The following is a 57,671-nucleotide window of genomic DNA, read 5'->3' as shown; positions in this document are numbered from 1 at the left end:
ATAACCGAACGATGCTTTCCAAACTCAACAGCCAATGGCAAACCGACGTACCCCAAGCCAACAACAGCGAGCTTTATATCTTCAAGTGACAGCATGTATTTATTCCGTGATAAATGTTTAAAATAATCGCTCTATGTTTTTTTCGTTGAAAAATTTCTTCAATATGAGCAACTCAATTAGAAAATCTCTCTGATCATCGATTAAAGGATTTTTCTGATATTGAATGCTCACATCATTGGGACCACTTTAGAGCATTCAAACACCACAGCAGATCCCAAAGCATTGATGCCGTGCCGTACACAAGACCAAATTTCAACACGCTACCGCCCCGGGATTTAAGCCTTGGATGCGGCGCTGAGTAGCGAGCGCTCCCCTACCTCCGTGGTATGGGCATGCGAGCTCGTTGCCGACAGAAAAACACTCTGACCAATTCAGCACATTGATTAGCAAAACCACCCGGCGCCATCCATCTGACGTCATGAAAATGGAATCACGATAAGCTGTTGTGCTATCCAATATGAGCACTTCCTTAACCATAGCGTATGTAGAAGAATCTCTAAAGCGACCTCGGTCGTTGAAATTTCGAATCACGCACAAGCTCGCTGCCAAAGGAGAAGGAGTAAAAGCAACTGCCAGCTCAACCCCTTGCATACATCTTAGTGAACCCTATCCAGGTCAACGAGGAGGCAAATCAAGAGCCCTCCCCCGACAAAAGCTATTTACTGGCGATCCATCCAGTAAGCATTTCACTCCAAACGCAGGCACAACCCTGATATTTCACTTGCCACGATGGTTTTCATCGGCATGTTCGCTCCCCCCAGGCCTGCGCTGAACCCAATTCCAATGATTCGTACTGACAGCATGATGGCTATTGGACACGAGCCTTAACCGTTCATTCCAATAAATTATTAACTAACATCAATTTCCTATGAGGTTATTGCGCCATCTATCGATATGGGGATTTTTCTGACAGGGATGCAGACCCAAACCGGTGCATCATCAAAACATATCCAAAAAATGGCCGGCCACTCACCCGCCAACCTAGACCTGTGATATTAAGCGAATGATCCAGTGCTGCAAACTCAATTCAACCAAATGCACCGCTTCGGAAATAGTGGTGAACGGTGACCAGGTCAGCCACAATGATGAATGATGGCACATAGCCAATACCCACACGTTCTACGCTACCGACTTCAAAATACCTGACAAGGCTGCTATCGCATCCCCCTCAGGCATTCAGAGCATCAACATGACTTAGCTTGATTGTCGCTTTCTAAGAAAAAGAAATTCGCGCAGTGCTGCAAAGACAACACCAAATATTAAGCCCAACATAAGTCCTAGGACAATTATTAGTGCTTTTTTGGGTTTTATGGGGCTTAGGGGTTCTATTGCTTGCTTATCGATAGTGACCAGTTTGATTCTGGACATATCGATATTTAGATTCTGCAAGCGAACAGCTTCTGCACGCATAGGGGCTACTCCGCTCAAGAATAGCTCCTCATTCTTCCGCTGATTCAAAACATCTATCTGCCGATTGGACTGCAGCAGTTGAAGCTCCTTAGCGATAAGCGAGACTCTTTTTTCCGAGAAATCATCTGACTTACGCTGCAATAACGCAGTGCGCTCTGCCTCCAAAGCCTCAACCCCCATAAAATAAAGAGGTATTTGTTGATTATTGATTTCTGTACGCATGATATTGGTGGAACTATCATGAATGGCATCACCAAAGGAAGATGGCGTTGCAGGCTTTCGGATGCCAAGTGATTTTGCGATCACAATAGCTTCGTTCAACTGCGCCACTCTTTCCATACGGTTGGTTTTTAACTGAACTCTAAGCGCACTGAGCTCGTCCTGCAATTGAGCACGCTTTACGAGATCAGACTCTACAAGCAAAGCAATTTTGGCTTGTTTCTCTGTCTCATAATTGGCGCGAGCTGCATCTAACTTTCCGTTTAGCTCTGCCATCCTATTTTTGACGATAACTTCAAGATCAGAACCGATTTGTTCACGCTCATTTGAGATTGCATAATCAATGAGGCCATTCAATATCGCTACACCGTCTATATCCTTCGGATAAGTCATTTCAAGTTTAATATAGGCACTCAACGAATCTGCTTTCTTAGTATCTGGCAATATTAGCTTGATCGAGTTACGATTAAACTCTTCGAAACTTTGCTCTAGCGTTCGACCGGGCTGCACAAAATTCTTGAATAAATTCGGGTTAGCACGAAAAAAACCTAAACGAATATCGTAAGATTCAAGGGCCGCACCAACTTTATTCAACGCCTCAGAAGGTGGGAGCTTATAGATTTCTGAACGATTCAAAGCGTCCAGTTCATTAATTGCTGAAGGTCGGAGAACACTCGTAACCTGAAACTCGGGAGTGGCTACAAAAGCGTATAGAACCGCTATCGCGGTCGAGAGCGCTGAAACCAGCAAAATCAGCTTCTTTTGCCGCCATATGGATCGGAAAAATGCTGCAAATTGAATGTCTTCAGCCGGGGAAATCTGCGGGGTGCGAAAGCTACTACTCACAACAAAAACCTGCCTTCAAGAATGAAACTGCGGGCTCGTTATGCAGGCATTTTGTAGCTCTTTAGCGTGTCATCTCGGCTATAACTCCCACCTAGCTGTTAAAGCCCACAAAAAGCCTGTTCTCGAGAACAATTAGCATTTTGACATCTAACGACAACAATACAAGTCTTGACAAGGCTGTAGGAGAATTCCTTCAGACGAATTGTTCAATAGTCCTGTAGCAGAATCAACTACCTCGCCCAGGCGAATGGGGTCGCTCTGTGCTCAGCCCCAGCGACAATTTCAATCTCGGCGACGACTCGCCTTCAGAACCACAGCAATCACTGGCCCGACGATCATTCCCACGATTAGAAAGAGGATCATGAAGGCAGAAACCGCCAGGTCAGGCGTACGCGACCCCAGAAATGACAATGTAACGCTTTGCTGGTTCTCCAAGACAAACGTCGCCACTGCCAGCACGAGGAACAATACAATCAGAACTTTGAAAACGCGTGCAAATGCACCCGACGACCTCCTCGGCAGCAGACTCACTCAGAGACCCTCGTCTTCATCTTCATTCACGCGATCCCGCAGCTCTTTGCCCGGTTTGAAGTGAGGCACAAACTTCCCGTCCAAGCTAACAGACTGCCCGGTTTTTGGGTTACGACCCACACGAGGTGCCCGATAATGAAGTGAAAAGCTACCAAAACCTCGAATTTCAATACGGTCACCAGTAGCCAAGCATTGCGACATTTGTTCAAGCATAGTCTTGATAGCCAGCTCTACATCCTTGGATGAAAGTAGCCCTTGATGGGTGACAATTCGTTCGATCAACTCCGACTTCGTCATATTTTTCCCTTCTTTTTCAAGCAGCTAGATCAGCGCTCCAAAGGTTTTAGCACGACTTGATGCTTTTGAAAAGCCCGTCCTCCGACTTCAGTTGGCATACCGACAAAAAAATCGCGCAGCACCGCTACTGGAAAATTTCTACCCTCACTCCAAGGTACCCAAGCTCACCCCTGCCTGATTACCCCATGAGATATATGGAGGCAATCAGTTACGTCGAACTCAGGCACAACTCGCCTCACAAGTACTTTTCGCCTCGCCCTCTGGACCTGATAGTTTTTGCTGGAGAACCGTATGCAACGGTGTAAGGAGGTACATCCTCCAACACCATCGATTGGCCACCAACGACTGCGCATTCGCCTATGCTAATACCATGACGTAAGCTTGCGCCGATCCCCACAGCTGCGAGCCTACCCACCCGGCAGCCGCCCCCCGTGCTGACACCGGGTGCCAGACTGGAAAAATCCTGCATTGTAGAATCGTGATCCAAAGATGCTTTTGTATTAACAATACAAAAATTACCTATCTCGCAGCTCGGATTTACAATCCCTCCCGCCATTATTACCGTACCCACGCCTATAGAAACATCACGCCCAATAATTGCGCTGGGATGTATGGCATTGACAAACATTAAGCCAGGGCACAATCCTGCAACTCTAGTTGCCACATCCTCCCTTACGGCATTATCTCCTATAGCAATAACTATCCCCTTGATACTGTGCTGCGCGACGAGCGTCGGGAGGTCCGATTCACACCCAAGAACCTGGTAGCCAAGCGTTTCAGCACCGGGCGCTCTAAAATCGTCTACGAAGCCAAGAATTGCATAGCGCGCCTGTTTTTCGACAATATCGATAATGACTTTGGCGTGACCGGACGCCCCAAAAATTACAATCTTTTCCATACTCAACTCCTAAACTGATCGACTACCGAGGGAGTGCTACGACAGCCTCGCGATTCGATTCAATACCACCAGACAATATCACCACTACTTATTGAAAGTACTTATCACAATAACTATCAGCTAATTATTTTGCGCGCTTCTATACACTCAACCTCGACCGGCTTCCAAAAGTTTAACGTCTCCGCAACTTACAAATACGATCATTACTAAATGAGCATCATAGCTAGAATACATTTATTCTGATTTGGCGATCCAACGAATTTCAGGCACAAAAAAGGGCGACCGAAGTCGCCCTTTTTCTAAAGCCTTACAGAACTTAGTTCTGCTTAGCCATTGCTTGACGCAACAGAGCAGCCATAGTGGTGTCAGCTGCTGCTTCGCCTTCCGGAGCCGATTTCAGGCTCTGGATTGCTTCTTTCTCTTCAGCATCGTCTTTCGACTTGATGGAGAGTTGGATCACGCGGCTCTTGCGATCAACGCTGATGATCTTGGCTTCTACTTCTTGGCCTTCTTTCAGAACGTTGCGCGCGTCTTCAACGCGGTCACGGCTGATTTCGGAGGCTTTCAGAGTTGCTTCGATATCGTCGGCCAGAGTGATGATGGCGCCTTTAGCGTCAACTTCCTTCACGATGCCTTTAACGATTGCGCCTTTGTCGTTGTCCTGAACGTATTCAGAGAACGGGTCGCTTTCCAGCTGCTTGATACCCAGGGAGATACGCTCGCGCTCTGGGTCAACCGACAGGATAACGGTGTCCAGCTCGTCGCCCTTCTTGAAACGACGAACAGCTTCTTCGCCAACTTCGTTCCAGGAGATGTCGGACAGGTGAACCAGGCCGTCGATGCCGCCGTCCAGACCAATGAAGATACCGAAATCGGTGATCGACTTGATGGTGCCGGAGATTTTATCGCCCTTGTTGAACTGGCCAGAGAAATCTTCCCATGGGTTAGATTTGCACTGCTTGATGCCCAAGGAGATACGACGACGCTCTTCGTCGATGTCCAGAACCATAACTTCCACTTCGTCGCCGACTTGTACGACTTTCGAAGGGTGGATGTTCTTGTTGGTCCAGTCCATTTCGGAAACGTGTACCAGGCCTTCAACGCCTTCTTCCAGCTCAGCGAAGCAGCCGTAGTCAGTCAGGTTGGTAACACGCGCGGTTACGCGAGTGCTTTCTGGGTAACGGGCTTTGATAGCAACCCATGGATCTTCACCCAGTTGCTTCAGGCCCAGGGAAACACGGTTGCGTTCGCGATCGTATTTCAGAACCTTTACATCGATCTCGTCGCCAACGTTGACGATTTCAGATGGATGCTTGATGCGCTTCCAAGCCATGTCGGTAATGTGCAGCAGGCCATCGACGCCACCCAGATCGACGAATGCGCCGTAATCGGTGAGGTTCTTGACGATACCTTTGACTTGTTGGCCTTCCTGCAGGGATTCCAGCAGAGCTTCACGCTCGGCGGAGTTCTCTGCTTCCAGGACGCTGCGACGGGAAACGACAACGTTGTTGCGCTTCTGATCGAGCTTGATGACCTTGAATTCGAGTTCCTTGCCTTCCAGGTGCGTGGTGTCGCGCACTGGACGAACGTCGACCAAAGAACCTGGCAGGAACGCACGGATGCCGTTAACGTCGACAGTGAAGCCGCCTTTAACCTTACCGTTGATAACGCCCTTGACCACTTCTTCAGCTGCGAAGGCTGCTTCGAGAACAATCCAGCATTCAGCGCGCTTGGCTTTTTCACGGGACAGCTTGGTTTCACCGAAACCGTCTTCAACCGAGTCCAGAGCAACGTGAACTTCGTCACCGACATTGATAGTCAGGTCACCAGCATCGTTGTAGAACTGTTCCAGCGGGATCAGAGCTTCAGACTTCAGACCAGCGTGAACGGTTACCCAGCGAGCTTGGTAATCGATATCAACGATAACACCGGTGATGATGGAGCCAGCCTGAAGGTTCAGGGTTTTTAGGCTTTCTTCAAAGAGTTCCGCAAAGCTTTCGCTCATTTTAATTCCTGTTGATAAGGGCGAAGAATACGCCCATCTCCACACCCCAGACGGTGTGGGTCAATTTCAGTTAAAAGAAGCCACCGCAGGACTATGACTGGTCCCCCGCGGCCTTCTTGATCACCCGGCAATATCGCGAATGGCGATTTCACTCAAGATGCGTTCCAGCACCTGCTCGATGGACAACTCCGTGGAATCCAGCTGTATGGCGTCAGCCGCCGGCTTGAGCGGGGCTACCGCACGCTGGGTGTCACGCTCATCGCGTGCACGGATCTCATCTAGCAGACTCGACAGACTAACACCATCGACTTTGCCCTTCAACTGCAAGTAGCGCCGGCGAGCCCGCTCCTCGGCGCTGGCGGTCAGGAAAATCTTCAGGGGCGCCTCGGGAAACACCACCGTCCCCATGTCACGACCATCGGCAACCAGGCCCGGCGGCTCTTGAAATGCCCGCTGGCGCTGCAGCAACGCATCACGCACGGCCGGCAGCGCGGCGATCTGGGAGGCCCACGAGCCGACTTGCTCATTGCGCAAATCATCCGTCACATCATCCCCTTCCAGAATGATGCGCTGCGGATGACCTTCCGTCGCCCCGACGAACTGCACATCAAGATGCGCCGCCAGCAGCTTCAAGGATTCTTCGTTGGTCAGGTCGACGCCATGGTTGCGCGCAGCAAATGCCAGCAGGCGGTAAAGCGCGCCGGAATCCAGCAGGCACCAGCCCAGGCGCTTGGCCAGGATGCCGGCGATTGTGCCTTTGCCCGAGCCGCTTGGCCCGTCGATGGTAATCACCGGTGCTTTGATATTCACAATTGAGCCTCTTGGGCAACACGGATGCCGACTTGGGCACACAGTGTAAGAAAGTTCGGAAAAGACGTAGCAACATTGGCACAGTCACGAATACGAATCGGCGCCGCCGCCCGTAGGGAGGCCACGCTGAACGCCATTGCAATCCGGTGATCGCCATGGGCATGGACTTCACCACCCCCCAGCAACCCACCGTCAATAATAATCCCATCTGAGGTCGGTTCACACTTGACCCCCAGCACCCGCAGACCATCGGCCATGACCTGGATACGATCGGACTCCTTCACGCGCAGCTCTTCAGCCCCTCGCAACACCGTTCGCCCCTCAGCGCAAGCCGCTGCGACAAACAGTACTGGAAACTCATCGATCGCCAACGGCACCAGCGCCTGGGGAATGTCGATACCCTTCAGCACCGCTGCGCGCACACGCAGATCAGCGACAGGCTCGCCGCCCACTTCACGGGGATTTTCCAGGGTGATGTCCGCCCCCATCAGCCGCAGGATGTCGATGACCCCAGTGCGCGTCGGATTGATACCGACATGTTCCAGCACCAGTTCGGAACCCTCGGCAATCGTGGCGGCCACCAGGAAAAACGCCGAAGAGGAAATATCCCCTGGCACTTCAATACGGGTAGCTACCAGCGCACGCCCGGATTCAACCGACGCCGTAGCCCCTTCCACCGCCACCGGGTAACCAAAACCTCGCAACATGCGCTCAGTGTGGTCGCGGGTCGGCGCAGGCTCGGTCACTGCGGTCTTGCCTTCGGCATACAGCCCAGCCAGCAACAGGCAGGACTTGACCTGGGCACTGGCCATCGGCAGCGCGTAACTCAAGCCCTTCAACACCTGCCCACCACGAATGGTCAACGGCGGACGCCCCTCAGGCCCAGTCTCGATCACCGCGCCCATTTTCCGCAGCGGCTCTGCCACGCGGCTCATCGGGCGCCTGGACAGTGACGCATCCCCCGTCAATACGCTGTCGAAACGCTGCGCGGCCAACAAGCCGGACAGCAAGCGCATGGACGTACCGGAATTCCCCAGGTAGATCGGCCCCGGTGCAGGCTTCAAGCCATGCAAGCCGACGCCGTGAATTGTCACGCGCCCATGGTGCGGCCCCTCGATCACCACGCCCATATCGCGAAACGCCTGCAAGGTCGCCAGGGCGTCTTCACCTTCGAGGAAACCTTCAACCTCGGTCACGCCATCTGCCAACGAGCCCAGCATGATCGAGCGATGAGAGATCGACTTGTCACCCGGCATGCGAATACGCCCGCTCAAGCGCCCACCCGGATTGGCGACGAAGGTCAGCTCATCGTTGCTCACAGCGGTTTCGACGTAAGCCCGGCGCTCCAGAATCTTGCCGAAGTGCTCACGTGCCACCCGCGCACGGGTGAATACGCCCAGCAACTGATGACCATCCCCTGCATCGACCGCGTCCCGCAGGGCGTCGAGATCACTGCGGAAGGTATCCAGCGTGCGCAACACCGCTTCGCGGTTGGCGAGGAAGATGTCGTGCCACATTACCGGGTCGCTGCCGGCAATCCGCGTAAAGTCGCGAAAGCCACCGGCGGCGTAACGGAAAATCTCGAGGTTTTCGTTACGCTTGGCCAGGGAATCCACCAAGCCAAATGCCAACAGATGCGGCAAGTGGCTGGTCGCCGCCAGCACTTCGTCATGACGCTCGACCTGCATATGCTCGACATCCGCCCCCAACGCGCGCCACAGACGATCCACCACAGCCAGCGCAGCCGGATCGGTTTGCGCCAATGGCGTCAGGATCACTTTATGGCGACGGAACAGCTGCGCATTGGACGCCTCCACCCCACTCTGCTCGGAACCGGCAATCGGATGCCCAGGCACGAACCGCGCGGGCATGCCGCCAAAGGCCAGTTGCGCCGCGCGCACCACATTGCCCTTGGCGCTGCCGACATCCGTCAGAATCGCCCGCCCCAGATCCATCCCCGCCAGCAGAGCCAGCAATTTCTCCATCGCCAGGATCGGCACGGCAAGCTGGATCACATCAGCCCCCTGGCACGCGAGCGCCAGGTCCGCCTCACAGCGATCCACCACCCCCAACTCAACCGCCAACTTGCGCGATTGCGGGTCCAGGTCCACACCGACCACTTCGCCACACAGCCCACTTTCACGCAGGCCCTTGGCAAAGGAGCCGCCGATCAAACCCAGGCCGACCACCACCAGGCGACCGATCATAGGCACGACAGGTTGCAATGCAGTGACATCAACCACGGGCCAGAACCTTGGCCAGCGCCTCCAGGAAGCGGGCATTTTCAGCTGGCAAACCAATGGTGATACGCAAGTGGTTCGGCATGCCGTAATTGGCCACCGGACGCACGATCACACCCTCGCGCAGCAGCCCCTGGAACACCGGGGCCGCCACCTGGCCGAGGTCGACACAGATGAAGTTGCCCTTGGACGGAATCCAGCCCAGGCCCAACTCACGGAAGCCTTCCTGCAATTGCAGCATGCCGCTTTGGTTGATACGACGACCTTCTTCCAGGTACTCGGTATCCTTCACCGCCGCACAAGCTGCCGCCAGGGCGAAGCTGTTGACGTTGAACGGCTGGCGAACACGGTTCAGCACATCGGCGACGACTGCGGTGGACAGGCCGTAACCGACTCGCAGCGACGCCAGGCCATAGGCCTTGGAGAACGTGCGCGATACCAGCAGGTTCGGGTAGGCCGCAAGGAAGTCCAGGCCGTCCGGCAGGTCACTGCCTTCGGCGTACTCGATGTAGGCTTCGTCCAGCACGACGAGCACATGCTCCGGTACGTCCTGCAGGAAATCGTCCAACGCCTGCGCATCGAACCAGGTCCCGGTCGGGTTGTTCGGGTTGGCGATAAACACCACGCGGGTCTGTGCATCGATGGCCGCCAGCATCGCTGGCAGATCGTGGCCCCAGTCCTTCGCAGGAATCACCCGCGCATCCGCACCAACCGCCTGGGTAACGATAGGGTAGACGGCGAACGCATGCTCGCTGAACACCGCATTGAGGCCCGGCGCCAGGTAGGCACGGCCGACCAGCTCAAGGATGTCGTTGGAACCGTTGCCCAGGGTCACCTGGTTCAGCTCGACCCGGCACTTCTCTGCCAACAGCGACTTGAGGGCAAAACCGTTGCCATCGGGATAACGGGTCAGCTCGGCCAACTCTTCACGAATCGCCGCCAACACCTTGGGGCTCGGGCCCAGCGGATTCTCGTTGCTGGCCAGCTTGACGATCTTTGCCGGGTCCAGGTTCAACTCACGTGCCAACTCGTCCACAGGCTTGCCCGGAACGTAAGGCGACAGTTGCTGCACGCCCGGCTGCGCCAGGGCGAGAAAGTTGCCACTCATGTTAACGCCTCACAAAACCGCTTTCGGGTAAGAGCCCAGCACCTTGAGCGCCACGGCTTCCTGGCTGATCTTCTCCAGCACGCCCTTGACCAGCGGGTCGCGGTGATGGCCGATGAAGTCGATAAAGAACACGTAGGTCCATTTACCACTGCGCGAAGGACGGGTCTCGATGCGCGTCAGGTCAATCCCGTTATCGTGGAACGGCACCAGCAGTTCATGCAGCGCGCCGGGCTTGTTGCTCATGGAAACGATGATCGAGGTCTTGTCGTCGCCAGTCGGCGGCACTTCCTGGCTGCCAATCATCAGGAAACGCGTGGAGTTATCCGGGCGATCCTCGATTTTCTCGGCCAGGCGCGTCAGGCCGTACAGGCCCGCAGCCATATCGCCGGCAATCGCCGCCGAGTTCCACTCCCCCTTGACCCGCTTGGCCGCTTCGGCGTTGCTGGACACCGCCACGCGCTCGACATTCGGGTAGTGCGCATCCAGCCACTTGCGGCACTGGGCCAGGGACTGGGCGTGGGAATAGATACGGCTGATGCTGTCGGTCTTGGTGTTCTCACCTACCAGCAAGTGGTGGTGGATACGCAGTTCGACTTCACCGCAGATCACCATGTCGTGCTCAAGAAAGCTGTCCAGGGTGTGGTTGACCGCGCCCTCGGTGGAGTTTTCCACCGGAACCACGCCAAAGTTCACCGCCCCCGCTGCCACTTCGCGGAACACTTCATCGATCGCCGCCATCGGCTTGCTGATCACGGCGTGGCCAAAGTGCTTCATGGCTGCCGCCTGGGTGAAGGTGCCTTCAGGGCCGAGGTAAGCCACTTTCAGGGGCTGCTCCAGAGCCAGGCACGAAGACATGATTTCGCGGAACAACCGCGCCATCTCTTCGTTGCCCAGCGGGCCTTTATTGCGTTCCATCACGCGCTTGAGCACCTGGGCCTCACGCTCGGGACGATAGAACACCGGCACCTCGCCTTCAGCCAGGGACGCCATCTTCACCCGTGCCACTTCCTGGGCGCAGCGCGCACGCTCACTGATCAGCTCCAGGACTTTCTCGTCCAGGCTGTCAATGCGCACGCGCAGGGCCTTGAGTTCTTGCTCAGACATTAGCCGTGTTCCTTTTCGAACTCTGCCATGTAGGCAACCAGCGCGTTGATCGCATGGATGTCGACGGCGTTGTAGATGGAGGCGCGCATGCCGCCGACCGAACGGTGACCCTTGAGGTTCAGCAGGCCACGCGCGTCGGCACCGGCCAGGAACGGCTTGTCCAGGCGATCATCAGCCAGACGGAACGGCACGTTCATCCACGAGCGGTCAGTGAGGTTGATCGGGTTGCTGTACAGGCCGCTGGCGTCGATGAAGTCGTACAGGGTGCGCTGCTTCTCTTCGTTCAGCTTGCCCATGGCAGCCACACCGCCCTGCTCTTTGAGCCACTCGAACACCAGGCCGGACAGATACCAGGCGAAAGCCGGCGGAGTGTTGTACATCGAGCCGTTATCGGCCGCGACCTTGTAGTTGAGCATGGTCGGGCACAGCGAACGGGCGCGACCCAGCAGGTCTTCGCGGACGATATTGACCAGGATGCCGCTCGGGCCGATGTTCTTTTGCGCACCGGCGTAGATCATGCCGTATTTGGACACATCGATCGGGCGCGAAAGAATGTCAGAAGACATGTCACACACCAGCGGAACGTCGCCCACTTCCGGTACCCAGTCGAACTCCAGGCCACCGATGGTTTCGTTCGCGACGTAGTGCACGTAGGCCGCATCCTTCGACAGCTTCCATTCGTTCTGACCTGGAATCGCGAAGTAATCGTAGGGCTTGGCAGTGCCCGCCACATTCACGTGACCGTAACGGGAGGCCTCTTCAATGGCCTTCTGCCCCCAGATACCGGTGTCGATATAGTCGGCAGTGCCGTCTTCCGGCAGCAGGTTCAGCGGGATCTGGGCGAACTGCTGGCTGGCGCCACCTTGCAGGAACAGCACTTTGTAATTGGATGGGATGTCCAGCAAGTCGCGCAGGTCCTGCTCGGCCTTGTTGGCAATGGATACGAACTCATCGCTGCGATGGCTCATTTCCATCACAGAGAGGCCTTTTCCATGCCAGTCGAGGAGTTCACCCTGCGCACGCTGCAGGACTGCTTCAGGAAGCGCCGCGGGACCGGCACAGAAGTTATAGGCTCTCTTGCTCACATCCAATCTCACTCTGATCTGGTGGGGCTGCAATCATGTTCGGCAACAACCTTTCTCTGGAGCGAATCCCCGTGGGAGCCGGCTTGCCTGCGATAAGGGCACCTCGGTATCGCAGTGATACCGCGGCGCTGCCATCGCAGGCAAGCCAGCTCCCACATTGACCGCATCCAGCCAAAGGACGTGTTATTTCACAAGGGACAAACAACAAGGGGGCGAATCTTCATCCGCCCCCTGTGTGTCCGCTTATTCCTGCGGTTCTTCTTCGCCTGCGGCAGCGTCGAGGGTTGGCTCGTCAACGTTGTCATCGCCTGCTGCGATCACCTCGCCGTCAAACTCTTCACCTTCCAGCTCCTCGCCTTCGACTTCCGATGGCTCCTGGACACGCTCCAGGCCCACCAGGGTTTCGTCGCTGGCCAGCTTGATCAGCGTCACGCCCTGGGTGTTACGGCCCAGGCTCGACACTTCGGCCACACGAGTACGCACCAGGGTGCCCTGGTCGGAAATCAGCATGATTTCCTCGCCATCGAGCACCTGGACCGCGCCGACCAGACGGCCGTTGCGGTCGTTGCTGACCATGGCGATCACGCCCTGGCCGCCACGCTTGTACTCCGGGAACTCGCTGATGGCGGTCCGCTTGCCATAACCACGCGCCGAAGCGGTGAGGATCTGGCTGCCTTCTTCCGGGATCAGCATCGAAATCAGCTTCTGCCCTTCCGGCAGGCGCATGCCGCGCACACCGCGAGCGGTACGGCCCATGGCACGCACGTCGGATTCCTTGAAGCGCGTCACCTTGCCGCCGTCGGAGAACAGCATGACCTCACGCTCGCCATCGGTGATGGCCGCAGAGATCAGTACGTCGCCTTCATCCAGCTCCAGGGCGATCAGGCCCACGCTGCGTTGACGGCTGAAGGACTCCAGCGGGGTCTTCTTCACGGTGCCTTTGGCGGTCGCCATGAAGATGAAGTGACCTTCGGTATATTCGTCCACCGGCAGCATGGTGGTGATGTATTCATCACTGTCCAGCGGCAGCAGGTTGACCAGCGGACGGCCACGGGCGGCACGGGAGGCTTCCGGGATTTCGTAGGTTTTCAGCCAGTACACCTTGCCCTTGCTGGAGAACAGCAGCAGCGTGGTGTGACTGTTGGCGACCAGCAGGTGAGCGATGTAGTCCTCATCCTTCACGCCGGTAGCCGATTTACCTTTACCACCACGACGCTGGGCCTGGTACGCAGCCAAAGGCTGGGTCTTGGCGTAACCACCGTGGGAAATGGTCACGACGCGCTCTTCTTCCGGGATCATGTCACCCAGGGTCAGGTCGAGGCGTGCATCGAGGATCTCGGTGCGGCGCACGTCGCCGTATTCGGCGCGGATCACTTCCAGTTCTTCGCGGATCACTTCCATCAGGCGCACAGCGCTGCTGAGGATGCGGATCAACTCGCCGATCTGGTTGAGGATCTCCTGGTACTCGGCCAGCAGCTTCTCGTGCTCCAGGCCGGTCAGGCGGTGCAGGCGCAGTTCCAGGATGGCCTGGGCCTGTTCCGGCGACAGGAAGTACTTGCCTTCGCGCAGGCCGTATTGCGGGTCCAGGGTTTCCGGACGGCACGAGTCGGCACCGGCACGCTCAACCATCGCCACCACGGCGCTGGATTCCCAAGGCGTGCTGATCAGCGCTTCCTTGGCTTCCGACGGGGTTGGCGAGGCCTTGATCAGAGCGATCACCGGGTCGATGTTCGACAGCGCAACCGCCTGGCCTTCCAGGATGTGGCCGCGTTCGCGGGCCTTGCGCAGTTCGAATACGGTACGGCGGGTCACCACTTCACGACGGTGACGGACGAAGGCTTCCAGCAGATCCTTGAGGTTCAGGATGCGCGGGCGGCCATCGATCAGTGCAACCACGTTGATGCCGAACACGCTTTGCAGCTGGGTCTGGGCGTAGAGGTTGTTGAGGATCACCTCAGGCACTTCGCCACGACGCAGCTCGATCACCACGCGCATACCGTCTTTGTCGGACTCGTCGCGCAGCTCGGTGATGCCTTCGAGCTTCTTCTCTTTGACCAGCTCGGCGATCTTCTCGATCAGACGCGCCTTGTTCAGTTGGTACGGCAGTTCGGTGATGACGATCTGCTGGCGACCACCGACCTTGTCGATGTCTTCGATCATCGAGCGGGCGCGCATGTAAATGCGGCCGCGGCCGGTGCGGTAGGCTTCGATGATGCCGGCGCGACCATTGATGATCGCGGCAGTCGGGAAGTCCGGACCGGGGATGTATTGCATCAGCTCGTCGACAGTCAGCTCGGGGTTGTCGATGAGGGCCAGGCAACCGTCGATGACTTCACCGAGGTTGTGCGGCGGGATGTTGGTCGCCATGCCCACGGCGATACCACTGGAACCGTTGACCAGCAGGTTGGGAATCCTGGTGGGCATGACAGCCGGGATCATTTCGGTGCCGTCGTAGTTCGGCACCCAGTCCACGGTTTCTTTATGCAGGTCGGCCAGCAGCTCGTGCGCCAGCTTGGTCATGCGCACTTCGGTGTATCGCATGGCCGCAGCGTTGTCGCCGTCGACCGAACCGAAGTTGCCCTGACCGTCTACCAGCAGGTAACGCAGGGAAAACGGCTGGGCCATCCGAACGATGGTGTCGTACACCGCAGTGTCGCCGTGAGGGTGATACTTACCGATCACGTCACCGACAACACGGGCAGATTTCTTGTACGGCTTGTTCCAGTCGTTACCCAGCTCGCTCATCGCGAACAGCACACGCCGGTGCACGGGCTTCAAGCCATCGCGCGCATCAGGCAGTGCCCGACCGACAATTACGCTCATCGCGTAGTCGAGGTAGGACTGTTTCAGCTCGTCTTCGATATTGACCGGGAGGATTTCTTTGGCCAGTTCGCCCATGAGAAGCCTGATTCCTTTTTCGGGTGAAACCTCGTCACATCCATATGGGACGAACGAAGCTCGCCGCTGCCGGCACGGTGCCTGACAACGACTTACGACAAATCAACGAGTTATGACACGGATCTGCACGTTATAGGCCACCCCTCGGGGCGGCCTTGGAAACCGCCGGATGTTATCACAATCGCCGCCACGCACCTATCCCCCTGATGCGCATGGAGCATAGTAAGTTGACGGATGACAGGCTTGAGGGCGACGAGAGGGGCTCAGAGCTGGATCCAAGCCCGTTTCCGGGGGCAAATTGGCTTAATGCAGGCGCTTACGACACATCAACTTGGCCAGCTTGGCAGCGTCCGGCCGTTCGACCACGCCTTTCTCGGTCACGATCACGTCGATCAGGTCGGCCGGGGTCACGTCGAACACCGGATTGAAGGCCGCCACATCCGCCGCGAAGCGCTGGCCGGCGACTTCGAGCAACTCACCGGCATCGCGCTCTTCCAGGGCAACATCATCGCCAGTGGCCATCATCAGGTCCAGGGTAGAACTCGGCGCCACGACCATGAAACGCACGCCGTGGTGCATCGCGCATACAGCCAACTGGTAAGTGCCGATCTTGCTGATCACATCACCGTTGGCGGCAATGCAGTCGGCGCCGACGATGACCCAGGTCACGCCTTTGGTCTTGAGGATATGCGCACCGGCCGAGTCGGCGTTCACCGTCACCGGGATACCCTCGCCCGCCAGCTCCCAGGCGGTCAGCCGCGAACCTTGCAACCAGGGCCGGGTTTCATTGGCATAAACCTGCTCGACCATGCCCTCCAAAAAGGCCGCACGAATAACCCCAAGCGCCGTGCCGACACCGCCGGTGGCCAGTGCGCCAGCATTGCCATGGGTGAGGATCGCCTGGGCATTGCCCTGGTGCTTGCGGATCAACTCGACACCGAGCTGGGCCATGGTCAGGTTGGCCTCGCGATCACTTTCATGGATCGCAATCGCTTCGGCCTCCAGCATCGCCAGCGGATCGGCGTGCGCTTTGACGCGATCGAGGCGGTCACGCATGCGCTTCAACGCCCAGAACAGGTTCGACGCGGTGGGGCGGGCGTCGGCTAAAAGTGCGTAGTCTTCTTCCCAGGCGGCCTGCCAGTCACCCCCCTCGGCAATCCGCTCACGGGCGGCGAGCACCAGGCCATAGGCGGCACTGATACCAATGGCTGGCGCGCCCCGCACCACCATCGTACGGATCGCGGCGGCCACGGCTTCAACCGTGGAGCACGCGACCCAGCTTTCCCGGGACGGCAAGGCACGCTGATCGAGCAGGTACAGCGCGCCATCACGCCAATCGATGGCCTTCACTTTCTCCGCAGCCAACAGTCGATCGCGCATCCCTTACTCCGCACTCATGAACAAAAGCCGCCGATTATAGCGATCCGCCAGCCAGGACGCTCGGGTATACTTCGGCCTTCTTTTATAGCTGCCTGGGAAGAAGCCCGCGATGACCTCCACTGCCGCCCCGCTCGACTTGGTGTTGCTGCCGACCTGGCTGGTGCCTGTCGAACCTGCCGGCGTGGTGCTCAAGGACCACGCCCTGGGCATCCGCGACGGGCGCATCGCGTTTATCGGCCCACGGGCGACGGCGCTGAAACTGGCGGCCACCGAAGTCCGTGAGTTGCCGGGCATGCTGCTCAGCCCTGGCCTGATCAACGCCCACGGGCACGCGGCAATGAGCCTGTTTCGCGGCCTAGCCGACGACCTGCCGCTGATGACCTGGCTGGAAAAACACATCTGGCCGGCCGAAGCCAAGTGGGTCGACGAAGCGTTCGTGCGCGACGGCACCGACCTGGCCATCGCCGAGCAGCTCAAGAGCGGCATTACCTGCTTCAGCGACATGTACTTCTACCCCAAGGTGGCCAGCGACTGCGTGCACAACAGCGGCATGCGCGCGCAGATTGCAATTCCGATCCTCGACTTCCCGATTCCCGGCGCCAGCAGCGCCGACGAGGCGATTCGCCAGGGCGTCGAGCTGTTCGGCGACCTCAAGCATCACCCCCGCGTCAACATCGTCTTCGGCCCCCACGCACCGTACACCGTGAGCGATGAAAACCTGGAAAAGATCCGGGTCATGGCCGAAGAGCTGGATGCTTCAATCCACATGCACGTTCACGAAACCGCCTTCGAAGTGCAGCAAGCTGTCGAGCAGACCGGCGAGCGCCCACTGGCACGCCTGGCACGCCTCGGGCTGTTGGGCCCGCGCTTCCAGGCCGTTCATATGACCCAAATCAGCGAGGCCGACCTGGCTTTGCTGGTAGAAAGCAACACCAGCGTCATCCATTGCCCGGAATCCAACCTGAAACTGGCCAGCGGCTTCTGCCCGGTGGAGCGTCTGTGGCAGGCTGGGGTGAATGTGGCGATCGGCACCGATGGCGCCGCCAGCAACAATGACCTCGACCTGCTGGGCGAAACCCGCACCGCCGCGATGCTGGCCAAGGCCGTCGCCGGTTCGGCCACCGCGCTGGATGCCCATCGCGCCTTGCGCATGGCCACACTCAATGGTGCTCGCGCCATGGGCCTGGAAAGCGAAATTGGCTCGCTGGAAGTCGGCAAGGCGGCGGATATGGTCGCCTTCGATCTGTCGGGGCTGGCGCAACAACCGATCTACGATCCGGTCTCACAACTTATATATGCCACCGGACGCGATTGCGTGAAACATCTCTGGGTCGCCGGCAAGCAGTTGCTCGACGACCGGCAATTGACCCGCATGGATGAACGACAGTTGACCGCCACGGCCATCGCCTGGGGCCAACGCATCGGCGGGCATAGCGAATAACGCCGGCCTTGAAGCGGTACGTTCAAGACCGACAAACCGATTTATCAGATTTAGAGGATGCACCATGAGCAACGTCGACCACGCCGAAATCGCCAAGTTTGAAGCCCTGGCCCACCGCTGGTGGGACCGCGAAAGCGAGTTCAAACCCCTGCACGACATCAACCCGCTGCGGGTCAACTGGATTGACGAACGTGTCAACCTGGCCGGCAAGAAGGTGCTGGACGTTGGTTGCGGCGGCGGCATCCTCAGCGAAGCCATGGCCCAGCGCGGCGCCACGGTGATGGGCATCGACATGGGCGAAGCGCCTCTGGCCGTGGCTCAGTTGCACCAGCTGGAATCCGGCGTGAACGTCGAATACCGCCAGATCACCGCCGAAGATCTCGCCGAGCAAATGCCCGAGCAGTTCGATGTGGTCACGTGCCTTGAGATGCTCGAACACGTGCCGGACCCGTCCTCGGTGATCCGCGCCTGCTTCCGCATGGTCAAGCCTGGCGGCCAGGTGTTCTTCTCCACCATCAACCGCAACCCCAAGGCCTACCTGTTCGCGATCATCGGCGCCGAATACATCATGAAGCTGCTGCCGCGCGGCACCCATGACTTCAAGAAATTCATCCGCCCGTCCGAGCTGGGCGCGTGGAGCCGTCAGGCCGGGCTGACCGTCAAGGACATCATCGGCCTGACCTACAACCCGCTGACCAAGCACTACAAGCTGGCCAGCGACGTTGACGTCAACTACATGATCCAGACCCTGCGCGAGGAATAAGCCTGTGAAGTTGCGAGCAGTTCTCTTCGACATGGACGGTACACTGCTGGACACCGCGCCGGACTTTATCGCCATCTGCCAGGCGATGCGCACCGACCGCGGCCTGGCGCCGATCAACGACCAGCACATCCGCGATGAAATCTCCGGCGGTGCGCGGGCGATGGTGGCCGTGACCTTTTCGATGGACCCCGAATCCCCAGGTTTTGAAGAGTTGCGCCTGGAATTCCTGGAGCGTTACCTCAAGGGCTGTGCGATCCACAGCAAACTGTTCGAAGGCATGGATGAACTGCTGGCAGACATCGAAAAGTCCAAGCTGGTCTGGGGCGTGGTCACCAACAAGCCGCTGCGCTTTGCCGAACCGATCATGCAGCAGTTGGGCCTGGCCGAGCGCTCGGCGCTGTTGATCTGCCCGGACCACGTGAAGAACAGCAAGCCCGACCCTGAGCCCCTGATCCTGGCGTGCAAAATGCTCGACCTGGACCCAGCCAGCGTGCTGTTCGTCGGCGATGACCTGCGCGACATCGAGTCCGGTCGCGACGCCGGCACCCGTACGGCGGCGGTCACATTCGGTTATATCCATCCGGACGACAACCCTCGTAACTGGGGCGCCGATGTCGTGGTGGATCACCCGCTGGAATTGCGCAAAGTGCTCGATAGCGCACTGTGCAGTTGCTGATTGCTCAAGAATCTCAAAAACACCGATTCCATGTGGGAGCTGGCTTGCCTGCGATAGCAGCCTGCCAGCCGACACTTCTGGTGACTGATACTCCGCTATCGCAGGCAAGCCAGCTCCCACAGGAATTGGATTGCACATTGAGCGCTGTATCACTGTGAATTTTGTCGAGGCTATTTATGTTTGATTACTCTGCACGTCCAGAACTGCTCAAAGGCCGGGTGATCCTGGTGACCGGCGCCGGTCGCGGGATTGGCGCGGCGGCGGCGAAAACCTACGCCGCCCATGGCGCCACCGTGCTGTTGCTGGGTAAGACCGAAGCCAACCTGGCCCAGGTGTATGACGAAATCGAAGCGGCCGGCCACCCCCAGCCGGTGGTGATCCCGTTCAACCTGGAGACCGCCCTGCCCCATCAATACGATGAGCTGGCTGCGATGATCGAAAAGGAATTCGGTCACCTCGACGGCCTGCTGCACAACGCCTCGATCATCGGCCCGCGTACGCCGATCGAGCAGTTGTCCGGCGAGAATTTCATGCGCGTGATGCACGTGAACGTCAACGCGATGTTCATGCTCACCAGCACCCTGCTGCCGCTGCTCAAGCTGTCCCAGGATGCGTCGGTGGTGTTCACCTCCAGCAGCGTCGGGCGCAAGGGTCGGGCGTACTGGGGGGCTTATGGTGTGTCGAAATTTGCCACTGAGGGTTTGATGCAGACCCTGGCGGATGAGCTTGAGGATGTGGCAGCGGTACGCTCTAACAGCATCAACCCAGGTGGCACACGCACCAGCATGCGCGCCCAGGCCTATCCAGGGGAAAATCCGATGGAACGGCCTGCGCCAGAAGAGATCATGCCGGTGTACCTGTACTTGATGGGGCCGGACAGCGCGGGCATCAACGGCCAGGCGTTCGACGCGCAGTAACAACTGACACACCATAAAACTAAATGTGGGAGGGGTCTGTGTGGGAGCGGGCTTGCTCGCGAAAGCGGTGTATCAGGACCAGACTTGCTGGCTGACACTCCGCTTTCGCGAGCAAGCCCGCTCCCACACAAGCCCGCTCCCACATGGGTATTGCGGTGTTCTTTAGTTTTTCACCACTTCTTCAAGGGTGAAGCGGCCCAACGGGTTCTGCAGGAAGTTGCTGATGTTGCTGCGCGAGATATTGATATACGGGCTGTAGTACAAGTCGATCCAGTTCACATCCTGCTTCGCCAACTTCTGCAATTGCACATACATCTGCTCACGCTTGACCGGGTCCGCTTCAATCCGCGCGGCTGCCACCAGGTCCTTGACCTTGTCGTTCTTGTAGCGAGTCATGTAGTTCTGGTTGGTGTCGTGGCCCAGCACGAAGGTGGTCTTCTGGTCCGGGTCGAGGATGTCGTTGGTCCAGTACATCACCGAAATATCGTACTCACCGTCCACCAGCATCTGCCAGCTCTGGGTCGGGTCGACCTTTTGCAGGTTGGCGGTCACGCCGACCTTGGCCAGTTGATCCTTGATGATCACCGCGATCTGCTCGTCGGCTTCGTTGCCGGCGTTGACCACATAGTTGAGCTTCAAGTCCTTGGCACCGGCAGCCGCCAGCAGTTTCTTGGCTTCGGCCGGGTCGTACGGGCGTTGCAGGTTGTTGGCGTAGTGGTACAGCGAGCCTTTGGGGATGTAGGAATACGCCACAGTGCCCTGACCGTAGGTGGCGGTCTTCACCAGCGATTGTTTGTCGATGGCCAGGTCCAGTGCCTGACGCACTTCGGGCTTGGCCAGCAGGCCGTGCTCGTGGTTGATCAACAGATGATCTTCACGGGTCGACGGGTCGGCGTGGATCACCACGTTCTTGTCTTTCTTCAGTTCTTCAACCCGCGAGAACGGCACGAAGATCGCCGTATCCAGCTCGTTGTTCTGCACCATGCGCATGCGCGTGTTGTCGTCGGTCACCGAGACCCACTCCACGCCATCCAGGCTCACGTTCTTGGCCTGCCAGAAGTTCGGGTTCTTCTTCAGGATCACACGATCGCCCTTGCGCCACTCGTCTACGGTGAACGCGCCGGAGGTCACCGGGTTTTCCGAGTAGGCGTCTTCGCCCATCTTGGTCATGGCTTTTTCCGACAGGATCGATACCGTCGGCGACGCCAATTGCGAGAGGAAGGCTACGGCCGGAGTCTTGAGGGTGACCACCAGGGTTTTCGGATCCGTCGCCTTGGCCGTGTTGATCAGGTTGAACGGGTCAGCCCACAGCGAAGCCTTGTTGTCGCGGATGCGCAACAGGCTGAACGCCGCATCCTCGGCGGTGATCGGCGAACCGTCGGAGAACTTCGCATCCCGCAGCTTGAAGGTGTAGGTCAGGCCGTCCTTGGAAATATCCCAACTTTCTGCCAGCCCCGGCTCCATCTTGGTGCCCAGGTTATCCACGCGCACCAGGGTGTCGTAAACGTTGGCGAACACCCAGGTGTCGCGGTTTTGCGCGCTTTTGATCGGGTCGAACGTGGTGCTGTCTTCACGACAGCCGATGGTCAGTACCCCAGCGGCTTGCGCCAACCCGGTAGTCAGAGACCATAGGGTCAATGTAGCGGCGGCGAGAGACTTCAAGTGGCGCGATTGCATATCACAACTCCTTGTTAATGAATGGCAGAGGGTTAAAGCAAGGGTTCTTCAAGCACGCAACTGTATCGATGCTCGTGCAGGAAATGGGTGGGCGGCAACACCGCGGCACACATCGTTTGCGCATGCCGGCAACGCGGGTGAAAGGCGCAACCAGTAGGCAAATTCAGTGGGCTCGGTGGCTCACCAGGCAAGGGTTCAGTAGGCAAAGGCTTGTGCGGATCGATCTCGGGAATCGCCTGGATCAGCGCAGCCGTGTACGGATGGCGCGGCGTGGTGAAGACCGCTTCCACCGGCCCTTCCTCGACGATCTTGCCCAGGTACATAACCGCCACCCGATCGCACAGGCGGCGCACGATGGCCAGGTCATGGGCGATAAACAGGATCGCCAGGTTCATGCGCTGTTGCAGTTCCAGTAACAGGTTGATGATCTGGCCCTGGATCGACACATCCAGCGCCGCCACACACTCATCGGCAATGATCAAGCGCGGCTCCACCGCCAGCGCCCGAGCGATGCCGACGCGCTGGCACTGGCCGCCGCTGAGGGCGCCGGGCTTGCGGCTGGCCAGTTCGGGGCGCAGGCCCACCAGTTCGAGCAGTTCATCGACCCGGGCCGGGATCTGCCCTGGCGCGACCTTGCGCTGTACCCGCAGCACTTCGGCGATGGTTTCACCGACGGTGTGGCGCGGATTCAGCGCGGCGTAGGGGTCCTGGAAAATCATCGCGGTTTCATGGCGCAGGCGTGCGATGTCGATGGGGCTGCCATGGGCCATGTCGACGCCATCGAACAGCACCTGCCCGGCGCTGATCGGATTGAGGTGCAAGATCGCTCGGCCCAAGGTGCTCTTGCCGCTGCCGGACTCGCCGACCAAGCCCAGGGTTTGTCCCGCCGCCAGGCTCAGCGAAACCCCGTTCACCGCCCTCACCCACTGCTTGTTCAAGCCGAACAAGCCGGTGCCGGACGCGGCGAATTTCACTTCCAGGTCCTTGATCTGCAACAGACTCATGCCGGCACCCCCAGTGGGTAATGACAGGCGACTCGCGCACCTTCCGGCAGCACTTGCGTGCACAAGGCGCCGACCTGCGGGCAGCGCGGGCTGAAGCGGCAGCCGGCGGGCAACGCATCGAGCAGCGGCGGTTGCCCGGCGATGGTGCGCAACAAGGCGTGACCGCTGCTATGGGCCGGTTGGCAATCAATCAGGCCCGCCGTGTACGGGTGTTGCGGATGGGCCAGCAGTTCGTACTTGCTGCCGTGTTCACACAGGCGCCCGGCGTACATCACCGCGATGGAATCGCAGGTCTGCGCCACCACGCCGAGGTCGTGGGTGATCATGATGAGCGACAGGCCGCGACGGTCGCGCAGGTCCAGCAGCAGCCGCAGGATCTGCGCCTGCACGGTCACATCGAGCGCAGTGGTCGGCTCGTCGGCGATCAGCACTTTCGGGTTGCAGCCCAGGGCCACGGCGATCATCGCGCGTTGGCGCATGCCACCGGAAAACTCGTGGGGGTAGTTGTCGACCCGCGCCTGGGGATCGGGAATGCCGACTTGGCGCAGCACCTCGATGGCTTGCAGGCGTGCGTCTTTTTTCGAGGCACCCTGATGCAGGCGAATGCCCTCGGCGATCTGTTCGCCGATGCGCATCAGCGGGTCAAGGTGGCTGCTCGGGTTCTGGAAGATCATGCCCAGTTGCCCACCGCGCACAGCACGCATGCCGGCATCGTCCAACGGCAACAAGTCCTGTCCGGCAAGCCGGACGGCGCCGCCCTGCACGCGCAGGTTCGGCGACGGCAACAGGCGCATCAGGCCGCGACAGGCCATGGTCTTGCCCGAACCGCTCTCGCCCACCAGGCCGAGGATTTCGCCTTCGGCCAGCTCAAACGACACGCGATCCACCAGGGTCACATCGCGCCCGGCATTGTTGGCAATCACACTCAGATCCTGCACCTGTAACAGGCTCATGAACGATCCCCCAACACTTGCGCGACACCATCGGCCAGCAGGCTGAAACCCATGGCCAAGGTGACGATGGCCAGGCCGGGGAACGTACAGATCCACCAGGCGGTGGTGATGAACGCCTGCCCTTCGGCGACCATCGTCCCCCACTCGGCAGTGGGCGGTTGCACACCCAGCCCCAGGTAGCTCACGGCCGCACCGTTGAGCAGCACCAGTACCGCGTCCGACATGGAAAACACAATCGAGCCAAACATCGCATTCGGTAGCAGATGCCGGAACAGAATGCGCCCATGACCAAAGCCCAGGCTCTTGGCGGCCAGGGCAAAATCGCTTTCCTTGAGCACCAGGATCTGCGAGCGGATCAGGCGCGCATACGACACCCAGCCCACAAGCGCCATGGCGATGTAGAAACTCTTCAGGCCCGGCCCGAGGATGGCCATGATCGCCAGCATCAGCACCAGGAACGGAAACGCCAGGATCACGTCGATCACGCGCATGCAGAAGCTGTCGAAGCGCCCGCCGATATAGCCCGACACCGCGCCGACAAAGGTGCCGATCATGAACGGGAAGATCACCCCGACAATCGCCAGTTGCAGATCGATGCGTGCGCCCCAGATCACCCTGGAGAGAATGTCGCGGCCGTAGTTATCGGTGCCGAAAGGATGCGCCCAACTGGGGCCCAACAGGCTGAAATCGGTGTTCTGCGCAATCGGGTCATAGGGCGCGATCCATGGCGCAAGCAACGCCAGGACAAACCACAACAGCAGGATCAACAACCCCCACGCAGCGGTCAGCCGGCCATTGCGAAAACCCAAGCGCAGGCGCAAGCGCCAGGCTGCAATCAACGGGCGGCTGCTCATTGCATCTTCACCCGTGGGTCGAGGGCCACCGTCACCACGTCGGCGACAAAGTTGACCAGCACCGTCGCACACGCCAGCACCATGGCCACGCCCTGCACCACCATGTAGTCACGGGTGAAAATGCCGCGCACCAGCAATTGGCCGATACCGGGGATGGCGAACAGGCTTTCGATCACCACCGTGCCGCTGATCAGCCAACCGATATTCACCGCCAGCAGGTTGACCGCCGGCACCAGGGAATTGGGCAGTACATGCCGGCGAAATACCGCGGCTTCTGACAGACCCCGTGCCCGAGCGGCGGTGACGTGGTCGGCCTGCAACTCCATCAGCATGCTCGCACGCAGGTTGCGCACCAGCACCGCCGACAGCGCCAGGGCAATGGTCAGGCACGGCAAGACCATATGGTGCGCCTTGTCGAGAAAGGTGCGGCCGTAGCCGGATACCGGGAACAAGCCCCACTGCACGCTCAACAACAGAATCAGCATCAAGCCCAGCCAGAACGCCGGCATGCCCAGGCCGACCGTGGTGAACACCCGGATCAGGTTGTCCACCCAACCGCCTTTATTGCGCGCCGCCAGGGTGGCCAGCGGCACCGCGATCAGCAACGCCAGCAGTACGCTGCCAAGCACCAGCACCAGGGTCGGCTCGATGCGGGTGACGATCAGTTTCAAGGCGTCAACCTTGTACAACAGCGACTGGCCGAGATCGCCCTTGAGCAGGTTCTTCAGGAAGTAGAAATATTGCAGCCACAGCGGCTGGTCGAGGCCGTACTGGGCGCGGATCTTCAGCAACGCATCCGGCGTGCTGCGCGAGCCGAGCAAGGCGCGCGCCGGGTCGCCGGGGATCGAGCGCACCAGGATGAAGGTGATCAGGCTGATGCCAAACAGCACCGGCAGCAATTGCAGTGGCCGGGACAGCACAAAACGGTAGCGCGCCAGGTTCATGCGTCAGCCTCGGTGACGCGCGAGGAAGTCGAGCAGCACCGGGAAGTACGCCTGGGGCTCTTCGTAAAACGGCATATGGCTGCTGTTGGGGAATACGTGCAGTTCGGCGTGCTTGACCGCCATCTTCATGCGCATGGCGCAGGCCGGGGTGAGTTCGTCGTGTTGGCCGGTGGTGATCAGTGTCGGCATCTTGAACTCGGCCATTTCGGCGATGCGGTTCCAGTCCTTGAGGTTGCCGACGTAGAGGAATTCGTTGGGGCCTTGCATGGTTTCGTACGGGCCCATGTTCCAGTCGCCGAGGGAGCGCTTGACCGGCTCCGGCCACTCGTCCAGGCGGCACACGTGACGGTAGTTGAGCAGGGTGATTGCGGCCTGATACTGCGGATGATCGAGGGTGCCCATGGCTTCATGGCGCTGCATCATTGCCACGGTTTCGCTACCAAGGGCACCGCGCAGGCGTTCAAGTTCCTGGGACAAGTGCGGAATGTCGCCGACGGTGTTTTCGAGGATCAGGCTTTTCAGCGCATCGGGGTAATGAATGGCGTATTCGATGCCGAGCCAACCGCCCCAGGAGTGCCCGAGCAAATGCACACGCCCCAGGTTCAGGGTTTGGCGGACGGTTTCGACTTCTTCGACATAACGGCCGATTTCCCACAGGGAAACATCGGTGGGTCTGGCTGATGCGCCCGTGCCAAGCTGGTCGAATGCAACCACTCGCAGGTTATGCTCCTTGAGCCAGCCATGGGCGTCGCGCAAATAGTCACACGGCAGGCCCGGGCCACCGTTGAGACACAAGAGCACCTCATCGCCGTCGCCGAAGCTGTAAACCACGAGGTTGTGGCCGTCGACTCTCACGTTGTATTGCTGGTCGGGGGCAATTTCACGCCACATGCATACATTCCTTGTGTGGTATCAGCCTGGCTGGCAGCGGCCGTTGATCAGGCCAACACTACCGAGGTTGCCGTGTGTCCATAACCTAGTATTTCTTATAGGTTTGGCCTGGCAGTCCTTCGCCGGGGCGTGGCATTCTACTTGCCGCAAGTCGAGATTCAAATGAATTCGGGAGCAGAACGGATGCTGGCCAAGCTTACTGCCTTCAATAATCGTCTGATGCCGGGCAGGAGCCTGGACGAACAGATGGACAACACCTTTATCCTCGCCCAACAGTTGGGTTTCGATGCGCTGGTGTACGACTACACCCCGGTGCCCATCGATCACGACGGCGCCTTGATCACCCCCTCGGTGCTGGAGCTGCGCAACACCCCACCAGACTGGCACGCCTTGTGGTGCAGCGAAGGCTTCTACCAGATCGACCCGGTGCAACACCTGGCCTTGAGCACGGTATCGCCGTTTGTCTGGTCCTACGAGGCAAAAGCCCAGACGGCCCTGCAAAAGATCATCGACCCCTGCCATGCTCCCGTTTCGTCCTACCTGCACGAACGCCAACTGACCTGCGGCGTCAGCGTGCCGATCCACCTGCCACGCGGCGGTTTCGCCTCGTTGACGGGCTTGCGCATCGGCAAGGCGCGCAGCGTACTGGAGGATGCACAGCAGACCCTCGCGGATTTCAGCCTGATTACCCACGCCTTGCAGGAAGCGGCCTACCCGCTGTTCAGCAAAGAGCTACGCACCTACCCGCATATTCACCTGACCAAACGCGAACGCGAGTGCCTGAAATGGGCCGCCGACGGCCTCACTGCGGCCGAAATTGCCACGCAACTGAGCCGTTCGCTGGCCGTTGTGACCCTGCACCTGGCCTCGGCGATGCATAAACTGGGGGCCAAGAACCGCGTGCAAGCGGTGGTCCGTGCCACCCATTACCGGCTCCTGGAAGATTGACCAGAGAGTAAAACCTAGCTGTTTTGCTAGTTACCTAAATTTGGCGTGCCGACTATCGTGTCCCTGATCCTTTTTTTCACGAGCAGGGTACGAAATGGAATTCATCGAAAAAATCCGCGAAGGGTATGCGGCGTTTGGCGCCTACCAGACTTGGTACCGTGTTACCGGCGACCTGACCACCGGCCGCACGCCGCTGGTGATCATCCACGGCGGCCCCGGTTGCACCCACGACTACGTAGACGCCTTCAAGGACGTCGCGGCCAGCGGCCATGCCGTGATCCACTACGATCAACTCGGCAACGGCCGCTCCACCCACTTGCCGGATAAAGACCCGTCGTTCTGGACCGTCGAGTTGTTCCTCGACGAACTCGACAACCTGCTCGACCACCTGAACATCAGCGACAACTATGCAATCCTCGGCCAGTCCTGGGGCGGAATGCTCGGCAGTGAACATGCGATCCGCCAACCCAAAGGCCTGCGCGCGTTTATCCCAGCCAACTCGCCGACGTGCATGCGCACCTGGGTCAGCGAAGCCAACCGCCTGCGCAAGCTGTTGCCCGAAGGCGTGCACGAAACCTTGCTCAAGCACGAAGCCGCCGGCACCTACCAAGACCCGGAATACCTCGCCGCCTCGCGGATTTTCTATGACCAGCACGTGTGCCGGGTCAACCCGTGGCCGGAAGAAGTGGCGCGCACCTTTGCCCAAGTCGACTCAGACCCCACGGTGTACCACGCCATGAGCGGCCCGACCGAATTCCACGTGATCGGCAGCTTGAAGGACTGGAAGTCGATTGGCCGGTTGTCGGCGATCCAGGTGCCAACCCTGGTGATCTCCGGCCGGCACGACGAGGCCACGCCATTGGTGGTCAAGCCGTTCCTGGATGAGATCGCGGACGTGCGCTGGGCACTGTTTGAAGACTCCAGCCACATGCCCCATGTGGAAGAACGCCAAGCGTGCATGGGGACTGTGGTGAAGTTTTTGGATGACGCCTGTTCTGTAAAACACCAAGCGCTGAAGACGGGCTGAATTCCACATGTGTGTGTGCGGGCTTGCCCGCACACATTTTTATACCTCGGTAGCCTCGGGCATGGCCGCGCGCCTCTGCACCTGCGCCACCAACGGGATTTCCTTGCCTTCGGCATCAAACAATTTCCCGCCCCGGAAGTAATCCCCATCACGCAACGCCGCCACATCTTGGAAGCACAAGCTGCGTTCCGTCCCCGCCACGAACACCGATTGCTGATCCGAATTACCCGCCGTGAAGTGGTTGAACGCCAGGTTCAACAGGATCGCCATGATCGCCGACGAGCTGATCCCCGAATGGAAGATGGTCGCGAACCAACTCGGGAAATGATCGTAGAAGCTCGGCGCAGCAATCGGGATCATGCCAAAACCGATGGAAGTGGCGACGATGATCAGGTTCATGTTGTTGCGGTAGTCAACCTTCGACAGCGTGCGGATCCCGCTCGCCGCCACGGTGCCGAACAGCACAATCCCGGCCCCGCCGAGTACTGACGTGGGCACCGCCGCAATCACTCGGCCCATGAACGGCAGCAGGCCGAGGATCACCAGGAACAACCCGCCCGTGGCCACCACAAAGCGGCTCTTGACCCCGGTAACCGCCACCAGGCCGACGTTCTGCGCAAAGGCGCTCTGGGTGAACGAGCCAAAGATCGGCGCAAACATGCTCGACAGCATGTCGGCGCGCAAGCCGTTGCCCAGGCGCTTGGAGTCGACCTTGGTGTCGATGATCTCGCCGACCGCAAGGATGTCCGCCGAGGTCTCCACCAGCGTCACCATCACCACGATGCACATGGAAATGATCGCGGCCACATGGAAGGTTGGCATGCCGAAATGGAATGGCGTAGGAAAACCGAACATCGGCCCCTGGGTCACACCGGAGAAGTCGGCCATGCCCAGGAACACCGCGATCACGGTGCCGATCACCATCGCCAGCAGGATCGACAGACGGGAGATGGTCGCGCTGCCGATCTTGCTCAACAACAGCACCAGCACCAGGGTCAGTGCCGCCAGGCCGATATTCGACATGCTGCCAAAGTCCGCCGCACGGCTATTGCCGCCCATGGCCCAGCGCGCCGCAACGGGCATCAGCGTCAGGCCGATGGTGGTGATGACGATGCCGGTCACCAACGGCGGGAAGAACTTGGTAATTCGCGAAAACACCGGGGTAATCAGCAACCCGATGAACGACGCGGCCATCACTGCCCCGAGAATCGCTGGCACCCCTCCAGCGCCGTCGCTGCCAACGATTGCCACCATGGTTGCCACACCGGCAAACGACACGCCCTGCACCAGCGGCAACTGACAACCAAAGAACGGTAAACCCAGGGTTTGCAACAGCGTGGCCAGGCCACCGGCAAACAGCGACGCGGCGATCAACAAGCCGATGTCCGCCGGCGACAGCCCGGCCGCCTGGCCGACGATCAACGGCACGGCAACGATGCCGCCGTACATGGTGAGGACATGCTGCAGGCCGTAAGCCATGTTGGCGGCGACGCCGAGATTTTCATCTTCAGGCCGCTGCGGTGAAGCCTTCGGGATAGTCATGGTGAGGGGATCTCTGTTTTTGTTGTGCAATCACTGTATGCAAAGGAAACAGAGGATGTCCATAGAGTTGTATACAATCAATTTCACAACAAGCTGGTAATCGCCGTTACAAAAATCCATTCAGCCGCCCTGCCCCTTGGCTCGAACACCTGCGCAAAAGGACCTGAAAAAAATGCTCAACCGCAAACTGCGCATCCACGCCCCGGCCATCTACTACTTCGACATGGTGCGACGCTGTCACTCGATCCGCGAAGCCGCGCGGCGCCTGAACGTGGCGTCGTCGGCGGTGAACCGGCAGATCCTCAAGCTGGAGGACGAGATGGGCGCAACGTTGTTCGAGCGTTTGCCCGGCGGCCTGCGCGTGACGGCGGCGGGCGAGATCCTGACGCGCCACATCAGCTTGCTGCTGCAGGATGTGGAACGGGTGCGCGGCGAACTGGATGGCTTGCATGGTGTGCAGACCGGCCACGTGGAGATCGCCACGGTGGAAGGTGCCGCCGTCGAACTGCTGCCCACCGCACTCAAGCGCATGCGCGAGCGCTATCCGAAGGTCACGATTGGCGTCACGGTGCAGGGTTCGCAGTCGATCCCCAGCGCGGTGATCAACGGCCAAGCGGATCTGGGGCTGGCATTTGCCCTACCCCGCAGTGGCGAAATCACCCAGCTGTGTGTCGGCCATTTCCGCTTGGGTGCACTCATGGCACCGGCGCACGCGTTGGCGGGTGAAAGCTGCGTCAGCTACGGGCAGTGTTGCGAACACGGAGTGATCCAGGCCAAGAGCGAGCTGTCGGTGCACCACCTGATCGCGCCGCTGCACAAACGCGCGGCACCAGGCAAAGCCCTGCTGCACAGCAACTCGATGGAACTGGCCCGGCAACTGGCACGCCAGCAATTGGGCATCGCCTTCCAGACCCGTATCGGCATCGAGGCCGACCTGGCGCGCGGCGAACTGCTGCATATCCCGTTGAGTGACCAGGGTGGCATCTTCAGCGATTTGGGCGTGTATGCACGCAAGGACCGCGACCTGCCGGTGGCCGTGCAGGCGCTGGCGCGTTTGTTGGGCGAAGAAATCGCCCTGCGTGAACGCGACGAAACCGGCGCAGCGCCACGTATTTCCTGACTTCTCGGGCAACCCGGCTGCTGCCGTTTCGGCATCGGCCCAGGCGAGATTCTGTTCTTTGGTGCGCGCCAGCCTTGTGTCGATACTGCGCCCGGCGGCCCCTGCAAGGCCGCCATGAGCCAAACGCCAAAGGAACTAAAACAATGAAAAAGGCACTGCACGGCGCAACCGTATTACTCGCACTCCTCGGCGGCGGGGAGGCTGTCGCGGTGGAATGGATGAACAACAGCGTAGGATTCCGCTACGGCCAACAGTTCACCAATCCGAACAACCCCGACGAATTCAGCAAGCGCATCTACAGCTTCACCCACGCCAGCGGCTACGCGTACGGCAGCAACTTTCTGAACCTGGATGTGTTCCTCTCCGACAGCAGCGACCCACGCAAGGGTACTGACCATGGCGGCAGCGAGGTGTATGCGGTGTACCGCCACCAACTGTATGCCTCACGGGTATTTGATGTGCCGCTGGGCACCGGCCTGATCAAGGATTACGCGCTGACCCTGGGCTTCGATGCCAACCGCAACAACAACTTCGCCTCGGCGAAAAAACGTGCGGTGGTGATTGGCCCGACCTTGAAGTTCAACACCGTCGGTGTGCTGGACCTGAGCCTTTTGTACTACAAGGAAAAGAACCACACCGGCATCCCTGGCGCGCGGGAGTCGAACCACACCTTCGACGACACCTACATGCTCAATCTGACCTGGATGCGCCCGTTCGAAATCGCCAACCATGCGGCGAAATTCCAGGGTTTCATCAACTACGTCGGCGAGAAAGGCGAGGACTACCACGGCCGCGACACCGCGCCGGAAGCGCTGATGCGCAGCGCGTTGATGGTGGCGGTGCGCCCGGGTAAAAGCGTGAAGCCGAACCTGTATCTCGGCGTGGGTTATGAGTATTGGCACAACAAGTTTGGTGTGGACGGCGGCCGGGGCAGTCGTACGTCGACACCGACGGTGAATATGGAAATCACCTTTTAGCCTACCGCCAGGCAACTGAAGAAACCGGATCAAAATGTGTGGGCTTGCTCGCGAATGCGGTGTATCAGTTGGAACAGCATTGACTGATCTACCGCATTCGCGAGCAAGCCCGCTCCCACATTTTTTCATCGAATTTTCAGGTCAAACGTTCGCCAGTTCGCCATTGTCAGCCTTCGGCCGCGCCAGCCAATAACCCAACACCGCCAACGGCGCGGTCGCCAACATCACGATGACGGTAATCAACAGCGGCTGATCGATCAGCGAGGACACCAGCAAGCTGCTGAGAAAGCACAGCCCCAGTTGCAGGGTGTTTTGCAGGGCGGCCGCCTTGCCGGAGTTTTCGGCAAATGGCATCAGTGCATTCGCCACCACGATGGGGTAACTGGCACCGTTGACCAACGCCATCAGGCAGAACGGAATCAACAACGTGGTGAGAGTCGGCACGCTCAACGTCGCCACCAGGTACAACGCCAACATGCTGATGCAATACGCCACCAGCAACCAGGGCAACAGCGTCTTGCCCTGGAAACGCTGCAAGGCGCTGCGGCAGCTATAACCGCCGACCAGAAACGCCAACGTGGGCAACACGTAGCTCAGGCCAATATCGTTCGGGCTGTAGCCCATGTCGCCAAGGATGAAGGGGGAAGCCGTCAGCCAGGCGAAGAAGCTGGCAGAGCAGGCAGCGAAGATCATTACGTTGCCGGTAAACACGCGGGAACCGAGCAACTGGCCATAACCGAGGCGCACGGGTTCGCTTTCTTGCGTCCGACGTTTCGGCACAGTGCGCAGGAACAATGTCGGCAATAACAGCAGCAGCGACACACCGAGCAATACCCCGAAGATCGCCTGCCAACCCAAATGGTTCAACACCATCGCCCCCAGCAACGGCGCCAGGGCCGGCGACAGAGACATCAACGGCATGATGCTGGCGAACACGCGATGAGCCTTGTCGGCCGGATAACGGTCAATCACCAGCGCCTGCCAGCTCACGGCGGCGGAACACACGCCAATCGCCTGGATAAAACGCAGCGCCAGCAACTGCGCCGCCGTCTCGACCCAGAACATACCCGCGCAACCCAGCACAAACAGGCTCAAGCCCGCGAGCAGGATCGGCTTGCGCCCCAGGCGGTCGGACAACGGCCCCCATACCAACTGCCCCAGCGCGAAACCGCCAAGGAAAATACTCAAGCTGGCGCCCACCGCCCCCGCGCCAATCTGCAACTGCGCGCCCATGGCGCCGAACGCCGGCAAGTACATGTCCATGGCGAGGTAACCGAGCATGCTCAGCCCCGCCAGATACCAAGTGAAACCAAAAGAATTTTTCATCGAAGCCTTGTTGATCCTGCCATCAAACTATTTGCTGACTGGCGCCTATTATGAAGCTGACAGTTCCTGTGTGAAGCGATAATAATTGGATACTCTTATCAATAATTTTGAAGGCAGTCTTCATGTGGTCCGAATACTCCCTGGATGTAGTCGATGCGGTGGCCCGGCATGGCAGCTTCAGCGCTGCGGCGCAGGAATTGAACCGCGTGCCGTCGGCCATCAGCTATACGGTGCGTCAGATAGAGGAGTGGTTGGCCGTGCCGTTGTTTGTGCGGCGCCACCGTGATGTCGAGCTGACTGCGGCCGGCCGACTGTTCGTCGACGAAACCCGTGGGGTCATGAAAAAAATGCTCGGCACCCGGCGCATGTGCCAGCAGGTGGCCAACGGTTGGAGCGGCCAGTTGAAAGTCGCGGTGGATTCCATCGTCAAACCCCAGCGTTGTCGGCAATTGGTGCTGGATTTCTATCGCCAATTTCCCGAGGTGGAACTGCTGCTGGAATACGAGGTGTACAACGGCGTGTGGGATGCCCTGGCGGACGAACGCACCGACATCGTGATCGGCGCCACCAGTGCGGTGCCCGTGGCCAGCCATTTCACCTTTCGCGACATGGGGCTGTTGAATTGGCTGTGCGTGGTCAGTGCACAGCATCCGCTGGCGGCGGTAGAAGGCCTGCTCAGTGACGATCAACTGCGGCCCTTCGCCTCGCTGTGCATGACCGATACCTCGCGCAATCTGCCCAAGCGCGACACCTGGACCCTGGATAATCAGCGGCGGCTGGTGGTGCCGAATTGGCCGTCGGCAATTGACTGCCTGCGCGACGGCCTGTGTATCGGCATGGCGCCGGCGCATCAGGTATCGCCATGGATCGAGCGCGGCGAGTTGGTGGCGCTGCAACTGACCCGGCCGTTTCCGGCCAGCCCGTCGTGCGTGGCCTGGGCGCCGAACAAACTGTCGCCGGCGATGGCGTGGTTGTTGGAATACCTCGGAGACACCGAGACCCTGAACCAGGAATGGCTCAATGGACCCACACTCGCCCTGTGATCAATTCAGTAGACGGGTGATGGCTCGCACGATCATCTCGACCTCTTTCGCCTCCAGCGTCAGCGGCGGCAGCAAACGGATGACCTTGCCCCGCGTCACGTTGATCAACAGGCCATGCTCCTGGGCTGCACGCTGGGCCAGGTCGCGGTAAGGGCTGGCCAGTTCGATACCGATCATCAGGCCCTGCCCGCGAATCGCCAACACTTGCGGATGCTCGCTCAATTCCACGCGCAGCCGCGCCAGCAAACGTTCGCCCTGTTGCGCGGCGTTCTGCAGCAAGCCTTGCTCCTCAATAATCTCCAGCACGGTGCAGCCCACGCGGCAGGCCAGCGGGTTGCCACCAAATGTGCTGCCGTGGCTGCCGGGCGTGAACAGTTGCGCCACCGCCGTGCGCGCCAGGCAGGCACCAATCGGCACGCCATTGCCGAGGCCTTTGGCCAGGGTCATCACATCCGGCACGATGCCTTCATGCTGGAAGGCAAACCAACGCCCCGTGCGGCCAATGCCGGTCTGGATTTCGTCGAGCATCAGCAGCCAACCGTGGCGCGTACAGTGATCGCGCAGGGCTTGCAGGTAACCCGGCGGTGCAGGCAGTACGCCACTTTCACCTTGGATGGGTTCCAACAGTACCGCCGCGATACGCGTGCCGAACGTTTGGGTGATGGCTTCTATCGCCGCCAGGTCCCCAAAAGCCACCTTGAGAAAATCCCCTGGCAAACGCTGGAAGCCCAGGCGTACCGATGGCCCATCGCTGGCGGCCATGGTGCCAAGGGTGCGGCCGTGGAAAGCGTTTTCCATGACTACCACCAGAGGCTCTTCGATGCCTTTTTTCCAGCCATGCAAACGCGCCAGCTTCAACGCCGTCTCGTTGGCTTCGGCCCCCGAGTTGTTGAAGAACGCGCGGTCCAAGCCGGACAGTCGGGTCAGGCGCTGGGCCAGCTGTTGCTGCCAGTCGATGCTGTAGAGGTTGGAAGTGTGCAGCAGCAAACCCGCCTGTTCGCTGATGGCTGTCACCAATTTTGGATGGGAATGCCCGACGTTGGTCACGGCCACGCCCGCCACCGCGTCCAGGTATTCGCGGCCCTGTTGGTCCCATAGGCGCGTGCCCAGGCCGCGGGTAAAGCTCAGGGCCAAGGGTTGATAAGTGCTCATCAGGCAGGCGGCGGTCATGGTGTCAGGCTCCAGTGCTTCATTGTGATGCCAACAGTATCGTTAGCCACCTGAGCTGGATAAACTGCGCTTTCCTGCAATAACTTTAAACCAGGGATTGATAATGGACCTGTTCCAGGCGATGTCGGTTTACGTGAAAGTAGTGGAAGCCGGCAGCATGACCGCCGCCGCCCAGGCCTGCGGGATGTCGACCACCATGGTCGGCAATCACCTGCGCGCCCTGGAGCAACGCCTGGGCGTCAGCCTGCTCAAGCGCACCACTCGCAAACAGAGCCTCACGGAATTCGGCGGGCAGTATTACCAGCGTTGCCTGGAAGTGCTGGGGCTGGTGGCCGACTCCGAACAACTCGCCGAACAAGCCCACAGTGATGTACCCAAAGGCACCTTGCGCATCACCGCCCCACCCGCCTTCGGCACCGAGCGCCTGGCCCCGGCCTTGAGCGAATTTTCCCAACGCTACCCGCTGATCAAGCTGTATGTGGTGCTCAGCAATCAACGCATGGACATGGTCGACAGCGGCTTCGACGTGGCCATCCGCCTGGGCGAACTGGAACCCTCAAGCCTGATCGCCCGGCCGATGCAGGATTACACCATCACCCTCTGCGCCTCACCGGGCTACCTGGCGCGACGTGGCACACCACAGACTCCCGAAGACTTGCAGCAACATGACTGCCTGGCGTTCGCCTACCCGTCCACCGACGATTGGCGCAACGCCGACAAGCTGTGGCGCATGAGCGGCGCGGCAGGCGAAGTGGAAATCCCGGTGTCCGGCTCGCTGACCATCAACAGCTCCCAGGCCTTGCGCCAGGCAGCCGTGCAAGGCATGGGCATCGTCATGCTGCCCGATGCCCTGGTGCAGCCCGACTTGCAGGAGGGAAAACTGGTGGCTTTGCTGACGGCCTACCAACTGCCCAGTCGCCCCATGCATTTGCTGTACGGCCAGGACCGTTACCGCCTGCCCAAACTGCGAGCATTCGTCGATTTCGCCATGGAAAAGTGGGCGCGCTAGAAGCCCACTCCCAACTCACGCAACCGCGCAGCGGTGTGCTCGGCCGACACATGGTGAATGCCTTGCCAACCGAGGGCGACGGCGGCGTCAATATTGCCGGCGACATCATCGATAAACACGACTTCAGCGGGCTGAATATCCGGCAAGTGCGCGCGGACCTGGCCAAGGCTTGCCTGATAGATCGCCGCATCGGGCTTGATCAGTTTCAATTCGCCTGACACGACGATGTCGCGAAAGCACTGCAGGAACGGGTAGTTGGCCCGCGCATAGGGAAAGGTCTCGGCAGACCAGTTGGTCAGCCCGAACAACGGCATGCTGGCCTGGTGCAATGCCTTGAGGATCGCCACGCCTTCGGGCAAGGGGCCACGCAGCATCTCGTGCCAACGCTCGTAATAGGCCTGGATCAGGCGTTCATGCTGGGGAAATTGCTCGATCAGGCTGCGGGTGCCGTCCGCCAGGCTGCGACCGGCGTCCTGCTCGGTGTTCCAGGCTTGGGTGCAGATGTTGTCAAAGAACCATTGCCGTTCGTGGTCATCGGCAATCAGCTTGCGGTACAGGTGGTGCGGGTTCCAATCGAACAGGACACCGCCAAAATCAAAAACTACTGCACGAATAGCCATGCCCACCTCCGTTAGTGCGATACGCCAGTCTCCCATGCGCATGGCACGCCCCGGCAAGCAAACATGCGTACGACTGTTCTGATAACTTCACGACACATGAACAGAATACAGAGCTATACCCCTTGTATTACGGCCTTGAACACTTCCTCTGCGCTTCTTTTTCACATCATTAGTAACACTCACTTCTCCCAACAAAATAACGGCTGCTCTAGTGTTTCCTGCGTAACCGAAGGAGCGCTTTGGGCTGGAAGGGAACATCCAACGTCCCGGAGAACACGAAGTGGAGCAATTCAATGACCGGTTTACTCACCTCAGCTATTTCACCTTCTGCGCTCAGCTTGAACACCTTGCAACACACCCTACCCCATCAACCGGCTGGCCCCCTCCAAGACATGAATGATCCGGTATACGCGGCATTCGAACGTGTCCGAGGAAAGACCGGAATAGTCCCGAGCCACCTTGTGCCCTTGCAGAGGATTGCGGCGCAGACCAACTCCATCATCGGCGTACGCCCCGTGGAAGCGGTCGCTACCGGATTGATTGAGAACGGGCATCCCACCAAGGATTATCATATCAAGGGAAAAAGCGCCAACTGGGGGCCGCAAGCGGGCCTGATCTGCAAGGACCAGGCCTTCAGCAAGCTTGAAAAGTTCAACGTCTGCGAACCCGAAAAGGTTGCGCGAGCCAATAGACAAGTCGAGGAATGCATAAAGGACACGCATGCGGTTGCGATCCCCTTGAAGCTCTCACGCAACCGCCTCGGCGAGTTGATACAACTCGGTCAGATCACTCAGCTGGCCGTGAACGAGCAGGACGGCACGCTGCGTTTCAACGCCAGAGCGCCAAGCCAGGAGGTGTATGCATTCGAAGGCAAGCGCACAGCGCCAACGGAAGACAGCTATACCATTACCCATAAGGACAAACCCGTCGAAGTCCTGGCCAAATCCGAAACAGGCAAGGCGTTGACAGCCGACTACGACCTGCACATGGTCGCGCCCCACCTCAGCGATTTCGGACCACAGGATAAGATCCCTGTGCCCGATATTGCGCACAGTGTTTTCACGCAGAGAATTGATCGCTACAGACAGCGACAACCAGACCCGTCGGTGTTCGAGGTGCCCGAAGCGTTACGCGCAGACTATGAAGACACCGAACATTTCTATCGAAAGGAAAACTTCGACCTGGGCAACGCCACACAGCGAATAACGGACATGATAAAGCTGATCAATCACCAGTTGGTCGGTGATGGAGAGCGGGTGGTTCACCACAATGCGGACTCTGGCAGCCCTGCGACGGACGTTGCCGCCAATTACCCGGCAACGTTCTTCCTGCCGACCCGGCTAGGGCGATTTGACGAAATCTGCATCATCAACGACCGCAAAGAGATGGCGGAACTGATAAGAACAGCCAAGGACAGCGGCTATCACGTGCCCCTGAATCCACTTTGGGAAAGCGAAGTGAACAGTATCAAGCGCTCTGGCTTCGTCCAGGCCCAAGAACGGTTGGCGTCAGCCTTTGGCCAAGGCTGACGCTGTGAGGCGCAAACAAGACAGCAGCCTCATGACGCGGCGATTGAGGCTGCTGTTGTCGACCCCGACACCTATTTATGCAGAGACAAGACCATTGATTTTCACGGTCGGATTCACATCAGCGTCGTAGTCCACGCCCTCGACCTCGAAGCCGAACAAGCGCAGGAATTCAGCCTTGTAGCCGGCGAAATCGCTGATCTCGTCGACGTTGTCATCGGTCACCTGATCCCACAATGCTGCCACGGCGTCCTGGACCTTCGGCTCCAACTCGGCCAGGTCGGCACGCAGGCGGCCGTCGGCGTCGAGTTTCGGCTGGCTGCCGTACAGGCTGTCCTTGAACAGGCCGTAGACCTGCTCGATGCAACCTTCGTGGGTGCCCTGCTCTTTCATCACTTTGAACAGCAGCGACAGGTACAGCGGCATGATCGGGATTGCCGAGCTGGCCTGGGTAACCACGGCCTTGAGCACGGACACGCGGGCATCGCCCTTCAGCGCAGCAAGGTTGTCGCGCAGGGTCAGGACTTTCTTGTCGAGGTCTTTCTTGGCTTCGCCGATGGAGCCGTTCCAGTAGATGTCCTGGGTCAGCTTTTCACCGAGGTAGGTGAACGCGGTGGTCTTGGCGCCTTCGGCCAGAACGTCGGCGTCACGCAGGGCGTCGATCCACAGCTGCCAGTCTTCACCGCCCATCACTTTGACGGTGCCGGCGATTTCTTCCTGGGTCGCAGGCTCAAGGGTGGTATCGACCACCACGCCCTTGTCGGTGTTGATACCCCGCAGGGTCACAGCCTTGCCGATCGGCTTGAGGGTGGAGTTGTACACTTCACCGGTTTTTGGATCGGTGCGGCGTGGTGCAGCCAGGCTGTAGACCACCAGGTCGATCTTGCCCAGGTCTTTCTTGATGGTCTCGATGGTCAGGCGCTTGATCTCGTCGGAGAACGCGTCGCCGTTGATGCTCTTGGCGTACAGGCCTTTCTCGACGGCAAACTTTTCGAATGCAGCGCTGTTGTACCAACCGGCGGAGCTGAGCTTGCCTTCTTCGCCCTCTTTCTCAAAAAACACGCCCAGGGTGTCGGCGCCGCAGCCAAACGCAGCACTGATGCGCGCGGCCAGGCCGTAGCCGGTGGAAGCGCCGAGGACCAGCACCTTCTTGGGGCCGCCTTCGATGGCGCCGTGTTGGGTCACGTAGTCGATCTGTTCCTTGACGTTCGCTTCACAGCCAACAGGGTGAGCGGTCACACAGATAAAGCCACGAACCCGCGGTTTGATGATCATAAAATTTCTGCCTCTTCCAAGGGGTCGATGGCCAGTGGTGGCCATTCAACTTCAATCGTACCGGTCTATGACGTCCGAAAAACCGAAGCGTCACGATAGTCGCAAATCTTCTGTTTACAAAATCCAATCGGTAAAACCCATATCCGGTGAAAAACTGTGTAAAGCCTTCACAATTTTGCAATATTTAAAACGACTCTGCGGCACCGGACGCCTTATCATGGCGCGATTGTTTCAACATGTTTCAAACCCCACCACTCGCGGCCACGGATACGGACCTGTCGAATGGCGTCCTGCCGGAGCTGAGCTGCATGAACACGTCTGCCCTACGCAAAAAAGCAGTGTCGATCGCCTGGATACTCGGCGTTTTGCTGATCATTTGCCTGTTCCCCCTGACCACCGCGGTGTTTCTTGGCCTGGTACTGGTCTGTGGGATCTACGACTTCCTGCGCAATGGGCTGTATGACGCCCCCACCATCAAGAAATACTTTATCGGCAGCGGCCGCAACACCTGGCTGCTGGCGCCGTTCAACACGCTGTTCGACCTGTTGAGCTCGCGCAATCGCCACGTTTATACGATGCACGACCTGCCGCCCGCCTGGCGCGAAGACTTGCAGCAAGTGATCGATGAGGCCATGGCCCACAAGGGTGAAATCATCGGTTACCTGGATGAACGCATGGCCGAGAAAAAACGCGGCATGTTGTTTTTCCAGTGGTACGGACGCCCTATCGAAACCACGCTGGACATCCCGAAACTGCGGGAAAAACTGCCATTCGTGAAAACCATCGGCGTATCGGTATTCAACGAAAACCGTTCGACCTCCTTTCACTTCGGCCCGCTGCGCATGATGTTTCGTGTGCTTTACAACATGGCACCTGCTCCCCATCACGAGGGCGTGTACATCCAGGTGGGCCAGCACAAACATTACTGGCACGACGATCCACTGTTTATTTTCGACGACACGTTGATGCACGCATCCTTCAATAAAAACGACGCCAAGCGCTACTGCCTGTTTATCGACATCGTGCGACCAACGCCGCTGCCTTCGGTGCTCAAGGCCGTGATCGCGGGGTTTGCCGGGATGGTCTTTACCCTGCGTCGGGTTTTCTACAAAAACTGGAAGCTGATTCAGTAAGTTCTGCGGCATGATGGTGCGGGACGGTGTTTGCACTCGGCCTTGGGCCTGAGGTAAATATCCGTCTCGTGCGACCGAGTTCGGCGCCCATTCTTCTCTAGCCATCGCAGCCCATGGGGGTGCGATGGCTGCGCTTTCAAGGAATCAGAATGCCCCAACGTCAAGTCATCAATGCCTCCGTCAGCCCCAAGGGCAGCCTCGAAACCCTGTCCCAACGTGAAGTGCAACAACTGAGCGAAGCCGGCACCGGCAGTATCTACACTCTGTTCCGCCAGTGCGCCCTGGCGATCCTCAACACCGGCGCGCATATCGACAACGCCAAGACCATCCTCGACGCCTACAAAGATTTTGAAGTGCGCATCCACCAGCAGGACCGCGGCGTGCGCCTGGAACTGCTGAACGCACCGGCCGACGCGTTCGTCGATGGCGAAATGATCGCCAGCACCCGCGAAATGCTGTTCAGCGCCCTGCGCGACATCGTCTACACCGAGAACGAGCTCGATAGCCAGCGCATCGACCTGAGCAACTCCCAGGGCATCACCGACTACGTGTTCCACCTGTTGCGCAACGCCCGTACGCTGCGCCCCGGTGTCGAGCCTAAGATCGTGGTGTGCTGGGGCGGGCACTCGATCAACACCGAAGAATACAAATACACCAAGAAAGTCGGCCACGAACTGGGGCTGCGCAGCCTGGATGTGTGCACCGGCTGCGGCCCGGGCGTGATGAAAGGTCCGATGAAGGGCGCGACCATTTCCCACGCCAAACAACGGATTACCGGCGGGCGCTACCTGGGCCTGACCGAGCCGGGCATCATTGCGGCGGAAGCGCCGAATCCGATCGTCAACGAACTGGTGATCCTGCCGGATATCGAAAAACGTCTGGAAGCTTTCGTGCGTGTCGGCCACGGCATCATCATCTTCCCGGGCGGCGCCGGGACGGCCGAAGAGTTCCTGTACCTGCTGGGCATCCTGATGCACCCGGACAACAAGGACCTGCCGTTTCCGGTCATCCTCACCGGGCCGAAACACGCCGCGCCATACCTGCAGCAACTGCACGCGTTCGTCGGTGCAACCCTTGGCGAAGCGGCGCAGGCGCACTACCAGATCATCATCGACGACCCGGCCGAAGTGGCCCGCCAGATGACGGCCGGGCTCAAGGCAGTGAAACAGTTCCGTCGCGAGCGCAACGACGCGTTTCACTTCAACTGGCTGCTGAAGATCGATGAAGGTTTCCAGCGCCCCTTCGACCCGACCCACGCCAACATGGCCGGCCTGCAACTGAGCCATGCGCTGCCGCCCCATGAGTTGGCGGCCAACCTGCGCCGCGCGTTCTCGGGCATTGTGGCGGGCAACGTCAAGGACAAAGGCATCCGCCTGATCGAAGAGAACGGCCCGTACGAGATCCACGGCGATGCGGCGATCATGAAACCGCTGGACGAGCTGTTGCAGGCATTCGTCGCCCAGCACCGCATGAAGTTGCCGGGCGGCGCGGCGTATGTGCCGTGTTACCGCGTGGTGCAATAACGCCATCAGTTGGTCATACGTTGTAGCGCTTTGGCCCCGTTGCTGGGCGTGCTGATGCGGTGAATCGGACTAGGGTTCAGTTATTCCGATTCACCCACTGCACGAGGCGCAACCTATGGACCAACGGATCTTGTCCTCCATAATTCCTTACCCTAACGTAAGGAATATCACCATGGAGATTCTCACTATGGCAACCGCCACACTTACCTCAAAAGGGCAAATCACTATTCCCGTTCAGGTCAGGACCGCCCTGGGCCTGGAAACAGGCGACCGCGTGGAATTTGTCGAAATGGAAGACGGCCAGTTCTCGCTGATTGCGGCGAGCAAAACCGTGCGTGACCTCAAGGGCCTGATCCGCAAACCCGCCAAGCCCGTGTCCCTTGACGACATGAGCCGCGCCATCGCGGCGCAAGGGGCAAAAGCGCGATGATCGGCCTGGATACCAATGTGCTGGTGCGCTATGTCACCCAGGATGACCCTGTGCAATCGCCCAAGGCATCCGCGCTGATCGAATCGCTCACCACCCTGTCGCCGGGCTTTGTCAGCCTGGTGTCGGTAGTTGAACTGGTGTGGGTTCTGCAAAGTTGCTACCAATGCCTCAAGCAGGAGGTGGTGACGGTGCTGGAAACGCTTTTGCGCACCCGTGAAATCACCATCGAGCATGCCGAGATCATCTGGCAGGCACTGCGCCGCTTCAGCGCGAACAAAGCCGATTTTGCCGACTGCCTGATCGAACGCTGCGGCCACGCGGCGGGGTGCGAGTACACGGCCACCTTTGACATTGAAACGGCCAAGGCACCTGGCATGAAACGACTGGGCTGAACCGTAGTGTTGCGACGACATTGAGGCTTTGGTAAAAATCCCGTTCAACCTTGATCGAGAGAAAGACCCACGTGCGTACGCTTCTTCTCGCAATCCTGAGCATTGCATCGCCCTTGGCCAGCGCCAACACCATCATCTGGCCCGACCTCCCGCAAACCTGCTTTGTCAGTGGCCGCTCCGCCACCAGTGCGGACGTCGATACGGGTTGTGCGGCGTTTCTGATCAATGTGAAAGGTGAAGCGGCGGGTACGCCGATCAAGCTGGATATTCCGCAGTACGCCATGCATGTCGACGAAACCACCGGCAAGGAAACGCCGGTGATCATCATCCAGGCGGAAGAGAACGGCGAGATCAAGGCGGTGGGTTACAAGGAACTGGGCACCGATCAGCTCGGTGCCGCGCTATTGCGGGAAGTTCGGCTGCTGGGTATCAAGAAGCCGAGCTAGCCTGGGGCTCAACGCACCCAGCCACCACCCTGCCAGTGGTAACCATCACTACGTTGCACCCAATGCGGATGCACGTAGCGATACCCCTCGCGCACCGGCTCCCAATGGCCGTGAACCGCAACGTAACGCCCACCCGCCCAACGCCAGTAACCGCGCGACCATACGTAGCCATAACGGACTGGCGGCTCGACTTCGATCACCTGCACGGGCGGCGGCTGCGGGGCAATCACCTCGACGTATTCATGCTGAACCGGCCTGCGTTCATGCACGACACGCTCTTGCACACACCCGGATGCCGCGACGACCACCGCCGCCAATGCCGCATAACGTAGCAACATACAAACCCCTCGGGCGTCATCGCCCTACACCTGCACCGACAAAATCCCCCCTTGCTGCAGCCACGCTCCTGCTTGGCCTGGAGTATTTTTAACAGGTAGTGTCTGTCGGGTTGCTGAACCCATCGCCGCCGAAACGCTGCAACACAGCCTCGACAAATCGCCGCAGCTTGGCCGTGCGCTGGCGGTTGGCGGTATAGACCAGATGCATCGGCCGACTTGGCGCATCGAAGTCAGGCAGTACCCGGACCAACTCGCCCTTGGCCAACGCCACACGCAAGAAATCTTCCGGGCCGAGGACGATACCAAAACCATCCAGCGCAGCCGACATCAGGGCCCTGCTTTCGTTGATCCGCAAACGACTGGCAACCGGCACGGTGTAAGACGTCGCGCCCTGGTGAAAAACCCACTCGCGATCCGCCGGTCGAGACCAAAAGGCGTAGCCCAGGCATTCGTGGTGCTCAAGGTCTGCCGGTGTCAGCGGTAGACCTCTCGCTGCCAGGTAAGCGGGCGCCGCGCAAACCACCAGACGATAAGGCGCAAGTGGTCGCGCGGTGAGGCCGGTGGTCGCGAGGGGACCAATGCGAAATGCCACCTCGTAACCCTCCTCCACCAGATCGACGAATCGGTCGGTCAGGTGCAGGTCGATTTCCACATCCGGGTGGTCGCGTAGAAATTGGGTGATCAAGGGCATCAGGCTGTAGGAACCAAACGTCACCGGCGCAGTGACTTTCAGCTTGCCACGCGGCGTGTCGTTCATGATCTGCGCCAGCGAGTCGGCGGCATCAGCCTCCGTCAGAATATGTTTGCAACGCTCGTAGTACGCACTGCCCAACTCCGTCAGGCTTTGCCGCCGCGTGGTGCGATTGAGCAGGCGGGCACCGAGACGTTGCTCGAGTGCCGCGACGTGTTTGGCGACCATCTGTGCCGACATGTTCAAGCGCTCGGCCGCACGGGCATAGGAGCCTGATTCGGCAGCCATCACGAAAGCATTCATGCTTGAAAGACGGTCCATCATTCCCTACTCCCAGTAACAACAGCAACACCAGAACGATCATTTATCACCAAATGGTTGCCAATCATCATAACCACTCCCGCAATCCACTGGAGCAAGGACATGAACATTGGCGTTATTGGAGCAGGATTCATCGGGCGCGCCGTTGCCCAGTTGGCCCTGGCTGCCGGGCAGGAGGTGATGTTGAGCAACTCCCGTGGCCCACAAACCATGAGCAGCGTGCTCAGCGGCATACCCGGTGTTCAAGTCGGCCGCGCGGAAGACGCGGCCAAGTTCGGCGAACTGGTGCTCATAGCGATTCCCTTGGAGCACTATCGCGCCGTGCTCCCGCAATGGCTGGAAGGCAAGACGGTGATGGATGCCAACAATTACTATCCGCAGCGCGACGGGCACATCCCAGTGCTGGACCGTTTTGAAACCACCACCAGCCGGCTGCTCGCCGACCATCTGCCACACGCGCACGTAGTGAAGGTGTTCAATGCGATCTTTGCGCCGGAGCTGACCCAGGATGCGCGCCCTCACGGCGCCACCGACCGCCGTGCGCTGCCAGTGGCTGCGGATGATGCAGCGGCAAAGGCGCAAGTGATCCGATTGCTTGATGAGTTGGGTTTCGACGCGGTGGATGCCGGTGGGCTGGATGAAAGCTGGCGATTTGAGCGGGCCAAACCGGCCTATTGTGTCCGGTTGGACCAGCACGCCTTGAAGGCGGCGCTGGCCGCAGCCGAGCGAACGGTGGAATTGCCTGCAGTCGAGCGGGTTCGCACCCACGGGTAACCTGCGCACAAAAAAAACCGCTGACCGTTGCCGGTTCAGCGGGCTTTTTTGTTTCAGCGTGGTCCGTGGGACCACAGCTGCTTCTTACAACGCCAGATCAGACGCCGGCTTGCTCGGCTCAGCCGCAGGCTTTGCAGCCTCGACAGCCTTTGGCGCGGCGCTTTGTGGGATCACAGGCGGTGTCGGCAGTTGCAGGACACCGGCGGTGTAGGCCCATTCCTTGGCAACCGCTTCAGGGCTGTCGTTCAGCTTGGTACCATAGCTCGGTACGATCTGGTGCAGCTTGGCCTGCCACTCAGGGGTCGCAACCTTGTCCTTGAACACTTTCTGCAGCACGGTCAGCATGATCGGAGCCGCGGTGGACGCGCCCGGCGATGCACCCAGCAGGCCTGCAATGGTGTTGTCGGCAGAGCTGACCACTTCGGTGCCCAGCTTCAGGACGCCGCCCTGCTCTTCGTCACGCTTGATGATCTGCACGCGCTGACCGGCTTGCCACAGGCGCCAGTCTTCTTTCTTGGCGTTCGGGAAGTACTCTTGCAGCGCCTTGAAGCGGTCGTCATCCGACAGCATCAGTTGGCCAGCAAGGTACTCGACCAGTGGGTATTCACGAATACCGACTTTGGTCATTGGCCAGATGTTGTGGGTGGTGGTGCTGGTCAGCAGGTCCAGGTACGAACCTTCCTTCAGGAACTTGGTGGAGAAGGTTGCGAATGGGCCAAACAGGATCACGCGCTTGCCATCCAGCACGCGGGTGTCCAAGTGCGGAACCGACATCGGTGGCGCGCCAACCGACGCTTTGCCGTAGGCCTTGGCCAGGTGCTGCTCGGCCACGGTTGGGTTATCGGTCACCAGGAACGAACCACCTACCGGGAAGCCAGCGTATTCCCGGGCTTCAGGAATGCCGGATTTTTGCAGCAGGTGCAATGCACCGCCACCCGCGCCGATGAACACGAACTTGGCGTCGGTTTCGGTCTTGGTGCCGTCTTTCAGGTTTTTGTAGCTGACACGCCACGAACCGTCGGCGTTCTTGGTGATGTCCTGCACTTCGCTCGACAGTTTCAGGTCGAACTTGGGCGTGGTTTGCAGGTGAGCGACGAATTGGCGCGTGATTTCGCCAAAGTTCATGTCGGTACCCAGCGGACTCCAGGTAGCCGCGATTTTCTGGTTCGGGTCACGCCCTTCCATCATCAGCGGGACCCACTTGGCGATCTGCGCCGGGTCTTCGGAGTACTGCATGCCGGCAAACAGCGGGCTGGCTTGCAGGGCTTCGTAACGCTTCTTGAGGAACTTGATGTTGTCATCGCCCCACACAAAGCTCATGTGCGGAGTGGTGTTGATGAACGAACGTGGGTTCTTCAGCACGCCCTGCTGGACCTGCCAGGACCAGAACTGACGGGAGATCTGGAATGCTTCGTTGATTTCGACCGCTTTCGGGATCTCAACGTTGCCGTTCTTGTCTTCCGGGGTGTAGTTCAGTTCAGCCAGAGCCGAGTGACCGGTACCCGCGTTATTCCAGCCGTTGGAGCTTTCTTCGGCGACGCCATCGAGGCGCTCGACCATCTCCATCGACCAACCCGGCTCCAGCTCATTGAGCCATACACCCAGGGTTGCACTCATGATGCCGCCGCCGATCAGCAGCACATCGACTTTCTTTGCCTCTTCCGCGTGAACGGACGTGATCCCCATCGACAAAGCCAGCCCCAGCAGGGCAGTGTTTACTTTCTTAAACATCAGTAGCACCTATGATAAAACGCCATCCGCCCCACTGCCCCTAATCATGGACGACCCTCCTTCACGCTGCGCCAGGCAACGCACCGCGAGATAGGGTTTGCACATTCACTTCAGGACCGCAGGGTGGGCACACAAGGCCGACGTATCGACCTCACTTTTATGTCCCTTCTGCGCTGACTTCTTATCATTATTGGCTTCAGCTACCTCGGCGACAGTCATCCGCCGGCACGTATTCGGGTGTACGTGCCGAGGAAAGCTCAGACCAAGATGGCGCGCAGAATATCATGCCCGAGGAGGATGGGGCGTCTGATGTGGACTCAGCGGTCGAATCCCGACATCGGCGGGCTACCGGAGCAAAAGCCATACCGTAGCAGATTGGAACCTTTCGCCTCCCGCCACAATCGATATTGTCATTGTCCGGTAACGCTGTAACAGCAAATGCATTTAACTAATCTACAATCATCGAAACGTATTAAAAAGGATCTCTCGTGAGAAGCATGACGAAGCCGAATAATCAATACAACGATGATGAAATAGATCTCCTGCCATTCATCCATGCCTTATGGAAAAATAAAATAAAAATAAGTATAGCCGTTGTGATTGGAGTAGTGATTGCGTTGGCTGCGTTTTACTTTTCACCCCCTAAATGGGTTGCCAGCAGCTATATCACCAAAGGCTCATTGTTGAGTATGTACAGAGAAGTGCGCAGCACCGAAACGGTGCCCGTCTCGACGACACAACCGATAGAAATCAAGCTCTACAGCTCGATCCAGGACGATGTGTACTACATCGCCATGGGCATCATGACAGCCAACAAGGTTGACATCGTGGGCACGCCCCAACCCTACGTCCATCTGGCGTCGTTCAAGGCAAACTCAAAAGAACTGGCTATATCGAAACTGAAATCGATATTGGATACCGCCAACACACAGGCCCTTGCCCTCAGCCTACCGTCCCTGACGGTTGATCACAGCCTCAGGGCATTCAACACCCTGGGTAAAGTCAAAATAAAAAACGCAAAAGCCATAACACCGTATTTGGTAGCGGGTATTTTCCTGGGACTATTAGTGGGGTGTTTATTGGCCTTGCTACCCCTGCTCAAATCTCATTATGAGCGTACGAATCGCGACTAACACTATTGATGCTGGACAGACCATAAGAACTACTATTTAAAAACAATCAGCGCATTCGCAGCGGTTTTTATTAAACACTCATCGAGGATTCGAGCGATCGTATGAAATCCCTGCGCCACCACTCACTAACGACTCTTCTACCCTGCGCATTCTATGGACCAAACCACACCTGAACGCCAAGCGCCTGAAAGCCCTGAACTCTGGTGTGAAAAGCCTTTCCTAGACGCCTCCCTTGACGTTCTTTAGCATCACCGGCTTACCTTGCGCCCCTTGAGAACAGAGCATTCCATGTCCACCCAACAAACACCTGGGCACGTACTGCCCGCGCGCAGCGCCGCCAAAATGGAAGCGGCGATGGCCGTCGGCAGCTTCGCGATTGGTACCGGCGAATTTGCGATCATGGGCTTGATGCCCGACATCGCCAGCAACCTGCACCTGAGCGAACCCCAGGTGGGCCATGCGATCAGCGCGTATGCCCTGGGCGTAATGGTCGGCGCCCCGCTGCTGGCAATCCTTGGCGCCAGGCTATTGCGCAAACATATGCTGCTATTGCTGATGGGTCTTTATGCCTTGGGCAACCTGGCGACCGCCTTCACCCCGACGTTCAGCTCCCTGGTGGCGTTCCGCTTTGTCAGCGGCCTGCCCCACGGTGCTTACTTTGGGATTGCCGCCGTAGTAGCGTCCAGCATGGTGCCCTCGGACAAGCGCGCCGGTGCCGTCGCGCGCGTAATGATGGGCTTGACTCTGGCCATGCTACTGGGCAATCCAATCGCGACTTTCCTGGGGCAGCATCTGGGATGGCGTTCGGCGTTTGCGCTGGTGAGCCTGATCGCCCTCTGCACCATCGCCCTGGTCTGGCGCTTCGTCCCCGAGCGTCATGACGAACCGCGCAGCGACCCACGCAAGGAACTGCGCGCTTTCACCAAACCCCAGGTGTGGATGGCCCTGTCGATTGGCGCCATCGGTTTTGCCGGCATGTTCTGCGTCTTCAGCTATCTGGCCCCGACCATGCTCGAAGTGACCAAGGTCGCGCCTCAGTGGATCCCCTTCGGCCTGGCCGCATTTGGCGTTGGCGGCATCATCGGCAATATTGCCGGTGGAAAGCTGTTCGATCGCATGCAGTTCCGCGCCGTGGGGTTGATATTGGTCTGGTCGATGGCCGTGCTGGTGTTCTTCCCTTTCGCTGCCGGATCGCTTTGGGGTGTGTTGCTGGGCATCGGCCTGGTCGGCACCATGGTGTCACTGGCAGCACCGCTGCAGATCCGCCTGATGGACATTGCCCACGAAGCACCAAGCCTGGCGGCGGCGTCCAACCACGCGGCATTCAACTTGGCCAATGCGTTGGGACCATGGTTTGGCGGGATCGCGATCACTGCAGGCCTGGGGTGGACCAGCACCGGCTACATTGGCGCAGCGACGGCCTTGATTGGGCTGGGGCTTTACCTGGTAGCCCGTCGGATGCGCGGAGGCGATTAAACGATCGAGACGCACCTGTCAATGCAACAAAGCCCAACTGCGGACAGTTATTTATTTATCAGACAGGTTAGGTTCAGGTTGGATCCAATAGCACCTCACGTGTAACATTCCCGTCATATTTCCTCCATGACAAGGACGTGTTTTGATTTTCCCCGACCCAGGTGTGCTTCGGAGCTTTCCAGCAACACTCGACCACCGCAACGCCAGGATTTTTCTGACACAAGAAACAGATAGCAGTGTCGAGTTGGCGATCCAGAGCCTTATCGACAGCCGACACCAGCTACCGCACCGCATCAGCGCCCCGCTTCAAGGCATGGAAAGCGACCTTTTTGCCAAGTTTCAACCCCTCGACAGCCTCAAGCCAAAATTGAGAGTGACCCTCGGACGTGCCAAGCGCGACGGCGCGTTCGATTGGCCGGTCGAAGAAGTCATCAACACCTACGGCGCACAGAAACGCGGGGCCCCCGTCGCCAACTTGCTGGGCTTTGGCTACAGGAAATCGGCGATTGGCTTGATCCAGGAGTTTTTTATCTTCACCGAAATGCTCGATGACCATCTCAATGGTCTCGAGTGGCTAAACCAGAGCCGCGACATCCGCAGCCTGATCACGCGGTCATTCGACCTGCTTCGCGCCCTGCACGAAAAAGGCATCGTGCACATGGACTTCTGGGCAAACAACGTGATGATCAATTTTGACGACGCACGCCCCGCGAAGGCAATTGATCTGGAAAACTGCTTCCTCACTCCGACGGACTACTTGGCCGAAGTATTAGCGTTTCAATTCGGGTTCTATTATCGCCGGGAAGTCTTCCGCTTTGTGATCGAACAGGAATACGACCAACTCGTCATGGACGAGTTGAGCAAATATGGCGATATCGATCGTCGTCGATTCGACAGCATCTATGCAGCAAGCAAGTATGAAAATATAAGCCGCCGAGCCAGACGGGAGATTTTTCATAAGGGCACGGTGACTACAGGGTGAGCACAAACCCTGAATGCCGTCCGGCAGCAGGGTGCGGATTCAGTGAAGGCAGCGCCGCAAGCATGGGGTTTGCAGCGGCCTTATAGGGCATGTTGCCCCCAGGACTTTTTATCAAAATCCCGGCCAAGCGATAGTCTCAGACCTGAATATCAACTCATAAAATCACTCAGCATGTACCAAGTCCAATCGTTTAATCCCAAAAAAACGGGTCGAGACTTTATAGTCGGCGATATCCACGGACACTTCAGGGTTTTAGGCATCGTTTAAAAACATCGGGTTCAATACACGTCGGCTGTTCTTCTGATGACGGGGCAGTAACACTCATTGAACTCAGTTTGTCCTGTGCGTGAAGCGGCTGATTACTTGTCAGTTCCAGGCAGGATATGTTCGTCCACATATTCAATCAGTCGACCCAAGCTGTGCTCAAACGTCTGGCCAGCGGTGTCGATGATCAGATCAGGGGCCAGCGGCGGCTCGTAAGGCGCGTCTATACCGGTAAAATCGCGAAGCTCTTTGGCCCTGGCCTTGCGGTATAGACCCTTGGGGTCACGCATCTCACAGGTTGCCAAGTCTGCCGCTATGTAGATCTCATGAAACGAAGTGTTGCAGGCGACGGCACGCGCACGCGCCCTCCCCTCACGATAGGGTGAAATAAACGCCGTGATGCAAATCATGCCCGCATCAGCGAACAGGGCCGCCACTTCACTTACCCGGCGAATATTTTCTGTTCTATCGTCTTCTGAAAAGCCCAAATTGGCGTTAAGCCCCTTGCGGACATTATCCCCGTCAAGGGTGTAGCACGCGTAACCCGATCTCAACAGGTGAGCCTCCAACGCCATCGCCAGACTCGACTTGCCAGAGGCGGAGAGCCCAGTGAACCAAAGCACAGTGCCGCGATGCCCCATGTAATGGGCGCGCTCAGCCTGGCTCACATGGTGGCTGACAGAAGTCAAATTCTGGTTATTGACCGGCGAATTCATAAAATAGTCTAGCGCCTCACAACACATTGATTATGTCCGCCCGAGCATTCCACTGGGCAACGTTTTATTGTAGCCGGCAAACCTCGACGTCACTGCACCAGGCGGTCAGCCAAAACTTCTTCCAAATACCCAGATAGATATTCGGCTGAAAAGGCGTGGGCTGCGCGTACTCCACCAACTCTGGCTGTTCGGCGCTGCATGGCCCAACTCATCTGGCTGAGCCAGCTCGGTCTCCCGTCGCTTGGCCCAGGCCTGGGCGACCTGCTTACAGTCGAAGGTTCGGCTTTCCTGATAAACTGTCTTGCCATCCCGATTGATCCGTATCTGCGCCGCGTAGGCTGTCGAGTTGTCCTTGCGCTTACGTGCTGTGATCGTGCCCATTTCCAGTTGCTACATTGCCGAATGTCGATTGCTACTACGTAGCTACCGACTTCAGAAAACAAGGGAAAACGGGAAAAAACCGCCGTATAAAAGATCAGTATTAATGAACTCCGAAAAAGCCGAATCCCCAGCAAACGCTAACCTTTCCCGCTCCGAGCCCTCTCGCCGCTTCAGCGTGGCGCCGATGATGGATTGGACTGATCGCCACTGCCGTTTTTTCCTGCGCCTGTTGTCAAAAAACGCACTGCTCTACACCGAGATGGTGACCACTGGCGCGATCCTGCATGGCGACCACGAGCGTTTCCTGCGCCACAACGACGCCGAGCACCCGTTGGCACTGCAACTGGGTGGCAGCGTTCCGGCGGACTTGGCGGCCTGTGCCCGGATGGCCGAGGCCGCCGGGTATGACGAGGTGAACCTGAACGTTGGATGCCCCAGTGATCGCGTGCAGAACAATATGATCGGCGCGTGCCTCATGGGCCATCCGGCGCTGGTGGCAGATTGTGTGAAGGCAATGCGCGACGCGGTGTCGATTCCGGTAACGGTGAAGCACCGCATCGGGATCAATGGCCGGGAGAGCTACGCCGAGCTGTGTGATTTTGTCGGGCAGGTGAAGGACGCAGGCTGCACCAGTTTTACCGTGCATGCGCGCATTGCGATTCTGGAGGGTTTGTCGCCCAAGGAGAATCGGGATATTCCGCCCTTGCGTTATGACGTGGCGGCGCAGCTGAAGCGGGATTTTGCCGAGCTGGAGATCATCCTGAACGGTGGAATCAAGACGCTGGAGCAGTGCCAGGAGCACTTGCAGACCTTTGACGGGGTGATGCTGGGGCGCGAGGCGTATCACAACCCCTATATGCTGGCGCAGGTCGATCAGCAGCTATTTGGCAGCACGCAGCCGGTGATCACGCGGGCGCAGGCGCTGGCGCAACTTCGGCCGTATATCGCGGCGCATTTGGCGACAGGCGGTTCGATGCACCACATCACCCGGCATGTGCTGGGGCTGGGCACCGGCTTTCCTGGAGCGCGCAAGTTCCGGCAGTTGTTGTCGGTGGATATTCACAAGGCTGCCGACCCACTGGCACTGCTCGATCAGGCAGCCGCTCTGCTGGATGGGCGATGACCGTTAGCGGAGTTGAACCTGCCAGCCTTTTCGCCCTCCTATTAAACCGTCAGGCCCGCCATTCAGATGACCGTTCCCAGATTGTTGCCACGGCGGGCCGATGAACGCATTTGCGCCCTTGAGCGGCTGTCAGCGCTCGGGTAATGTCATCAGACCCACAGGACAGAGCACGCCCATGACTTCCAAGCTGGAACAACTCAAGCAAATCACCACTGTCGTAGCCGATACCGGCGATTTCGAAGCTATCGCTCGGGTCAAACCGCAGGATGCCACCACCAACCCGTCCCTGCTGCTCAAGGCGGCGTCGATTCCGGCCTATGCCAAGCTGCTGGATGAGTGCGTGAAAAACTGCAACGGCGACGTTGGCCTGGCCAGTGACCGCTTTGCGGTGGCCGTGGGCCAGGAGATCCTGAAAGTAGTCCCGGGGCGCATCTCCACTGAAGTGGATGCACGCTTGTCGTTCGACACTGACGCCGTACTCAAGCGTGCGCACCGTCTGATCGATCTGTACGAAAAAGCCGGCGTTGGCCGTGACCGTGTGCTGATCAAGATCGCCTCCACCTGGGAAGGTATCCGCGCCGCAGAGAAGCTGGAAAAAGAAGGCATCCAGACCAACCTGACCCTGCTGTTCTCCTTCGCCCAAGCGGTGGCTTGCGCGGAAGCGGGCGTGTTCCTGATTTCGCCGTTCGTGGGTCGCATCTACGACTGGTACAAGAAGGCCAACGGCACCGACTACACCGGCTCGGAAGATCCAGGCGTACAGTCGGTGACGCGCATCTACAACTACTACAAGGCCAATGGCTACAAGACCGTGGTGATGGGTGCGAGCTTCCGCAACCTGAGCCAGATCGAAGAGCTGGCCGGTTGTGATCGCCTGACCATCAGCCCGGACCTGCTGGAAAAACTCGCTGCCGATACCGGCAAGCTGGAGCGCAAGCTGTCGCCCGGCCATGCCGGTGAGCCACGCGTGCATTTGACTGAAGCGCAGTTCCGCTGGGAATCCAACGAGGATGCGATGGCAACCGAGAAGCTGGCCGAAGGCATTCGCCAGTTTGCGCGTGACCAGGAGAAGCTGGAGGCGCTGTTGACTGCCAAGCTGTAAGGCAGCAGCAACAAAAAGGGCGGCACCTGTGAAGGTGCCGCCCTTTTTTGTCTGTTTGGAAGTGCGCTGATCGATCTGGCGCTATCGGGGGCAAGCCCCCTTCCATATTTGGGATGTATTCCTACACAGGAGATCAGTGGCGCTCGAGGGCATTGACGAGGTCGTGAAACGCCTCGCGGTTGGACTCGTTCAAGCCCATCAGGATCTTGTGCGCTTCCAGCACCTTGATGCGTACCACCTCCTCGGACTGGTCCTGGGACGGCAAGTCAGTCAGGCATTCCGGGCACGGAATCGGGCGATCAACGATGTTGAACACCTGATCGAAGCCCATGGACTGCAACAGCCGGGTGATGTCTTCGTGGGTGGTGACCACCGTCGGCAACAGGCCGACCTTCTGCCGCGACAGAATGGACAACTTGGCCAACAACCCAAGGGTCGTGCTATCGATGCTGCGGGTTTCGGTCAGATCGATCACGATCGCCGAAAAATTCAGCGCGGTGAAGATCCGCTCGATCGTCGCATCCAGCGCCGAACACAAGGTCAGGCGCACTTCACCGACAAACTTCAGGACAAAGGTCCCGTCTTGCTCGGCGAATTGGATTCTTCCGGTACTCATCAAAGATTCCTGCTCAACACCAATAGGGCGATATCATCCGGCATCTCCCCTAGCGTGGCCAATCCAAAAACCTGCCGCAGGCCATCCAGGCTGCCGCCCGCCGACTTGACCTTTTGGGGCAAGGCAGCTTCTTTCTCCTTGAGTGTAGGCTCTGGAAGAAGGTCGAGGATGCCATCGGACATCAGCGTCAAGCTGAACGTCGGTGGCAGTTCCAGGATGTGGTCTTCGTAGGTGGCTTCGTTAAACAAGCCTACGGGCAGACCCCGTCCTTCCAGGTAACGCACACTGTCAGGCGTGTACAACACAGGCATCGGCAGGTGACCGCCAATGCTGTAGGTCAAAAGACCGGTTTCTTCATCAATCACGCCGCCCACCATCGTTACGTGCTTGCCCAGCTTGCAGCTGATCAGGCCTCGGTTGATGTGGCCCAGCACCTCGGACGGGGTGAACTCCGGCAAGGTGCCATTGCGCTTGGATTCGAACAGCAGCCGCGTGGTCATGAACTTCAACAACACGGTGACAAAAGCAGAGGAAGCACCATGGCCGGAGACATCGGCCAGGTAGAACGCGACACGCCGCTCATCAACGCGGAAGTAGTCGACAAAATCACCCGACAGGTACAAGGACGGAATGATCTGGTGGGCAAACTGAAACTCGTCGATGGTCCAAGGGCTCACCGGCAGCATGTTCATCTGCACCTGGCGACCGGCGTTCTGGTCTTCCTGGAGCAGGTTCAGGCTGGCTTCGAGTTCGCGGTTGGCGGTTTCGAGCTTTTCGCGGTAGCGCTGGTTTTCCAGCAGCAGGCGTGCACGATCCAGGGCACGACGCACCGAGTGCTCCAGCACCGCGAGGTCTTCAAGGGGCTTGATCAGGTAGTCGGCAGCGCCCAGGCGCAGAGCCTCGACCGCATCGTTCATCACCCCCGCACCGGACACGACAATCACCGGCGTCTGCGGCGCGAGCTCGGTCACCTGGCGAATCAGCTCCAGGCCGCCCATCTGGGGCATGCGCAGGTCGCAGATCACAAGGTCGGGCTTGTCGCGCTCGAATACCTGGAGACCCTGTTGGCCATTGCTGGCCTGCAGGACGCTGAAGCCACTGTCTTCCAAATAGGCCGCGAGACTCGCGCGCACTACTTCGTCGTCATCGATTATCAGCAGCGTGGCACTGGTTTTTTGCATGTGGGCAAACGGCGCCAGAATTAGGTTGGCGTAGGTGGCGCGACAATGGCCGGGCGCACTTACTGGATTCGCTTTCTAGCCTCTCTGTCCTACAAAGCATGGGCATTTGGCCCACGCACAACGGTAAAGCAGAGGTGCCCTTCTAAGGCGCAGACGGTACTCCCATCCGTCAGGGGTTTCAAGCTCATGCCGATGGTCGCCAAGCGTCTTTACATCGCAAATCACCGAGAGTTATAAGAACAGCCACGACCACAACACAAAGTAAGGATGGAACCCGTGAGCCAACACGAGCGCGACTACGCCGAAAAACGCGATTTCATCCGC

General features: G+C 58.7%; 52 protein-coding genes and 1 pseudogene (2 of these 53 cut by a window edge). 23 read left to right on the top strand and 30 right to left on the bottom strand.

All coding sequences use genetic code 11. The annotated features are described in order from the left end of the window. The 12 genes from tviB to mtnA form a co-directional block, all read right to left on the bottom strand. A protein-coding gene (tviB, locus tag IB241_RS12500) for a Vi polysaccharide biosynthesis UDP-N-acetylglucosamine C-6 dehydrogenase TviB (protein ID WP_192298693.1) crosses the window boundary here: on the bottom strand, positions 1–95 show its 5' portion. It extends 1,183 nt beyond the left edge of the window; the window shows 95 of its 1,278 coding nt (coding positions 1–95); it begins with the start codon at positions 93–95; the stop codon falls past the left edge of the window. Positions 96–1,254: 1,159 nt separating this feature from the next. Then, complete coding sequence (locus IB241_RS12495) at positions 1,255–2,535, bottom strand: GNVR domain-containing protein (RefSeq protein ID WP_192298692.1); 1,281 nt, start codon at positions 2,533–2,535, stop codon at positions 1,255–1,257. A gap of 531 nt (positions 2,536–3,066) precedes the next feature. Further along, positions 3,067–3,363 carry an integration host factor subunit beta gene (ihfB, locus tag IB241_RS12490; protein WP_192298691.1) on the bottom strand — a complete coding sequence of 99 codons (297 nt, stop codon included), beginning with the start codon at positions 3,361–3,363 and terminating at the stop codon, positions 3,067–3,069. 235 nt (positions 3,364–3,598) lie between these two features. After that, positions 3,599–4,261, bottom strand: coding sequence for an acetyltransferase (locus IB241_RS12485; protein ID WP_192298690.1), 663 nt, complete (start codon positions 4,259–4,261; stop codon positions 3,599–3,601). A gap of 316 nt (positions 4,262–4,577) precedes the next feature. Next, positions 4,578–6,266, bottom strand: coding sequence for a 30S ribosomal protein S1 (gene rpsA, locus IB241_RS12480; protein ID WP_192298689.1), 1,689 nt, complete (start codon positions 6,264–6,266; stop codon positions 4,578–4,580). Positions 6,267–6,386: 120 nt separating this feature from the next. Continuing rightward, complete coding sequence (gene cmk / locus IB241_RS12475; RefSeq protein WP_192298688.1) at positions 6,387–7,076, bottom strand: (d)CMP kinase; 690 nt, start codon at positions 7,074–7,076, stop codon at positions 6,387–6,389. Beyond that, positions 7,073–9,283: a bifunctional prephenate dehydrogenase/3-phosphoshikimate 1-carboxyvinyltransferase gene (locus tag IB241_RS12470; RefSeq protein WP_192298883.1), complete on the bottom strand. Its 2,211-nt coding sequence runs from the start codon at positions 9,281–9,283 to the stop codon at positions 7,073–7,075. Before IB241_RS12470 ends, cmk begins: the two co-directional genes overlap by 4 nt. Positions 9,284–9,311: 28 nt before the next feature. Next, complete coding sequence (gene hisC, locus IB241_RS12465; RefSeq protein ID WP_192298687.1) at positions 9,312–10,424, bottom strand: histidinol-phosphate transaminase; 1,113 nt, start codon at positions 10,422–10,424, stop codon at positions 9,312–9,314. A 9-nt stretch (positions 10,425–10,433) separates the two neighbouring features. Further along, positions 10,434–11,528 (bottom strand): prephenate dehydratase, encoded by a 1,095-nt coding sequence (pheA, locus tag IB241_RS12460; RefSeq protein WP_003172650.1) that lies wholly within the window; start codon positions 11,526–11,528, stop codon positions 10,434–10,436. Then, positions 11,528–12,613: a 3-phosphoserine/phosphohydroxythreonine transaminase gene (gene serC / locus IB241_RS12455; protein WP_192298686.1), complete on the bottom strand. Its 1,086-nt coding sequence runs from the start codon at positions 12,611–12,613 to the stop codon at positions 11,528–11,530. The genes pheA and serC overlap by 1 nt, the downstream gene beginning before the upstream one ends. 243 nt (positions 12,614–12,856) lie before the next feature. Continuing rightward, positions 12,857–15,511, bottom strand: coding sequence for a DNA gyrase subunit A (gene gyrA, locus IB241_RS12450; protein ID WP_192298685.1), 2,655 nt, complete (start codon positions 15,509–15,511; stop codon positions 12,857–12,859). Positions 15,512–15,814: 303 nt separating this feature from the next. Further along, positions 15,815–16,891, bottom strand: a complete 1,077-nt coding sequence (mtnA, locus tag IB241_RS12445; protein ID WP_192298684.1) for an S-methyl-5-thioribose-1-phosphate isomerase — start codon at positions 16,889–16,891, stop codon at positions 15,815–15,817. Positions 16,892–17,000: 109 nt separating this feature from the next. Between mtnA and IB241_RS12440 the strand changes: the two genes are divergently transcribed. The 4 genes from IB241_RS12440 to IB241_RS12425 all read left to right on the top strand — a co-directional run bounded on the left by IB241_RS12440 (position 17,001) and on the right by IB241_RS12425 (position 20,688). After that, entirely contained in the window at positions 17,001–18,332 is a 1,332-nt protein-coding gene (locus IB241_RS12440) for a TRZ/ATZ family hydrolase (protein ID WP_192298683.1), read from the top strand. A 64-nt stretch (positions 18,333–18,396) separates the two neighbouring features. Beyond that, positions 18,397–19,095: a bifunctional 2-polyprenyl-6-hydroxyphenol methylase/3-demethylubiquinol 3-O-methyltransferase UbiG gene (gene ubiG / locus IB241_RS12435; RefSeq protein WP_192298682.1), complete on the top strand. Its 699-nt coding sequence runs from the start codon at positions 18,397–18,399 to the stop codon at positions 19,093–19,095. A 4-nt stretch (positions 19,096–19,099) separates the two neighbouring features. Continuing rightward, positions 19,100–19,771: an N-acetylmuramic acid 6-phosphate phosphatase MupP gene (gene mupP, locus IB241_RS12430; protein WP_192298681.1), complete on the top strand. Its 672-nt coding sequence runs from the start codon at positions 19,100–19,102 to the stop codon at positions 19,769–19,771. A 176-nt stretch (positions 19,772–19,947) separates the two neighbouring features. After that, complete coding sequence (locus tag IB241_RS12425) at positions 19,948–20,688, top strand: YciK family oxidoreductase (protein ID WP_192298680.1); 741 nt, start codon at positions 19,948–19,950, stop codon at positions 20,686–20,688. A gap of 162 nt (positions 20,689–20,850) precedes the next feature. Here IB241_RS12425 and IB241_RS12420 read toward each other — a convergent pair whose 3' ends face one another. The 6 genes from IB241_RS12420 to IB241_RS12395 are packed head-to-tail and all read right to left on the bottom strand — an operon-like array spanning position 20,851 to position 27,011. Next, the gene (locus IB241_RS12420) at positions 20,851–22,365 is read right to left on the bottom strand and encodes an ABC transporter substrate-binding protein (protein ID WP_192298679.1); all 1,515 of its coding nucleotides are present in this window, start codon (positions 22,363–22,365) and stop codon (positions 20,851–20,853) included. 32 nt (positions 22,366–22,397) lie between these two features. Continuing rightward, on the bottom strand, positions 22,398–23,369 hold the full coding sequence (locus IB241_RS12415; protein ID WP_192298678.1) for an ABC transporter ATP-binding protein: 972 nt from the start codon (positions 23,367–23,369) through the stop codon (positions 22,398–22,400). Beyond that, positions 23,366–24,322 (bottom strand): ABC transporter ATP-binding protein, encoded by a 957-nt coding sequence (locus IB241_RS12410; RefSeq protein WP_192298677.1) that lies wholly within the window; start codon positions 24,320–24,322, stop codon positions 23,366–23,368. The genes IB241_RS12415 and IB241_RS12410 overlap by 4 nt, the downstream gene beginning before the upstream one ends. Beyond that, complete coding sequence (locus IB241_RS12405) at positions 24,319–25,176, bottom strand: ABC transporter permease (protein ID WP_192298676.1); 858 nt, start codon at positions 25,174–25,176, stop codon at positions 24,319–24,321. The genes IB241_RS12410 and IB241_RS12405 overlap by 4 nt, the downstream gene beginning before the upstream one ends. Then, complete coding sequence (locus tag IB241_RS12400) at positions 25,173–26,120, bottom strand: ABC transporter permease (RefSeq protein WP_192298675.1); 948 nt, start codon at positions 26,118–26,120, stop codon at positions 25,173–25,175. Before IB241_RS12400 ends, IB241_RS12405 begins: the two co-directional genes overlap by 4 nt. Positions 26,121–26,123: 3 nt before the next feature. Then, the gene (locus IB241_RS12395) at positions 26,124–27,011 is read right to left on the bottom strand and encodes a proline iminopeptidase-family hydrolase (protein WP_192298674.1); all 888 of its coding nucleotides are present in this window, start codon (positions 27,009–27,011) and stop codon (positions 26,124–26,126) included. A gap of 183 nt (positions 27,012–27,194) precedes the next feature. Between IB241_RS12395 and IB241_RS12390 the strand changes: the two genes are divergently transcribed. Continuing rightward, positions 27,195–27,959, top strand: a complete 765-nt coding sequence (locus IB241_RS12390; protein ID WP_192298673.1) for a LuxR family transcriptional regulator — start codon at positions 27,195–27,197, stop codon at positions 27,957–27,959. A gap of 94 nt (positions 27,960–28,053) precedes the next feature. Further along, positions 28,054–28,986 carry a proline iminopeptidase-family hydrolase gene (locus IB241_RS12385; RefSeq protein WP_192298672.1) on the top strand — a complete coding sequence of 311 codons (933 nt, stop codon included), beginning with the start codon at positions 28,054–28,056 and terminating at the stop codon, positions 28,984–28,986. Positions 28,987–29,025: 39 nt separating this feature from the next. Here the strand turns inward: IB241_RS12385 and IB241_RS12380 are convergent, their stop codons facing one another. Next, entirely contained in the window at positions 29,026–30,528 is a 1,503-nt protein-coding gene (locus IB241_RS12380; RefSeq protein ID WP_192298671.1) for a nucleobase:cation symporter-2 family protein, read from the bottom strand. Between the two features lie 172 nt (positions 30,529–30,700). On the opposite strand from IB241_RS12380, the gene IB241_RS12375 reads away from it, so the two are divergent. Both IB241_RS12375 and IB241_RS12370 read left to right on the top strand, forming a co-directional pair. After that, positions 30,701–31,648 carry a LysR family transcriptional regulator gene (locus IB241_RS12375; protein ID WP_192298670.1) on the top strand — a complete coding sequence of 316 codons (948 nt, stop codon included), beginning with the start codon at positions 30,701–30,703 and terminating at the stop codon, positions 31,646–31,648. A gap of 143 nt (positions 31,649–31,791) precedes the next feature. Next, positions 31,792–32,625, top strand: a complete 834-nt coding sequence (locus IB241_RS12370; RefSeq protein ID WP_192298669.1) for a nucleoside-binding protein — start codon at positions 31,792–31,794, stop codon at positions 32,623–32,625. A gap of 141 nt (positions 32,626–32,766) precedes the next feature. Here IB241_RS12370 and punC read toward each other — a convergent pair whose 3' ends face one another. Beyond that, on the bottom strand, positions 32,767–33,951 hold the full coding sequence (punC, locus tag IB241_RS12365) for a purine nucleoside transporter PunC (RefSeq protein ID WP_192298668.1): 1,185 nt from the start codon (positions 33,949–33,951) through the stop codon (positions 32,767–32,769). Between the two features lie 122 nt (positions 33,952–34,073). On the opposite strand from punC, the gene punR reads away from it, so the two are divergent. Beyond that, positions 34,074–34,994 (top strand): DNA-binding transcriptional activator PunR, encoded by a 921-nt coding sequence (gene punR / locus IB241_RS12360; protein WP_192298667.1) that lies wholly within the window; start codon positions 34,074–34,076, stop codon positions 34,992–34,994. On the opposite strand, the gene IB241_RS12355 is transcribed toward punR, so the two are convergent. Further along, positions 34,995–36,164, bottom strand: a complete 1,170-nt coding sequence (locus IB241_RS12355) for an aspartate aminotransferase family protein (protein ID WP_192298666.1) — start codon at positions 36,162–36,164, stop codon at positions 34,995–34,997. It lies immediately after the preceding gene. Positions 36,165–36,267: 103 nt separating this feature from the next. On the opposite strand from IB241_RS12355, the gene IB241_RS12350 reads away from it, so the two are divergent. Beyond that, positions 36,268–37,173: a LysR family transcriptional regulator gene (locus tag IB241_RS12350; protein ID WP_192298665.1), complete on the top strand. Its 906-nt coding sequence runs from the start codon at positions 36,268–36,270 to the stop codon at positions 37,171–37,173. Here the strand turns inward: IB241_RS12350 and IB241_RS12345 are convergent. Beyond that, the gene (locus tag IB241_RS12345; protein ID WP_192298664.1) at positions 37,170–37,793 is read right to left on the bottom strand and encodes an HAD family hydrolase; all 624 of its coding nucleotides are present in this window, start codon (positions 37,791–37,793) and stop codon (positions 37,170–37,172) included. The genes IB241_RS12350 and IB241_RS12345 overlap by 4 nt on opposite strands. Before the next feature lie 293 nt (positions 37,794–38,086). Here IB241_RS12345 and IB241_RS12340 point away from each other — a divergent pair, with 293 nt between their 5' ends. Then, positions 38,087–39,322 (top strand): anthrax toxin-like adenylyl cyclase domain-containing protein, encoded by a 1,236-nt coding sequence (locus tag IB241_RS12340; RefSeq protein WP_192298663.1) that lies wholly within the window; start codon positions 38,087–38,089, stop codon positions 39,320–39,322. Between the two features lie 75 nt (positions 39,323–39,397). On the opposite strand, the gene fabV is transcribed toward IB241_RS12340, so the two are convergent. Then, positions 39,398–40,594, bottom strand: a complete 1,197-nt coding sequence (gene fabV, locus IB241_RS12335; RefSeq protein WP_192298662.1) for an enoyl-ACP reductase FabV — start codon at positions 40,592–40,594, stop codon at positions 39,398–39,400. Between the two features lie 308 nt (positions 40,595–40,902). On the opposite strand from fabV, the gene IB241_RS12330 reads away from it, so the two are divergent. The 5 genes from IB241_RS12330 (at position 40,903) to IB241_RS12310 (ending at position 44,518) form a co-directional block, all read left to right on the top strand. Next, complete coding sequence (locus IB241_RS12330) at positions 40,903–41,727, top strand: aspartyl/asparaginyl beta-hydroxylase domain-containing protein (RefSeq protein WP_192298661.1); 825 nt, start codon at positions 40,903–40,905, stop codon at positions 41,725–41,727. Between the two features lie 149 nt (positions 41,728–41,876). After that, positions 41,877–43,250 (top strand): nucleotide 5'-monophosphate nucleosidase PpnN, encoded by a 1,374-nt coding sequence (gene ppnN / locus IB241_RS12325; protein WP_192298660.1) that lies wholly within the window; start codon positions 41,877–41,879, stop codon positions 43,248–43,250. A 172-nt stretch (positions 43,251–43,422) separates the two neighbouring features. Further along, positions 43,423–43,680: an AbrB/MazE/SpoVT family DNA-binding domain-containing protein gene (locus IB241_RS12320; protein ID WP_192298659.1), complete on the top strand. Its 258-nt coding sequence runs from the start codon at positions 43,423–43,425 to the stop codon at positions 43,678–43,680. Beyond that, entirely contained in the window at positions 43,677–44,072 is a 396-nt protein-coding gene (locus IB241_RS12315; RefSeq protein ID WP_192298658.1) for a PIN domain-containing protein, read from the top strand. The genes IB241_RS12320 and IB241_RS12315 overlap by 4 nt, the downstream gene beginning before the upstream one ends. A gap of 71 nt (positions 44,073–44,143) precedes the next feature. Next, positions 44,144–44,518, top strand: a complete 375-nt coding sequence (locus IB241_RS12310) for a hypothetical protein (RefSeq protein ID WP_192298657.1) — start codon at positions 44,144–44,146, stop codon at positions 44,516–44,518. A gap of 8 nt (positions 44,519–44,526) precedes the next feature. Here the strand turns inward: IB241_RS12310 and IB241_RS12305 are convergent, their stop codons facing one another. Further along, a complete protein-coding gene (locus IB241_RS12305) occupies positions 44,527–44,856 on the bottom strand; it encodes a YXWGXW repeat-containing protein (RefSeq protein WP_192298656.1) in 330 nt (109 codons plus the stop codon). Between the two features lie 88 nt (positions 44,857–44,944). After that, positions 44,945–45,871, bottom strand: coding sequence for a LysR family transcriptional regulator (locus tag IB241_RS12300; RefSeq protein ID WP_192298655.1), 927 nt, complete (start codon positions 45,869–45,871; stop codon positions 44,945–44,947). Positions 45,872–45,970: 99 nt separating this feature from the next. On the opposite strand from IB241_RS12300, the gene IB241_RS12295 reads away from it, so the two are divergent. Beyond that, on the top strand, positions 45,971–46,642 hold the full coding sequence (locus tag IB241_RS12295) for an NADPH-dependent F420 reductase (RefSeq protein ID WP_192298654.1): 672 nt from the start codon (positions 45,971–45,973) through the stop codon (positions 46,640–46,642). 84 nt (positions 46,643–46,726) lie between these two features. Here IB241_RS12295 and mqo read toward each other — a convergent pair whose 3' ends face one another. Next, complete coding sequence (gene mqo, locus IB241_RS12290; protein WP_192298653.1) at positions 46,727–48,373, bottom strand: malate dehydrogenase (quinone); 1,647 nt, start codon at positions 48,371–48,373, stop codon at positions 46,727–46,729. 497 nt (positions 48,374–48,870) lie between these two features. Here mqo and IB241_RS12285 point away from each other — a divergent pair, with 497 nt between their 5' ends. From IB241_RS12285 to IB241_RS12275, 3 genes are all read left to right on the top strand, one after another. Further along, the gene (locus IB241_RS12285; protein ID WP_192298652.1) at positions 48,871–49,506 is read left to right on the top strand and encodes a Wzz/FepE/Etk N-terminal domain-containing protein; all 636 of its coding nucleotides are present in this window, start codon (positions 48,871–48,873) and stop codon (positions 49,504–49,506) included. Positions 49,507–49,794: 288 nt separating this feature from the next. Continuing rightward, on the top strand, positions 49,795–50,982 hold the full coding sequence (locus tag IB241_RS12280) for an MFS transporter (RefSeq protein WP_192298651.1): 1,188 nt from the start codon (positions 49,795–49,797) through the stop codon (positions 50,980–50,982). Positions 50,983–51,124: 142 nt separating this feature from the next. Further along, on the top strand, positions 51,125–51,964 hold the full coding sequence (locus IB241_RS12275) for a hypothetical protein (RefSeq protein ID WP_192298650.1): 840 nt from the start codon (positions 51,125–51,127) through the stop codon (positions 51,962–51,964). Between the two features lie 359 nt (positions 51,965–52,323). Here IB241_RS12275 and cysC read toward each other — a convergent pair whose 3' ends face one another. Both cysC and IB241_RS27935 read right to left on the bottom strand, forming a co-directional pair. Further along, a complete protein-coding gene (cysC, locus tag IB241_RS12270) occupies positions 52,324–52,944 on the bottom strand; it encodes an adenylyl-sulfate kinase (RefSeq protein ID WP_225595459.1) in 621 nt (206 codons plus the stop codon). A 195-nt stretch (positions 52,945–53,139) separates the two neighbouring features. Next, positions 53,140–53,325 (bottom strand): annotated as a pseudogene (locus tag IB241_RS27935) (hypothetical protein); the annotation flags it as partial. 103 nt (positions 53,326–53,428) lie between these two features. On the opposite strand from IB241_RS27935, the gene dusA reads away from it, so the two are divergent. Both dusA and tal read left to right on the top strand, forming a co-directional pair. Further along, on the top strand, positions 53,429–54,448 hold the full coding sequence (gene dusA, locus IB241_RS12265) for a tRNA dihydrouridine(20/20a) synthase DusA (protein WP_192298882.1): 1,020 nt from the start codon (positions 53,429–53,431) through the stop codon (positions 54,446–54,448). A gap of 175 nt (positions 54,449–54,623) precedes the next feature. Next, positions 54,624–55,550 carry a transaldolase gene (gene tal / locus IB241_RS12260; protein ID WP_192298648.1) on the top strand — a complete coding sequence of 309 codons (927 nt, stop codon included), beginning with the start codon at positions 54,624–54,626 and terminating at the stop codon, positions 55,548–55,550. A 133-nt stretch (positions 55,551–55,683) separates the two neighbouring features. Here the strand turns inward: tal and rssC are convergent, their stop codons facing one another. Both rssC and rssB read right to left on the bottom strand, forming a co-directional pair. Next, entirely contained in the window at positions 55,684–56,166 is a 483-nt protein-coding gene (gene rssC, locus IB241_RS12255) for an anti-sigma factor antagonist RssC (protein WP_010566476.1), read from the bottom strand. After that, positions 56,166–57,347 (bottom strand): two-component system response regulator RssB, encoded by a 1,182-nt coding sequence (rssB, locus tag IB241_RS12250; RefSeq protein ID WP_017737359.1) that lies wholly within the window; start codon positions 57,345–57,347, stop codon positions 56,166–56,168. The genes rssC and rssB overlap by 1 nt, the downstream gene beginning before the upstream one ends. 276 nt (positions 57,348–57,623) lie before the next feature. Here rssB and IB241_RS12245 point away from each other — a divergent pair, with 276 nt between their 5' ends. Continuing rightward, positions 57,624–57,671: the 5' portion of a PilZ domain-containing protein gene (locus IB241_RS12245; protein WP_192298647.1), read on the top strand. It continues 249 nt past the right edge of the window; only the first 48 of its 297 coding nucleotides appear in the window; its start codon is at positions 57,624–57,626; its stop codon lies off the right edge, out of view.

Origin of the sequence: Pseudomonas sp. PDM05 (assembly GCF_014851685.1) — a bacterium.
In the GTDB taxonomy this organism is placed as follows: domain Bacteria; phylum Pseudomonadota; class Gammaproteobacteria; order Pseudomonadales; family Pseudomonadaceae; genus Aquipseudomonas.
The sequence above is the reverse complement of the archived record's forward strand: the minus strand, read 5'-3'. Positions and strand labels throughout refer to the sequence as shown.

What these genes read in the sequence shown, in the direction of transcription:
- IB241_RS12345 (WP_192298664.1), bottom strand. Translation starts at nt 37,793, where the DNA reads ATGGCTATTCGTGCAGTAGTTTTTGATTTTGGCGGTGTCCTGTTCGAT.
- IB241_RS12320 (WP_192298659.1), top strand. Translation starts at nt 43,423, where the DNA reads ATGGAGATTCTCACTATGGCAACCGCCACACTTACCTCAAAAGGGCAA.
- ihfB (WP_192298691.1), bottom strand. Translation starts at nt 3,363, where the DNA reads ATGACGAAGTCGGAGTTGATCGAACGAATTGTCACCCATCAAGGGCTA.
- fabV (WP_192298662.1), bottom strand. Translation starts at nt 40,594, where the DNA reads ATGATCATCAAACCGCGGGTTCGTGGCTTTATCTGTGTGACCGCTCAC.
- IB241_RS12470 (WP_192298883.1), bottom strand. Translation starts at nt 9,283, where the DNA reads ATGATCGGTCGCCTGGTGGTGGTCGGCCTGGGTTTGATCGGCGGCTCC.
- hisC (WP_192298687.1), bottom strand. Translation starts at nt 10,424, where the DNA reads ATGAGTGGCAACTTTCTCGCCCTGGCGCAGCCGGGCGTGCAGCAACTG.
- IB241_RS12395 (WP_192298674.1), bottom strand. Translation starts at nt 27,011, where the DNA reads ATGTGGCGTGAAATTGCCCCCGACCAGCAATACAACGTGAGAGTCGAC.
- IB241_RS12300 (WP_192298655.1), bottom strand. Translation starts at nt 45,871, where the DNA reads ATGATGGACCGTCTTTCAAGCATGAATGCTTTCGTGATGGCTGCCGAA.
- IB241_RS12350 (WP_192298665.1), top strand. Translation starts at nt 36,268, where the DNA reads ATGGACCTGTTCCAGGCGATGTCGGTTTACGTGAAAGTAGTGGAAGCC.
- IB241_RS12380 (WP_192298671.1), bottom strand. Translation starts at nt 30,528, where the DNA reads ATGACTATCCCGAAGGCTTCACCGCAGCGGCCTGAAGATGAAAATCTC.
- rssB (WP_017737359.1), bottom strand. Translation starts at nt 57,347, where the DNA reads ATGCAAAAAACCAGTGCCACGCTGCTGATAATCGATGACGACGAAGTA.
- IB241_RS12375 (WP_192298670.1), top strand. Translation starts at nt 30,701, where the DNA reads ATGCTCAACCGCAAACTGCGCATCCACGCCCCGGCCATCTACTACTTC.
- IB241_RS12330 (WP_192298661.1), top strand. Translation starts at nt 40,903, where the DNA reads ATGAACACGTCTGCCCTACGCAAAAAAGCAGTGTCGATCGCCTGGATA.
- IB241_RS12280 (WP_192298651.1), top strand. Translation starts at nt 49,795, where the DNA reads ATGTCCACCCAACAAACACCTGGGCACGTACTGCCCGCGCGCAGCGCC.
- IB241_RS12425 (WP_192298680.1), top strand. Translation starts at nt 19,948, where the DNA reads ATGTTTGATTACTCTGCACGTCCAGAACTGCTCAAAGGCCGGGTGATC.
- IB241_RS12370 (WP_192298669.1), top strand. Translation starts at nt 31,792, where the DNA reads ATGAAAAAGGCACTGCACGGCGCAACCGTATTACTCGCACTCCTCGGC.
- mqo (WP_192298653.1), bottom strand. Translation starts at nt 48,373, where the DNA reads ATGTTTAAGAAAGTAAACACTGCCCTGCTGGGGCTGGCTTTGTCGATG.
- IB241_RS12485 (WP_192298690.1), bottom strand. Translation starts at nt 4,261, where the DNA reads ATGGAAAAGATTGTAATTTTTGGGGCGTCCGGTCACGCCAAAGTCATT.
- ubiG (WP_192298682.1), top strand. Translation starts at nt 18,397, where the DNA reads ATGAGCAACGTCGACCACGCCGAAATCGCCAAGTTTGAAGCCCTGGCC.
- IB241_RS12410 (WP_192298677.1), bottom strand. Translation starts at nt 24,322, where the DNA reads ATGAGCCTGTTACAGGTGCAGGATCTGAGTGTGATTGCCAACAATGCC.
- gyrA (WP_192298685.1), bottom strand. Translation starts at nt 15,511, where the DNA reads ATGGGCGAACTGGCCAAAGAAATCCTCCCGGTCAATATCGAAGACGAG.
- dusA (WP_192298882.1), top strand. Translation starts at nt 53,429, where the DNA reads ATGAACTCCGAAAAAGCCGAATCCCCAGCAAACGCTAACCTTTCCCGC.
- rssC (WP_010566476.1), bottom strand. Translation starts at nt 56,166, where the DNA reads ATGAGTACCGGAAGAATCCAATTCGCCGAGCAAGACGGGACCTTTGTC.
- IB241_RS12385 (WP_192298672.1), top strand. Translation starts at nt 28,054, where the DNA reads ATGGAATTCATCGAAAAAATCCGCGAAGGGTATGCGGCGTTTGGCGCC.
- cysC (WP_225595459.1), bottom strand. Translation starts at nt 52,944, where the DNA reads ATGAATTCGCCGGTCAATAACCAGAATTTGACTTCTGTCAGCCACCAT.
- IB241_RS12440 (WP_192298683.1), top strand. Translation starts at nt 17,001, where the DNA reads ATGACCTCCACTGCCGCCCCGCTCGACTTGGTGTTGCTGCCGACCTGG.
- rpsA (WP_192298689.1), bottom strand. Translation starts at nt 6,266, where the DNA reads ATGAGCGAAAGCTTTGCGGAACTCTTTGAAGAAAGCCTAAAAACCCTG.
- tal (WP_192298648.1), top strand. Translation starts at nt 54,624, where the DNA reads ATGACTTCCAAGCTGGAACAACTCAAGCAAATCACCACTGTCGTAGCC.
- IB241_RS12340 (WP_192298663.1), top strand. Translation starts at nt 38,087, where the DNA reads ATGACCGGTTTACTCACCTCAGCTATTTCACCTTCTGCGCTCAGCTTG.
- IB241_RS12355 (WP_192298666.1), bottom strand. Translation starts at nt 36,164, where the DNA reads ATGACCGCCGCCTGCCTGATGAGCACTTATCAACCCTTGGCCCTGAGC.
- IB241_RS12400 (WP_192298675.1), bottom strand. Translation starts at nt 26,120, where the DNA reads ATGAACCTGGCGCGCTACCGTTTTGTGCTGTCCCGGCCACTGCAATTG.
- IB241_RS12315 (WP_192298658.1), top strand. Translation starts at nt 43,677, where the DNA reads ATGATCGGCCTGGATACCAATGTGCTGGTGCGCTATGTCACCCAGGAT.
- IB241_RS12390 (WP_192298673.1), top strand. Translation starts at nt 27,195, where the DNA reads ATGCTGGCCAAGCTTACTGCCTTCAATAATCGTCTGATGCCGGGCAGG.
- IB241_RS12305 (WP_192298656.1), bottom strand. Translation starts at nt 44,856, where the DNA reads ATGTTGCTACGTTATGCGGCATTGGCGGCGGTGGTCGTCGCGGCATCC.
- IB241_RS12405 (WP_192298676.1), bottom strand. Translation starts at nt 25,176, where the DNA reads ATGAGCAGCCGCCCGTTGATTGCAGCCTGGCGCTTGCGCCTGCGCTTG.
- IB241_RS12285 (WP_192298652.1), top strand. Translation starts at nt 48,871, where the DNA reads ATGACGAAGCCGAATAATCAATACAACGATGATGAAATAGATCTCCTG.
- punR (WP_192298667.1), top strand. Translation starts at nt 34,074, where the DNA reads ATGTGGTCCGAATACTCCCTGGATGTAGTCGATGCGGTGGCCCGGCAT.
- pheA (WP_003172650.1), bottom strand. Translation starts at nt 11,528, where the DNA reads ATGTCTGAGCAAGAACTCAAGGCCCTGCGCGTGCGCATTGACAGCCTG.
- IB241_RS12415 (WP_192298678.1), bottom strand. Translation starts at nt 23,369, where the DNA reads ATGAGTCTGTTGCAGATCAAGGACCTGGAAGTGAAATTCGCCGCGTCC.
- ppnN (WP_192298660.1), top strand. Translation starts at nt 41,877, where the DNA reads ATGCCCCAACGTCAAGTCATCAATGCCTCCGTCAGCCCCAAGGGCAGC.
- punC (WP_192298668.1), bottom strand. Translation starts at nt 33,951, where the DNA reads ATGAAAAATTCTTTTGGTTTCACTTGGTATCTGGCGGGGCTGAGCATG.
- mtnA (WP_192298684.1), bottom strand. Translation starts at nt 16,891, where the DNA reads ATGCGCGATCGACTGTTGGCTGCGGAGAAAGTGAAGGCCATCGATTGG.
- IB241_RS12420 (WP_192298679.1), bottom strand. Translation starts at nt 22,365, where the DNA reads ATGCAATCGCGCCACTTGAAGTCTCTCGCCGCCGCTACATTGACCCTA.
- IB241_RS12295 (WP_192298654.1), top strand. Translation starts at nt 45,971, where the DNA reads ATGAACATTGGCGTTATTGGAGCAGGATTCATCGGGCGCGCCGTTGCC.